This window comes from Burkholderia sp. MSMB1835, assembly GCF_001526365.1.
In the GTDB taxonomy this organism is placed as follows: domain Bacteria; phylum Pseudomonadota; class Gammaproteobacteria; order Burkholderiales; family Burkholderiaceae; genus Burkholderia.
On sequence record NZ_LOYP01000050.1, the window covers coordinates 112,694 to 168,374 of the forward strand.

At 68.0% G+C, this 55,681-nt stretch carries 51 protein-coding genes and 1 tRNA gene (1 of these 52 only partly in view); 31 read left to right on the forward strand and 21 right to left on the reverse strand.

Annotated features, from left to right (window positions below; genetic code table 11):
• Nucleotides 1-152: 152 nt before the first annotated feature.
• Nucleotides 153-1,301: a galactonate dehydratase gene (gene dgoD, locus WS96_RS23280; RefSeq protein WP_059835785.1), complete on the reverse strand. Its 1,149-nt coding sequence runs from the start codon at nt 1,299-1,301 to the stop codon at nt 153-155.
• 145 nt (nt 1,302-1,446) lie between these two features.
• On the opposite strand from dgoD, the gene WS96_RS23285 reads away from it, so the two are divergent.
• Nucleotides 1,447-2,130 carry a FadR/GntR family transcriptional regulator gene (locus WS96_RS23285; RefSeq protein ID WP_034208310.1) on the forward strand — a complete coding sequence of 228 codons (684 nt, stop codon included), beginning with the start codon at nt 1,447-1,449 and terminating at the stop codon, nt 2,128-2,130.
• Between the two features lie 28 nt (nt 2,131-2,158).
• Here the strand turns inward: WS96_RS23285 and WS96_RS23290 are convergent, their stop codons facing one another.
• Nucleotides 2,159-2,404 (reverse strand): DUF1272 domain-containing protein, encoded by a 246-nt coding sequence (locus tag WS96_RS23290; protein WP_059780572.1) that lies wholly within the window; start codon nt 2,402-2,404, stop codon nt 2,159-2,161.
• A gap of 148 nt (nt 2,405-2,552) precedes the next feature.
• Here WS96_RS23290 and WS96_RS23295 point away from each other — a divergent pair, with 148 nt between their 5' ends.
• On the forward strand, nt 2,553-2,900 hold the full coding sequence (locus WS96_RS23295; protein WP_059835719.1) for a GFA family protein: 348 nt from the start codon (nt 2,553-2,555) through the stop codon (nt 2,898-2,900).
• Nucleotides 2,901-2,939: 39 nt separating this feature from the next.
• On the opposite strand, the gene WS96_RS23300 is transcribed toward WS96_RS23295, so the two are convergent.
• Together WS96_RS23300 and WS96_RS23305 are read right to left on the reverse strand one after the other, a co-directional pair.
• Entirely contained in the window at nt 2,940-6,047 is a 3,108-nt protein-coding gene (locus WS96_RS23300; protein WP_059835721.1) for a transglycosylase domain-containing protein, read from the reverse strand.
• Nucleotides 6,048-6,291: 244 nt separating this feature from the next.
• Complete coding sequence (locus WS96_RS23305) at nt 6,292-7,179, reverse strand: LysR family transcriptional regulator (protein ID WP_059835723.1); 888 nt, start codon at nt 7,177-7,179, stop codon at nt 6,292-6,294.
• 257 nt (nt 7,180-7,436) lie between these two features.
• On the opposite strand from WS96_RS23305, the gene WS96_RS23310 reads away from it, so the two are divergent.
• Nucleotides 7,437-7,607, forward strand: a complete 171-nt coding sequence (locus WS96_RS23310) for a hypothetical protein (protein WP_156443684.1) — start codon at nt 7,437-7,439, stop codon at nt 7,605-7,607.
• Between the two features lie 86 nt (nt 7,608-7,693).
• Here WS96_RS23310 and WS96_RS23315 read toward each other — a convergent pair whose 3' ends face one another.
• Together WS96_RS23315 and WS96_RS23320 are read right to left on the reverse strand one after the other, a co-directional pair.
• The gene (locus WS96_RS23315; protein WP_059835788.1) at nt 7,694-8,005 is read right to left on the reverse strand and encodes a cupin; all 312 of its coding nucleotides are present in this window, start codon (nt 8,003-8,005) and stop codon (nt 7,694-7,696) included.
• A gap of 59 nt (nt 8,006-8,064) precedes the next feature.
• Nucleotides 8,065-8,748 (reverse strand): DJ-1/PfpI family protein, encoded by a 684-nt coding sequence (locus WS96_RS23320; RefSeq protein ID WP_059835727.1) that lies wholly within the window; start codon nt 8,746-8,748, stop codon nt 8,065-8,067.
• A 118-nt stretch (nt 8,749-8,866) separates the two neighbouring features.
• Here WS96_RS23320 and WS96_RS23325 point away from each other — a divergent pair, with 118 nt between their 5' ends.
• The 3 genes from WS96_RS23325 (at nt 8,867) to WS96_RS23335 (ending at nt 14,787) form a co-directional block, all read left to right on the forward strand.
• On the forward strand, nt 8,867-9,841 hold the full coding sequence (locus WS96_RS23325) for a GlxA family transcriptional regulator (RefSeq protein WP_059835729.1): 975 nt from the start codon (nt 8,867-8,869) through the stop codon (nt 9,839-9,841).
• Nucleotides 9,842-10,016: 175 nt separating this feature from the next.
• Nucleotides 10,017-10,991 carry a LysR family transcriptional regulator gene (locus WS96_RS23330; protein ID WP_059835731.1) on the forward strand — a complete coding sequence of 325 codons (975 nt, stop codon included), beginning with the start codon at nt 10,017-10,019 and terminating at the stop codon, nt 10,989-10,991.
• A 379-nt stretch (nt 10,992-11,370) separates the two neighbouring features.
• Nucleotides 11,371-14,787 carry a DEAD/DEAH box helicase gene (locus WS96_RS23335; RefSeq protein ID WP_059835733.1) on the forward strand — a complete coding sequence of 1,139 codons (3,417 nt, stop codon included), beginning with the start codon at nt 11,371-11,373 and terminating at the stop codon, nt 14,785-14,787.
• A gap of 122 nt (nt 14,788-14,909) precedes the next feature.
• On the opposite strand, the gene WS96_RS23340 is transcribed toward WS96_RS23335, so the two are convergent.
• The 4 genes from WS96_RS23340 to WS96_RS23355 form a co-directional block, all read right to left on the reverse strand.
• Nucleotides 14,910-14,986: transfer RNA gene (locus WS96_RS23340), tRNA-Met, on the reverse strand.
• A 159-nt stretch (nt 14,987-15,145) separates the two neighbouring features.
• Nucleotides 15,146-16,804, reverse strand: coding sequence for an MFS transporter (locus WS96_RS23345; RefSeq protein WP_059835735.1), 1,659 nt, complete (start codon nt 16,802-16,804; stop codon nt 15,146-15,148).
• Nucleotides 16,805-17,031: 227 nt separating this feature from the next.
• Nucleotides 17,032-18,579, reverse strand: coding sequence for a sensor histidine kinase (locus WS96_RS23350; RefSeq protein ID WP_059835737.1), 1,548 nt, complete (start codon nt 18,577-18,579; stop codon nt 17,032-17,034).
• 17 nt (nt 18,580-18,596) lie between these two features.
• Nucleotides 18,597-19,325, reverse strand: coding sequence for a response regulator transcription factor (locus WS96_RS23355; protein WP_059835790.1), 729 nt, complete (start codon nt 19,323-19,325; stop codon nt 18,597-18,599).
• A 188-nt stretch (nt 19,326-19,513) separates the two neighbouring features.
• On the opposite strand from WS96_RS23355, the gene recA reads away from it, so the two are divergent.
• The 9 genes from recA to WS96_RS23400 all read left to right on the forward strand — a co-directional run bounded on the left by recA (nt 19,514) and on the right by WS96_RS23400 (nt 28,693).
• Entirely contained in the window at nt 19,514-20,584 is a 1,071-nt protein-coding gene (gene recA, locus WS96_RS23360; RefSeq protein WP_059504553.1) for a recombinase RecA, read from the forward strand.
• A complete protein-coding gene (gene recX / locus WS96_RS23365; protein WP_059835739.1) occupies nt 20,584-21,447 on the forward strand; it encodes a recombination regulator RecX in 864 nt (287 codons plus the stop codon). The genes recA and recX overlap by 1 nt, the downstream gene beginning before the upstream one ends.
• A gap of 145 nt (nt 21,448-21,592) precedes the next feature.
• Nucleotides 21,593-22,201, forward strand: a complete 609-nt coding sequence (locus WS96_RS23370; RefSeq protein WP_034208297.1) for a DUF2889 domain-containing protein — start codon at nt 21,593-21,595, stop codon at nt 22,199-22,201.
• Between the two features lie 68 nt (nt 22,202-22,269).
• Nucleotides 22,270-23,436 carry an ADP-forming succinate--CoA ligase subunit beta gene (sucC, locus tag WS96_RS23375; RefSeq protein ID WP_006477915.1) on the forward strand — a complete coding sequence of 389 codons (1,167 nt, stop codon included), beginning with the start codon at nt 22,270-22,272 and terminating at the stop codon, nt 23,434-23,436.
• Between the two features lie 68 nt (nt 23,437-23,504).
• Complete coding sequence (gene sucD, locus WS96_RS23380) at nt 23,505-24,386, forward strand: succinate--CoA ligase subunit alpha (protein ID WP_006477916.1); 882 nt, start codon at nt 23,505-23,507, stop codon at nt 24,384-24,386.
• Nucleotides 24,387-24,543: 157 nt separating this feature from the next.
• Complete coding sequence (locus tag WS96_RS23385) at nt 24,544-25,248, forward strand: TerC family protein (RefSeq protein WP_059780549.1); 705 nt, start codon at nt 24,544-24,546, stop codon at nt 25,246-25,248.
• 102 nt (nt 25,249-25,350) lie between these two features.
• Nucleotides 25,351-25,947 carry a pilin gene (locus WS96_RS23390; RefSeq protein WP_059835741.1) on the forward strand — a complete coding sequence of 199 codons (597 nt, stop codon included), beginning with the start codon at nt 25,351-25,353 and terminating at the stop codon, nt 25,945-25,947.
• 156 nt (nt 25,948-26,103) lie between these two features.
• Nucleotides 26,104-27,882 carry a PglL family O-oligosaccharyltransferase gene (locus WS96_RS23395; RefSeq protein ID WP_059835743.1) on the forward strand — a complete coding sequence of 593 codons (1,779 nt, stop codon included), beginning with the start codon at nt 26,104-26,106 and terminating at the stop codon, nt 27,880-27,882.
• Nucleotides 27,883-28,342: 460 nt separating this feature from the next.
• Entirely contained in the window at nt 28,343-28,693 is a 351-nt protein-coding gene (locus WS96_RS23400) for a TonB family protein (RefSeq protein ID WP_059504564.1), read from the forward strand.
• Between the two features lie 354 nt (nt 28,694-29,047).
• Here WS96_RS23400 and moaC read toward each other — a convergent pair whose 3' ends face one another.
• Entirely contained in the window at nt 29,048-29,536 is a 489-nt protein-coding gene (gene moaC, locus WS96_RS23405; protein ID WP_027789220.1) for a cyclic pyranopterin monophosphate synthase MoaC, read from the reverse strand.
• A gap of 269 nt (nt 29,537-29,805) precedes the next feature.
• Between moaC and WS96_RS23410 the strand changes: the two genes are divergently transcribed.
• On the forward strand, nt 29,806-31,500 hold the full coding sequence (locus WS96_RS23410; RefSeq protein ID WP_059835745.1) for a M48 family metalloprotease: 1,695 nt from the start codon (nt 29,806-29,808) through the stop codon (nt 31,498-31,500).
• 58 nt (nt 31,501-31,558) lie between these two features.
• Here WS96_RS23410 and WS96_RS23415 read toward each other — a convergent pair whose 3' ends face one another.
• The 6 genes from WS96_RS23415 to WS96_RS23440 form a co-directional block, all read right to left on the reverse strand.
• A complete protein-coding gene (locus tag WS96_RS23415) occupies nt 31,559-32,146 on the reverse strand; it encodes a DUF2946 family protein (protein ID WP_059835747.1) in 588 nt (195 codons plus the stop codon).
• On the reverse strand, nt 32,139-33,176 hold the full coding sequence (locus tag WS96_RS23420) for a hydrolase (RefSeq protein WP_059780555.1): 1,038 nt from the start codon (nt 33,174-33,176) through the stop codon (nt 32,139-32,141). Before WS96_RS23420 ends, WS96_RS23415 begins: the two co-directional genes overlap by 8 nt.
• Before the next feature lie 33 nt (nt 33,177-33,209).
• A complete protein-coding gene (locus tag WS96_RS23425) occupies nt 33,210-33,656 on the reverse strand; it encodes a nuclear transport factor 2 family protein (protein WP_006477934.1) in 447 nt (148 codons plus the stop codon).
• Between the two features lie 115 nt (nt 33,657-33,771).
• A complete protein-coding gene (gene waaF / locus WS96_RS23430) occupies nt 33,772-34,809 on the reverse strand; it encodes a lipopolysaccharide heptosyltransferase II (protein ID WP_027785312.1) in 1,038 nt (345 codons plus the stop codon).
• Between the two features lie 139 nt (nt 34,810-34,948).
• On the reverse strand, nt 34,949-35,143 hold the full coding sequence (locus WS96_RS23435; RefSeq protein WP_006482499.1) for a zinc-finger domain-containing protein: 195 nt from the start codon (nt 35,141-35,143) through the stop codon (nt 34,949-34,951).
• Nucleotides 35,144-35,193: 50 nt separating this feature from the next.
• Complete coding sequence (locus WS96_RS23440) at nt 35,194-36,117, reverse strand: branched-chain amino acid transaminase (RefSeq protein ID WP_027785311.1); 924 nt, start codon at nt 36,115-36,117, stop codon at nt 35,194-35,196.
• Between the two features lie 208 nt (nt 36,118-36,325).
• Here WS96_RS23440 and WS96_RS23445 point away from each other — a divergent pair, with 208 nt between their 5' ends.
• The 3 genes from WS96_RS23445 to WS96_RS23455 all read left to right on the forward strand — a co-directional run bounded on the left by WS96_RS23445 (nt 36,326) and on the right by WS96_RS23455 (nt 38,878).
• Nucleotides 36,326-37,081, forward strand: a complete 756-nt coding sequence (locus tag WS96_RS23445) for an AzlC family ABC transporter permease (RefSeq protein ID WP_059835750.1) — start codon at nt 36,326-36,328, stop codon at nt 37,079-37,081.
• Nucleotides 37,078-37,401: an AzlD domain-containing protein gene (locus tag WS96_RS23450; protein ID WP_059835752.1), complete on the forward strand. Its 324-nt coding sequence runs from the start codon at nt 37,078-37,080 to the stop codon at nt 37,399-37,401. The genes WS96_RS23445 and WS96_RS23450 overlap by 4 nt, the downstream gene beginning before the upstream one ends.
• A gap of 280 nt (nt 37,402-37,681) precedes the next feature.
• Complete coding sequence (locus WS96_RS23455) at nt 37,682-38,878, forward strand: phosphoglycerate kinase (RefSeq protein ID WP_059835755.1); 1,197 nt, start codon at nt 37,682-37,684, stop codon at nt 38,876-38,878.
• A 157-nt stretch (nt 38,879-39,035) separates the two neighbouring features.
• Here WS96_RS23455 and WS96_RS34585 read toward each other — a convergent pair whose 3' ends face one another.
• The gene (locus WS96_RS34585) at nt 39,036-39,164 is read right to left on the reverse strand and encodes a hypothetical protein (protein ID WP_023476234.1); all 129 of its coding nucleotides are present in this window, start codon (nt 39,162-39,164) and stop codon (nt 39,036-39,038) included.
• Between WS96_RS34585 and pyk the strand changes: the two genes are divergently transcribed.
• From pyk to WS96_RS23485, 6 genes are all read left to right on the forward strand, one after another.
• Complete coding sequence (gene pyk / locus WS96_RS23460; RefSeq protein ID WP_034208283.1) at nt 39,163-40,599, forward strand: pyruvate kinase; 1,437 nt, start codon at nt 39,163-39,165, stop codon at nt 40,597-40,599. The two genes, WS96_RS34585 and pyk, sit on opposite strands and share 2 nt — an antisense overlap.
• Before the next feature lie 317 nt (nt 40,600-40,916).
• Nucleotides 40,917-41,981 (forward strand): class II fructose-bisphosphate aldolase, encoded by a 1,065-nt coding sequence (gene fba / locus WS96_RS23465; RefSeq protein WP_059835757.1) that lies wholly within the window; start codon nt 40,917-40,919, stop codon nt 41,979-41,981.
• A 233-nt stretch (nt 41,982-42,214) separates the two neighbouring features.
• Entirely contained in the window at nt 42,215-43,105 is an 891-nt protein-coding gene (locus WS96_RS23470; RefSeq protein ID WP_059835759.1) for a phosphoribosylaminoimidazolesuccinocarboxamide synthase, read from the forward strand.
• Nucleotides 43,106-43,170: 65 nt separating this feature from the next.
• The gene (gene purE, locus WS96_RS23475) at nt 43,171-43,692 is read left to right on the forward strand and encodes a 5-(carboxyamino)imidazole ribonucleotide mutase (protein ID WP_034208281.1); all 522 of its coding nucleotides are present in this window, start codon (nt 43,171-43,173) and stop codon (nt 43,690-43,692) included.
• A 90-nt stretch (nt 43,693-43,782) separates the two neighbouring features.
• On the forward strand, nt 43,783-44,979 hold the full coding sequence (locus WS96_RS23480) for a 5-(carboxyamino)imidazole ribonucleotide synthase (RefSeq protein ID WP_059780559.1): 1,197 nt from the start codon (nt 43,783-43,785) through the stop codon (nt 44,977-44,979).
• 11 nt (nt 44,980-44,990) lie between these two features.
• Nucleotides 44,991-46,019, forward strand: coding sequence for an L-threonylcarbamoyladenylate synthase (locus tag WS96_RS23485; RefSeq protein ID WP_059835761.1), 1,029 nt, complete (start codon nt 44,991-44,993; stop codon nt 46,017-46,019).
• 81 nt (nt 46,020-46,100) lie between these two features.
• On the opposite strand, the gene WS96_RS23490 is transcribed toward WS96_RS23485, so the two are convergent.
• The 3 genes from WS96_RS23490 to dacB all read right to left on the reverse strand — a co-directional run bounded on the left by WS96_RS23490 (nt 46,101) and on the right by dacB (nt 50,143).
• Nucleotides 46,101-47,246, reverse strand: coding sequence for an SGNH/GDSL hydrolase family protein (locus WS96_RS23490; RefSeq protein WP_059835763.1), 1,146 nt, complete (start codon nt 47,244-47,246; stop codon nt 46,101-46,103).
• Nucleotides 47,247-47,342: 96 nt separating this feature from the next.
• Nucleotides 47,343-48,257, reverse strand: coding sequence for a sterol desaturase family protein (locus WS96_RS23495; RefSeq protein ID WP_059835765.1), 915 nt, complete (start codon nt 48,255-48,257; stop codon nt 47,343-47,345).
• Nucleotides 48,258-48,610: 353 nt separating this feature from the next.
• Complete coding sequence (gene dacB, locus WS96_RS23500; protein ID WP_059835767.1) at nt 48,611-50,143, reverse strand: D-alanyl-D-alanine carboxypeptidase/D-alanyl-D-alanine endopeptidase; 1,533 nt, start codon at nt 50,141-50,143, stop codon at nt 48,611-48,613.
• Nucleotides 50,144-50,329: 186 nt separating this feature from the next.
• Between dacB and WS96_RS23505 the strand changes: the two genes are divergently transcribed.
• From WS96_RS23505 to WS96_RS23530, 6 genes are all read left to right on the forward strand, one after another.
• Nucleotides 50,330-50,992 carry a response regulator gene (locus tag WS96_RS23505; RefSeq protein WP_006481728.1) on the forward strand — a complete coding sequence of 221 codons (663 nt, stop codon included), beginning with the start codon at nt 50,330-50,332 and terminating at the stop codon, nt 50,990-50,992.
• Nucleotides 50,993-50,995: 3 nt separating this feature from the next.
• Nucleotides 50,996-52,342, forward strand: a complete 1,347-nt coding sequence (locus WS96_RS23510; RefSeq protein ID WP_059835769.1) for an ATP-binding protein — start codon at nt 50,996-50,998, stop codon at nt 52,340-52,342.
• 126 nt (nt 52,343-52,468) lie between these two features.
• Nucleotides 52,469-53,953, forward strand: coding sequence for a DegQ family serine endoprotease (locus tag WS96_RS23515; protein WP_034208274.1), 1,485 nt, complete (start codon nt 52,469-52,471; stop codon nt 53,951-53,953).
• A gap of 104 nt (nt 53,954-54,057) precedes the next feature.
• Nucleotides 54,058-54,495, forward strand: coding sequence for a carboxypeptidase-like regulatory domain-containing protein (locus WS96_RS23520; protein ID WP_059835771.1), 438 nt, complete (start codon nt 54,058-54,060; stop codon nt 54,493-54,495).
• A gap of 129 nt (nt 54,496-54,624) precedes the next feature.
• A complete protein-coding gene (locus WS96_RS23525; RefSeq protein WP_059780565.1) occupies nt 54,625-54,984 on the forward strand; it encodes a DUF427 domain-containing protein in 360 nt (119 codons plus the stop codon).
• 28 nt (nt 54,985-55,012) lie between these two features.
• Nucleotides 55,013-55,681: the 5' portion of a CoxG family protein gene (locus WS96_RS23530; RefSeq protein WP_059835773.1), read on the forward strand. It continues 39 nt past the right edge of the window; the window shows 669 of its 708 coding nt (coding positions 1-669); its start codon is at nt 55,013-55,015; its stop codon lies beyond the right edge, outside the window.

The following is a 55,681-nucleotide window of genomic DNA, read 5'->3' on the forward strand; positions in this document are numbered from 1 at the left end:
GCAAGAGCGCGATGCAGGGACGCGAAGGGCGTGCACCATGCATGGCATGCTCGCCGCGCATGTAAAAACGGCCGCCTGTCAGTTCATCGGGCGGCCGGACTCAAGTCGATGCGTACCGCGCTGGCCGCAGCCGCGCGCGATCCGCCTCGCACTCACCACTCGGCGACGCTGCCGTCCGCGTGGCGCCACACCGGGTTGCGCCAGCGATGGCCCGTCTTCGCCATCTCGCGCACCTTCTCCTCGTTCACGTCGATGCCGAGCCCCGGGCCTTGCGGGATCGCGACGAATCCGTCTTCGTAGCGGAACACTTCGGGGTTGCGCAGGTAGTCCAGCAGGTCGTTGCCCTGGTTGTAGTGGATGCCGAGGCTCTGCTCCTGGATGAACGCGTTGTAGCTGACCGCGTCGAGCTGCAGGCACGCGGCGAGCGCGATGGGCCCGAGCGGGCAGTGCAGCGCGAGCGCGACGTCGTAGCTTTCCGCGAGCGTCGCGATCTTGCGGCATTCGGTGATGCCGCCCGCGTGCGATGCGTCTGGCTGGATGATGTCGACGTAGCCGCCCGCGAGGATGTGCTTGAAGTCCCAGCGCGAGTACAGCCGTTCGCCGAGCGCGATCGGCGTGTTGGTCTGGTTGACGATGTCGCGCAGCGCCTCGGCGTTCTCCGACAGCACCGGCTCCTCGATGAACATCAGCTTGTACGGATCGAGTTCCTTCGCGAGCACTTTCGCCATCGGCTTGTGCACGCGGCCGTGGAAGTCGACGCCGATCCCGACGTGCGGGCCGACCGCGTCGCGCACCGCCGCGACGTTCGCGATCACCTGCTCGACCTTGTCGTAGGTGTCGACGATCTGCAGCTCCTCGGAGCCGTTCATCTTCACGGCCTTGAAGCCGCGCTCGACGACCGCGCGCGCATTGTTCGCGACGTCGCTCGGCCGGTCGCCGCCGATCCACGAATACACCTTGATGCGCTCGCGCACCTGGCCGCCCAGCAGCGCGTGCACCGGCACGCCGTGATGCTTGCCCTTGATGTCCCACAGCGCCTGGTCGACGCCCGCGATCGCGCTCATCATGATCGGGCCGCCGCGGTAGAAGCCCGCGCGGTACATCACCTGCCAGTGATCCTCGATCAGGAGCGGGTCGCGGCCGACGAGGTAGTCGGCCAGTTCGTGCACGGCGGCCTCGACCGTGTGCGCGCGGCCTTCGACGACCGGCTCGCCCCAGCCGACGATGCCCTCGTCGGTTTCGATCTTGAGGAACAGCCAGCGGGGCGGGACGACGAAAGTTTCGAGGCGGGTGATTTTCATGACGCGGGTCTCCATGATTGACCGGCGCGGCCGTGCGAACCGGCGCGCGATCCGTGCTTTCGCGGTTATCCTAGCGTAGTCGAATAAAAAATAGTATTAATAGCATTAATGTGCAGATAGTGGGCACCCCGCCCGACGGAGAACGATCATTCAACGCGACCTGCATGGACAGACGGCTTTCCGGCTCGCGACCGCGATCCTGCGCGGCGACTATCCGCCCGAATCGCTGCTGCCGAGGGAACCCGACCTGATGGAGATGTACGGCGTGAGCCGCACGGTGATGCGCGAGGCGTTGCGCACGCTGACGTCGAAGGGGTTGGTCGAATCGCGGCCGAAAGTCGGCACGCGCGTGCGGCCGCGCCGTGCGTGGAACCTGCTCGATGCCGATCTGCTCGACTGGTATGCGCGCGTCGCGCCGCCGCTCGCGTTCGCGCTGAAGCTGCAGGAGATGCGCGAGATGATCGAGCCGTACGCGGCCGCGCTGGCCGCGCGCACGCATACGCCCGACGCGTTCGACGCGATCGAGGGCGCGGCGCGCGCGATGGCCGCCGCGCGCAACGTCGACGAATGGGTGCGCGCCGACCTGCGCTTTCACCTGAGCGTGCTGGAGGCCGGCGGCAACGAGCTGCTGGTGCCGCTCGGCGCGCTGATCGATCGCACGCTCGAGGCGCAACTGCAATTGAACGCGCGTCGGGCGGACGTGTACAACGCGTCGCTTGCCGAGCATACGGCCGTCAGCGACGCGATCCGCGTGCGCGACGAGGACGGCGCGCGCCGCGCGATGGCGACGCTGCTCGCGGTGACGCGCGCGCGCATCGAAGCGTCGTGACGGGAGCGGGGCGGCCGGTGCCGCGCCGTCAGGCGTTCGCGCAGCCGCCCGGCTTGTGGATGCGTTCCGTCGACGCCGGGTACTTCGCGAGCAGGCTCGCCGGTCGCCGCGGGCGCGCGACCAGGTCGCCGCCGCAGTTCGGGCAGCGGCCCTTCAGCACGTCGTCCGCGCAGGTCGCGCAAAACGTGCACTCGAATGTACAGATGCGCGCTTCCGCCGAATCGGGCGGCAAGTCCTTGTCGCAGCATTCGCAGCCGGGGCGCAGTTCGAGCATGACGGTCTCCTGAGTCGATGACGGATGGGCGCCGCCCGGACATTGCGTGCGGCGCATGCGAGCGCTACTGTACGCGTTTGGATCGGCCCGGCCAACGGCGTCCCGCCCGGGCGCCGGCGACGCGCACGGGCCGCACCGGGAGACGACCATGCTTTATCGCGGAAGCTGTCACTGCGGCGACGTGACGTTCGACGCGCAAGGCGACCTGCAGGGCGTGATGGCGTGCAACTGCTCGATCTGCCAGCGCAAGGGTGCGCTGATGTGGTTCGTGCCGCGCGACCGCGTGAAGCTGCTGACGCCCGACGAGAATCTGGCGACCTACATGTTCAACCAGCACGTGATCCGGCATCGCTTCTGCAAGCGCTGCGGGATTCATGCGTTCGGCGAAGGCGTCCACCCGGACGGCACCGCGATGGCCGCGATCAACGTGCGCTGCCTCGAGGGCGTCGACCTCGACGCGCTGCCCGTCACGCACTACGACGGCCGCTCGCGCTGAGCGGCGCGCCGGCGCGGGCGCTGATGCGCCGCCATCGGCTCAGGACGGTTGCACGGCGGGCGCGTTCGGCGCAGGCGTTTCCGCCTGCGGTGCGGGCCCGGCGGTGCGCGTGCCGGCGTCGGCCGGGCGTTCGATCAGCGGCGCGAGCGCGGGCGCCATCGACTTCAGCAACTGCACGGCCATCGCACTCGTGAAGTCGTAGCGCGCCGCATACGGCTCGTGCGCGGTCGCCGTCAGCACGCCGAAGAACCGGTCGCCGATCGCGAACACGAAGGTGCCGCTGCGATTGACCTTGCGCGACTCGATCAGCCGCGCGCCGCGCGCGTAGACGTTGAAGCGCTGGTCGCCCGTCCCCGTCTTGCCGTACACGTCGAGCGTCTTGCCGTCCGGCAGCGTGAGCCCGCCCGCGAGGCGGCGCCCGGTGCCGTGGAGCACGACGTCGCGCAGCAGCGTGTGCGCGACGTTGACGATCTCCGGCGCCAGCATCGGCTGCGGCTGCGCGGCCGCGCGGACGAAGCGGGTTTCGTACGGCGTGCCTTTCGCGAAATCGAGCCGCGTGATCGTCTCGGTCGGCGCCTTCCGGCCGCCGTTCGCGATCAGGCCGATCAATTTCGCGAGCGCGTCGGGCTGGTCGCCCGATGCGCCGATCGCGGCCGCATAGGACGGCGTCACTTCCGCGAACGGGTAGCCGAGCGCGCGCCACGACTTCGTGATTTCCGCATACGCGCGCAGCTCGACCATGCGGCGGATGCGCCGGTCCTGCGTCGCGTGGTAGCGGGTCTTGTACAGCCACGAATACGTGTAGAAACGCGCATCGCGGCTGTCGCGCTGAACGTCGGCGAGCGCTGCGCCCGGGTGCGCGCGCAGGTAGTTGAGCGTCCACAGCGCGAGCGGATGGACGCTCGCGATATAGCCGCGGTCGTTGAGGTTGAAGCGGTCGATCGCGTACTTCGCATAGAGCGCCGCGAGATCGTCGTCGGACAGCGTCGCGGCCGGCGTGCCTTTCAGTTGCGCGCGCATCTGCGCATCGAACCACGCGAGCGATTCGTTCGGCGCGACGCTGCGCAGCACCGTCGCGATCTTCGGCGGCGACTTGCGTACGTCGCGCAGCATCAGCGCGAGCGCGTCGTCGGGCGCCTTGCCCGCATAGCGCGTGTAGTAGCGCTTCACGTAGACCTGGCTTTCGCCGTCGACGAATTGCTGGAGGTAATGCTGGCGCTGCGCGGGATCGCCGAGCCACGACGACGACGGGCCCGCCGCCTGCAGCGTCTCGTAGTGGACGATGTCGCGCATCAGCCGCACGAACACGAGGTTCACCGAGTGCTCGAACGCCGCGTGCAGCGTCATGATGCGGCCGTTGTCCGACTTCTCGAAGTTGGAGAACACCTGCGCGCCGCCGCCCGTGTAGAACACGTCCGGGCTCGCCGAATACTTGCGTTCGACGGCCGCATCGAGCATCGCCTGCAGCGAGCGGTCGCGCGTATGCGACAGGTAGTCGAGCGCCCAGCGCGACAGCCCGTCGATCGGATCGGGCTTCACGCGCGCCAGCTCCGCGTTCGACAGGTTCGCATAGCGCGCGTGCAGGTCGGAGACGATCTGCAGGTACGTGATCAGCGTGCGCAGCTTCGCGGTCGAGCCGAGGTTGATGCGGCCGCCGCGATTCACGTCGAACGGCTGGTTCACGCTGTCGGTCTGCACGCGCAGCAGATTCGCGCCGTTGCGGTGTTCGTACAGCGTGAAGCTGTACGTGAGATGCGACGGGTCGTCCTTCGGCGCGAGCATCTCGAAACCGTATAGGCCGGCGGCCTGCGCGCCGTCGCGCGTCGACGCCTGCGCGAGCCGCTGGGCGACCGCCTGCTGCACGCCGTTGTCGAGGGTGCTGGTGGCCTGCAGGTCGAGCTGGTCGAGCTGGTACAGGTCGCTGATGCCGAGCGCCGACAGCAACGACGCGCGCGCGGACGTCACGGCCTTGCGCGACACGAACGACTGCACGCGCGCGGCCGCCGGCGGCGCGCTGCGTTCGATCTGCGCGGCGAGCGCGGCGTCGCGCAGCGCGGGCGAGATCACGCCGCCGTTCGACAGCAGCCGCAGATAGCTGTCGGTCAGCTTCTGCAGCGCCGGATAGCCGCGGTTGAGGAAGTACGACGGCGCGCGCTGCGCGATCAGCAGCGACAACACCTCGCGGAACGTCTTGCCCTGCTGGTCGACGTTGTCGCCGGTCGTCGGCGCGGACAGCACGCGGTTCACGTCGTTGAAGTCGCGCCCGTACCACGCGGCCAGACCGTCGCCGATGCCGGTGATTTCGCCCACGTGCGGCCGCGCGGCGAGCGGCACCGAGTTCAGGTAGCGCACGACGATCGTGCGGCGCGCGAGCATCGTCTGCGGGCCGTTCAGGTAGGCGCGCACCGACGCGGAGGCGATCTGCCGCAGCTTCTCGGGCGGCGTCGCGGTGCGGCCCTCGGGCGAATGACGGAACTTTTCGATCTGCGTCGCGAGCGTGCTGCCGCCCGGGCGCGCCTGGTGACGGTTGACGACGTGCAGCGCCTGGTCGGCGAGCGCGCGGCCGAAGCGCCCCCAGTCGATCGCCGGGTTGCGGTTCGGTTCGTTCGCATCGAGCAGGTAGCGATCCTCGATGAACAGCAGCGAATCGACGATCACGCGCGGCACCGTGTCGAAATCGGCATAGACGCGCTGCGGAAACACGGTCGCGAACAGCGGCGAGCCGGTCGAATCGAACAGCATCAGGCCCGTCTGGTCTTTCTCTTCGTAAGGGAGAAACAGCCCGCGCTGGCCGAGCGACAGCATCCGCTGCGAATCGCGCGCCTGTTCGCTGACGACGAAGCCGCGCGCGAGCAGCCGCTGCTGGAACGCGGGAATCATCGCGTAGCCGAAGCGCTGGTCGTACGGGCCGTCGGCGGGGAAGCGGATGTGATCGCTCGGCCCCGCCTCGACCGTGTAGCCGACGTCGCGGGTGAGCTCGGACAGGTAGTGCGCCTGCAACCGGGACGTTTCGATCTCGGTCTGCACGAGCCGCGCGACGATCGCCACCGCGATCAGCAATGCGGCGAGCAAAGACCACTTGACCCATGTCCAGACCGATGCCGGACCGGTCACGCGCGGCAGGATGCGATTCAGCGGCCGATTCATGGCGGCGTCTCCCTGAGGGCGCGGTTATCCGGCCGCACCCCATTAAGGATTAGTGTAGTCCTCCGCGGCGGGCTGCCAAGGGCGTCGACTACCGAGATGCGCCGGCGCAACAGGCGTGCCCATGCCGGGCGAGCGACGGGCCGGTGGCCGTCGAGTGCCTGCCGGCGGGCCGTCCCGGCGATGCGAGGGTCGGGCGGGCGACGGCGAGTCGGCGTGAAAAATGGTGCGCGATTTCGTCGTTCATTCAACTGACGAAATGGTCGATCAGGTGATCGACGAAAAGCCGGGCCTTGCGCGGAAAGTGCCGGCGGCTCGGGTACGCGACGTTCATCTCGAGGGACTCGAGCCGATAGCCGGGCAGCAGCGCGAGCAGCCGGCCGTCGGCGAGATCCCGCTCGACCAGGAAGTCGGGCAGGACCGCGATGCCCATGCCCGACAGCGCCCAGTTCCGGATCAGCCCGACGTTGTTCGACGACGCCGACTTGTTCGGACGCACGGTGATGCGCGTCTGGTCGTGATCGAACGACAGGTATTCGCCCGCGAAATCGGCATGGAATGCGAGGCACGCGTGCGACGCGAGATCGTGCGGATGGCCCGGCGCGCCGTGCCGGTCGACGTAGAGCGGTGCGGCGCAGACGATCCGTTCGATGCGCGTGAGCGGGCGCTTCACGAGGGTGTTGTTGCTGATGTGCTGGGACAGCAGCAGCCCGAGGTCGAAGCCCTCGGACACGAGGTCGACGTGGCGGTCCACGATCGTGACTTCCGGCACGATGGCCGGATGCAACGTCTTGAATGCGTCGATCGCGGGCGCGAGCACATGCATGCCGAACATGACCGGCGCGGCGATCTTCAGCGATCCGATCGGTTCGTGATGCATCGATGCGATCGTTTCCTCGACCCGGTCGATTTCGTCGATCACGTGACGTATCTGCGCCAGATAGAGATGGCCTGCGTCGGTCAGCGACAGGCTGCGCGTGGTGCGATTCAGCAGGCGTGCGCCGAGCCGGTCCTCGATGCCCATGACGAGCCGGGTGGCCGACGAATTGGAGATGTTCAGTTCCGTGGCCGCGCGCACAAAACTGCGCAGTTCGGCGACCTTGACAAATAACCGCATCGGCAGGAGTTCGTCCATTTTTTTATCGATAAAGAGAAAGAGATGATTGAATTCTATCTATCGATTTGATGACTTTAACGACTCGTTTAGACGAATGATTATTATGAAATCGCCTGTTTATCGGGTGTGCGGGCGGTTGGAGAATAAAGGGTTCCGACGTGAATGGGTCATCGAATCAACGATTCGATTTTTATTAGATCCTTTGAATGTTTTTGTATTTAGTAATTGTACGAAAATGTAGGCTGATTTTTTAATTGAAGCATCAGGCATTCTCGATGCAACGTGATGTCGAGCCGGACGCGTCCCTGTCGCCACGGCAGATTCGCCCGATCGCGCCGACCGTGACGGGCACGGTCGTCGTGCACGAACACGAACTGTGTCGGCGCCGGTGCACGCCGCAGCCGAAGCTGAGCGCGTCGCAGCCTGTCTGGACCATTTCGGCGTGAAACCCGCCAAGCGGATGCAGCCGCGCGGATGCAGCCGCGCGGCCGCGGCCACCCTCCGCACGGCATCGATGCGCGCGCGCCTGCCGTCAGACGCTGCCTTCGGTCTCGATCACGAGGATGCGTGCGACGCCGAGCGGATGCGCGACGTGCTCGGTGCCGACCGTCGCGTGGAAGAGGTCGCCCGTTTCGAGCACCGTCGCGTGCTCGACGCCTGCGTCGCGATAGCGCATCTCGACGCGGCCATCGAGCACCGCGAACACCTCCTCGCCGTCGTTCACATGCCAGCGATAGGGCTGGTCGGTCCAGTGCAGCCGCACCGTGATGCCGTTCAGATTCGCGATGTCGAGCGCGCCCCACGCGCGGTCCGCCGTGAATGCGGCGCTCCGGATGATGTTCATCGATGTGTTCTCCGGCACGCGTGTGCGCCGTTTTTCCGTGATTTTTCCGCCATCCGCATTCAGCGCGACGCGGCGCGCAGCGCCTGCTCGACGATCTGCTTGCGCTTCGCGAAGCCGGCCGCCGAACGCTCGGTGACGCGCGCCACGACCGCGGCCGGCGCGGTGTCGGGCGAGCCGGCGTCGAACGGCGGCGCGGGCGCGTATTCGAGCTGCAGCTGGATCGCCTGCGCTTCTTCGTCGCCGACCAGCTCCGCGGCGATCGTCAGCGCGAAATCGATGCCGGCCGTGACGCCGCCGCCCGTGACCAGGTTGCCGTCGCGCACGACGCGCTCGCGCACGGGGATTGCACCCAGCGGTTCGAGCAACGCGTGGAACCGCCAGTGCGTCGTCGCGCGCCGCCCGAGCAGCAGGCCGGCCACGCCGAGCAGCAGCGAGCCCGTGCAGACCGACGTCACGTAGCGCGCGGTGGCCGCGCACCGTTGCACGAACGCGATCGTTTCGGCATCGAGCAGCAGTTCGTTGATGCCGATCCCGCCCGGGATGCAGATCACGTCGAGCGGCGGGCAGTCGTCGAACGTGCAGGTCGGCGCGAGCGCGAGGCCGCTGCTCGACGCGACCGCGTCGCGCGACTTCCACACCAGATGGACGGCCGCGTCGGGCAGCGACGCGAGCACGTCGTGCGGGCCGGTGAGGTCGAGTTGCTGGACGCCGGGAAAGACGAGAAGGCCGATATGCAGGGTCATGCGAAGGCTCCGTGAGGGGAAGGGAACGTGCGCCGTTCGGCACGGGATGGACAGATCGATTCTAGGCGCGTAGTGTTTGGCGAAATTGCCATATCACCCACGTTTTCAGCCAATCGCCATGCCTGCCGCCGCCCCGCGTTCGATCCTGATCCTCGCGTTTGCCCGTGCGCAACTGCTCGACGTGACGGGGCCGCTGCAGGTGTTCGCGTCGGTCAACGAGCTCGCGCTGGAGCGCGGGCAGCCGGCGCCGTATGCGCCGCGCGTCGTGGCCGTCGAAGCGGGGCCCGTCGAGACCTCGTCGGGCCTCGTCGTAATGGCCGAGTCGCTGCGCGCGGCCGCGCGCCATCCGGATACGCTGATCGTCGCCGGCGGCAAGGGCGTGCATGCGGCGTCGAAGGATGCGCAGGTGGTGCGGTGGGTGCGGCAGCAGGCCGGACGCGCACGGCGGGTGGCGTCGGTCTGCACCGGCGCGTTCCTGCTCGCCGAGGCCGGCTTGCTCGACGGGCGGCGCGCGGTCACGCATTGGGCGCGCTGCGACGAATTCGCGGCGCGCTACCCGAACGTGCGCGTCGAGCCGGACCCGATCTTCATCCGCGAAGGCGCGCTGTGGACGTCGGCCGGCGTGACGGCCGGCATCGATCTCGCGCTCGCGCTGGTCGAGGAGGATCTCGGGCGGGCGACCGCGCTCGACGTCGCGCGCGAACTCGTCGTGTTCCTGAAGCGTCCGGGCGGACAGGCGCAGTTCAGCACGATGCTGTCGATGCAGCGCACCGCCGACCGGTTCGGCGAGCTGCACGCATGGATGGCCGAGCACCTGACGGCCGACCTGTCGGTGCCCGCGCTCGCCGAACACGTGAGCATGAGCGAGCGCAGCTTCGTGCGCCACTATCGCGCGGAGACCGGCCGCACGCCCGCGCGCGCGGTCGAGCAGATCCGCGTCGAGGCCGCGCAACGCCTGCTCGGCGAAACGGCGTGGCCCGTCAAGCGGATTGCCGGGCGGTGCGGCTTCGGTTCCGAGGAGACGCTGCGGCGCAGCTTCGTGCGTGTGCTCGGCGTGTCGCCGCAGGCGTATCGCGAGCGGTTCGTGCGGTAACGTACGGCGGCTGAGCGGGGCCGGCGCGACGGCGCCCGGAACTGAACGGAAACCGGTCGGTTTCCAGTCCGAAGCGTCGAAACTATTCAGGATCGGAGAACAATGGGCGGGGGCTTGTGCCGCGCCCGCCGCGCGCTCTATTCTGTTCCGTTGGCGATTCGAAGGGGGAAGCAGCATGGACCGCATCCAGGCAATGGAAGTTTTTACCCGCGTGGTCGACGCGAACAGCTTCACGCGGGCGGCCGACACGCTTGCGATGCCGCGTGCGTCGGTGACGACCATCATCCAGAATCTCGAGGCGCTGCTCGGCGTGCGCCTGATGCACCGGACGACGCGCCGGCTGTCGCTGACGCCGGAGGGCGCCGCGTACTACGAGCATTGCATGAAGATCATCGCGGAGATCGCCGAGGCCGACGCGAGCTTCCAGGCCGGCAACCGCAAGCCGAGCGGCGTGCTGCGCGTCCACATGCCCAGTTCGCTCGGGCGCCGCATCGTGCTGCCGTCGCTGTCGATCTTCCGGCAGCGCTATCCGGACATCACGCTCGAACTGGGGCTGTCCGACCGCTACGTCGATCCGGTCGAGGAAGGCATCGACTGCATGATCCGGGTCGGGCCGCTCGAGGATTCGTCGATGGTCGCGCGGCGCATCGGGATGCTGAAGCGCGTGACGTGCGCGTCGCCCGATTACCTCGCCCGTCACGGCGAGCCGAACGAGATTGCCGATCTCGTCGATCATCATGCGGTGAATTTCCGTTCGAGCCACGGTGCGCGGGCGATTCCGTGGGTGTTCATGATCGACGGCAAGCCGTTCGAGGTGCGGATGAACGGCAGCGTCACGGTCAACGATTCGGATGCCTACGTGACGTGCGGGCTCGAAGGCTTCGGGATGATCCAGCCGACGCTGTTCATGGTGCTGCCGAACCTGCTCGACGGCTCGCTGGTCGAGGTGCTGCCGGACTGCAATCCGAAGCCGAAGCCGATCTCGATCGTGTATCCGCACAACCGGCATCTGTCGCAGAAGGTGCGCGTGTTCGCCGACTGGATCGCGGAGGTGTTCGAGTCGACGCCGGCGCTGGAGGGTGGGGAGAATTGGCGGGGGAGGGTACGAGGCGACGCGCCGGAGGTACGGCGCGGGTCAGTGGTGGCGTAGGGTCGGCCGGCCATGGCGTTGGCCGCTTCTGCCGCAGCGTATCGGGGGCTGTCCGACGTCGCATCATGGCGCTTGCGCGTCGCGAGCTCATTGCAATGATTCTGCCGGTTTGCGACACCGGTCGGCAACGATTCGTTTGACGACTTGCGACAGCATGTCCGTATTGAAAAGCGCGCGAGGCTTCGCCTGGTAATCGGCTGTCGATGTATTTTGTCTGGATTCCGCCGTTCGAATGGTCGGGAATATATCGACTCTCGACGTATTGCGGAAGCGTCGAACACCGTGCCGTGACCGGTATTCGATCCGTGGTTGCCGGCTGTGACTCGGGAATCGGTAATATGATTAGACAAAATCAGCCGAACGAGGAACCTGAGACAGCATGGCCGATGCGGAACGGATTCACCATATTCTCGATTACTGGCACAAGATCGAATTCTTCATTCCGTTCGATTTGAAGCAGGTATTCGATCATGCCGACGACGATTCACTTAAATGGATCGAACCGGCCGGCCTCGCGCCGGGTGCGGCGCCGCTGTGGAAAGTCGGGAACATTCCGCAAGAGCGCGAGTTGACGGGGTTTCGGCTGTATCTCGGCGTATTCGACATGCAAGCCATTGTCGAATACGCCAATTCACTTTCGCCGGAAGGCGCGTGCATTTCGCCGGAAGAAGAGGAGCGGACCGCACTCGACGGTCGTTCTTGCATGGCACGGATCACGTTGAACGCTGCCGGCGAACCTGCTTACGATCCATTGTCCGTATCGACTGCGCCGTGGGCGATCGGCACGGCCCGGCGCGACGGCCTCCAGATGCTGAATTCGGCTACCTTCGACGCTGCTCGACGGAGCTTGTCGGACCAATTGTTCAATTTCGAGACTGAACGGCGCCGCCGGAGACGATCCGACCTGAAACCGGACGAGGCGTCGATTCCGCTCACGGGAGACGAAATCCTGCAATTGCGCGATCTCCTGGCGGCGTGGAGCAACTGGGAATCCCGGCCGGGCGCCACGGTGGCGCTTCTGGAAATCGTGACGCGCGAGAAGAAGCCGCCGCGCGCGAAGCCGTCGATCGGTGGAGCGGACGTCGCAACGGACGATGCCGATGCGCCGGATCGGGCGGCCCCGGCGGAGGCTGACGATGACGAGCCCGACGATGACGCGCAGGAGAATGCGCCGACGGTCGACATTCTGAACAGTTTCTACATCGAGGATATCGAGCGCGGCATGGCGTTGGTCGATACCGGCGACGTGCCGGCCACGCTCCGCGCCTATATGACGCCGGGCGACCCGGGACGGCGAATCGATCTTTATACCGATGCCGGTCGCGCGGCGATCGTCGATACCTTGCGTCCGGAAAAAACGAACGCCGGGCGCTGGCCTGCCAATGCGTCGCAAAAAATGAGTCTGATGCAGCAGTTCGCGATCAATACGGCTTTCGACTACTTGAAGGAAGAAGGGTTGTTTTCCGTCAACGGGCCACCGGGAACCGGGAAAACGACACTGCTTCGCGACATGATTTGCGAGAACGTCGTGCGACGCGCGAGTCGACTGGCGAAGTTGGCGCGTGCCGCGGACGCATTGGCGGACGCGAGCACGGGAATCCGCTTCGTGGATGGCGATGCGCCGCGCATTCGCGTGTTGCGCCCGGAGCTCACGGGGTTCGAGATGGTGGTGGCCTCGTCGAACAATGCGGCGGTCGAGAACATCTCGAACGATCTGCCCAAGCAGAAGCAACTCGGTACGGAGTGGGACGGCGTGCGCTACTTGCAGCCGGTCGCGCACAAGATTGCGGCGCAGGTGGGCGACCGCAAGATGTCGCGGCTCGACGCCGACGATGTGCCGTGGGGGCTCGTGTCATGTGCGTTGGGCAACGCCGACAATCGGTGGCGTTTCAAGGAGCGCTTCTTCATCGATTCCCGGCCGCCGGCCGAACGCGGCGGGCCGGGCGAGCCGCAAGCCTTCTGGGTGTGGCGCGACCGCTACTCGGGCCCGACCTTCCAGTCGGCGAAGGCGTCCTTTCTCGAAGCGGAATCCGCCTATCGGGCCGCGCTCGCCGAACGGGTGGCCTTTAGGGCGTTGCATGCGGCGTGGGGCAACGTCACCGAGGCGCAGTTTGCGCAGCCGGCAACGGATGCGTTGCACCAGGCCGAGCAACGTGGTCGCGAGGCAAGCGCCGAACTCGCGGCATGCGACGGCAGGGTGGCGGCGGCCGATGCGGTGCTTGCGGAATTGCAGGAGGAAGCGCGATTGCTCGATCGAGCCCGCCCGGGATTCTTTTCCCGGCTTTTCCGGGCAGAGGCTGCGCGACGGCACAGGGAGCAGGTGGCGACGAATGCGCGCGAGCAGATCGAGGCACACCGCGCCGCCAAGCAGTGTCGTTTGGACGCCGAATCCGCGCGCAACGCGTTGGACGATGCGCAGTCGCAAGTGAAGCGGGCGGGGGCGGAATTGAGCGCTGCCCGTCGCGTGTGGGCGGAAAAGCACGCGTTGCTTGCCGACGGGCGCCGCCGATTCGGTGAGGCCAGCTTGCCGGTCGGTTTCGAGCAACTCGAATCGGACAACGTGCAGCGGGACGGCATCGGGCACGACGACGAGTTTGCGCACCTGCGGTCCGCTCTTTTTGTCGCGGCGCTTGCGTTGCACGAGGCGTGGCTCGCGGAGGTGTCGAGGAAATGGGGAGGCTTCGGCGGCAATCTGGTGGCGATTCAGAAACTGCTTGGCGGCGTGCGGCTCGAAAATCCTGCGGAAGCGGAATTCATATGGCAGAGCCTGTTCATGGTGGTGCCCGTCGTATCGTCGACGTTCGCGTCGTTTGCCCGACAGTTTCGCGGCGTGGGGCCACGGTCGATCGGCTGGCTGTTCATCGACGAGGCAGGGCAGGCCGTGCCGCAGGCTGCTGTCGGGGCGCTGTGGCGGGCACGACGCGCGGTCGTCGTCGGAGATCCGCTGCAGATCGAGCCGGTATTCACGGTGCCGACTCGATTGATCAATGCGTTGGCGGACCTGTCGCCGCACACGTCCGACGGACGGTGCTCGCCCGCCAGAGTATCGGTGCAACGGCTGGCCGACGAGGCGAATCCTTTCGGTACGTACGTGCCGGTAGACGAAGACGATCCGCTGTGGATCGGCAGCCCGCTTCGCGTGCATCGTCGTTGCTGCGACAAGATGTTCACGATCGCGAACCGGATCGCCTATCGCGACAAGATGGTCTACGGGCCCGAGTCCCGCGATCCGTCCGGCGATCCGCTGGAAAGACTGGGGAAAAGCAGGTGGATAGATGTGCGCGGTCGCACTTCGGCACGGCAGGTCGTGCCCGCGCAAATCGAAGTGGTCGCGGCACTGGTGACTCGTTTGTATGCGGACTCGGGCGCGTTGCCGCCGCTGTACGTGATTACCCCTTTCAAGGCGGTCAGGAAGGCGCTGTCCGACCGCTTGCTGGCGATCGACTGGTTGGCCGACACCGGTCGGCGGGGGCCGGCGAAGAAGGTGTGGAAACAATGGTGCTCGCAACGTATCGGCACCGTACACACGTTTCAGGGAAAGGAGGAAAGCGTCGTGGTATTCGTTCTCGGGGCGGACCATGAAAGTGCAGCATCCGCGAACTGGGCGGCATCCAAGCCGAACCTGTTGAACGTGGCGGTGACCCGCGCAAGGCACCGGCTGTTCGTCGTCGGCGATGCGTCGCTCTGGGGTGGCTTGAAGTACTTCAGCGAAGCGCGATTCCAGCTTGGGGAAGCGAGTTCGGCGGACGCGTGGCTGGCGAGGCTGGACGCGGTGCGTCACGGCCATCCGGCGTGACGGCGACGATGGGCACGGGCTGGGCGGTGCCCGTCCGGGACCGCGTGCGGCAAGGGCATGAAGGGCAGACGATGAAAATGAAAAAAGCCGCTGTTCCTTTCGAAACAGCGGCTTTTCGCATTTGGTGGCGAATCAGGGATTCGAACCCCGGACCTGCGGATTATGATTCCGTCGCTCTAACCGACTGAGCTAATTCGCCGAAGACTTGAATTATGTCGATCGGCCGGCCGGCTGTCAATACCTTTTTCCGTCTTTTCCGAAAAAAGTTGCCGGCGACCCGTGCCGGCCTTCATCGCGAGTGGGAGGCGGCCACCGGCAGGAGCCCCTCCGCCGGCCGTCTCCCGCTTCGCGCTCGACATCAATCCTGCGCGTAGATGTCCGAGTCCTTCGTCTCCTTGACGAACAGCAGGCCGATCACGAAGGTAGCCAGCGCGATCACGATCGGATACCAGAGTCCCGAATAGATGTTGCCCTTCGCCGCGACGATCGCGAACGCGGTCGCGGGCAGGAAGCCGCCGAACCAGCCGTTGCCGATGTGATAGGGCAGCGACATCGACGTGTAGCGGATCCGCGTCGGGAACATCTCGACCAGCATCGCGGCGATCGGGCCGTAGACCATCGTCACGTAGATCACGAGGATCGTCAGGATCACGATCGTCATCGGCCAGTTCAGTTGTGCCGGGTCGGCCTTCGCCGGGTAGCCGGCCCCCTTCAGCGTCGCCGCGAGCGTCTTGTCGAACGCCGCGCCCTGCGCCTTCGCGTCGGCCGCCTTGCCGTCGTAGGTCTGGATCACCGTGTCGCCGACCTTGATTTCGGCCGGCGTTCCGGCCGGCGCCGCGACGTTCTCGTAGTTCAGGCCGGCCTTCGCGAGCGCGCTCTTCGCGATGTCGCACGAGCTGGTGAACTTCGACGTGCCGACCGGGTTGAACTGGAACGAGCAGGTGGCCGGATCGGCGACGACCGTGATCGGCGCCTTCTGCGTCGCGAGTTCGAGCTGCGGATTCGCGTAGTGCGTGAGCGCCTTGAACAGCGGGAAGTAGGTCAGCGCCGCGATCAGGCAGCCCGCGAGGATGATCGGCTTGCGGCCGATCTTGTCCGACAGCGAACCGAAGAACAGGAAGAACGGCGTGCCGATCAGGAGCGCGATCGCGATCAGGATGTTCGCGCTGGCGCCGTCGACCTTCAGCGTCTGCGTGAGGAAGAACAGCGCGTAGAACTGACCCGTGTACCACACGACGGCCTGGCCGGCGGTCAGGCCGACGAGCGCGAGGATCACGATCTTCAGGTTCTTCCACTGGCCGAACGCTTCGGTCAGCGGCGCCTTCGACGTCTTGCCTTCCGCCTTGATGCGCAGGAACACCGGCGATTCGTTCAGTTGCAGCCGAATCCACACCGACACCGCGAGCAGCAGGATCGACGCGACGAACGGCACGCGCCAGCCCCAGCTGCCGAACGCTTCCTCGCCGATGAACGTGCGCACGCCGAGAATCACCAGCAGCGACAGGAACAGGCCGAGCGTGGCCGTCGTCTGGATCCATGCGGTGTAGAAGCCGCGCCGGTTGGCCGGCGCGTGCTCGGCGACGTAGGTCGCCGCGCCGCCGTACTCGCCGCCGAGCGCGAGGCCCTGCAGCAACCGCATCGCGATGAAGATCACGGGGGCGGCGATGCCGATCGACGCGTAGCCGGGCAGGAAGCCGACCACGAACGTCGACACGCCCATGATCACGATCGTCACGAGGAACGTGTGCTTGCGGCCGACGAGGTCGCCGAGCCGGCCGAACACGATCGCGCCGAACGGCCGCACCGCGAAGCCGGCGGCGAAGCCGAGCAGCGTGAAGATGAATGCGGCGGTCGGATTGACGCCGGAGAAGAAGCTCTTGCTGATGTAGGCCGCGAGCGAGCCGGCCAGGTAAAAGTCGTACCACTCGAACACGGTGCCGAGCGACGACGCGAAGATCACCTTCTTCTCTTCGCCCGTCATCGGCGAGTGCGAAATTTGCCCGCCTAACGTTGCCATGAATCGTCTCCAAGTCCCTTGATATAGATGTGCGGCCGCCTTGGGAGGGGCGGGCCTGTCGACGATTATTGGCACGGAAACTTACGGCGCACTGACTCGCGCGTACAAACCGACTGCGCGTTAACCCGTGTCGAATCGGCCATTTCGCGGCCCGATCGTGGTGCGAACGTCCGGTAAATCGCCGGTTTCGACGGATTTGCGCCGAGCCGCGGCGGCGCACATCAGGGTTAATCCGGGGCAGGGTCGGCCAGCGGCAGGCTGATGCGCACGAGCGTGCCGGCGAGACGCGGCGCGTGCTGGTAGACGTGATCGTCGAGCGTCAGCGTGCCGCCGTGCTGCGTGGCGATCTCGCGCACGATCGCGAGCCCGAGGCCGCTGCCGTCGCCTTCGCGGCCGAGGATCCGGTAGAAGCGCTCGACGACGCGCTCGCGCTCGCCGGCCGGGATGCCGGGGCCGGTATCCTCGACTTCGAGATGCACGCGCCGCGCCGCGGGCTCGGCGCGCACGCGCACGGTGATGCGGCCGCCTTCCGGCGTATAGCGGATCGCGTTGTCGACCAGGTTGCCGAGCATCTCGCGCAGCATCACCGGGTTGCCGTCGACATCGAGCGGCGCGTCGTCGTCCGGGCCTTCGTACCCGAGGTCCATGCGTTTCGCGAGCGCGGCCTGTACCCAGTCGCGCACCGTGCGCCGCGCGAGCGCGGCGATCTCGACCGGCTCGAACGTGAGCCCGCTCGCGCGGTTCTCGGCGCGCGCGAGCGCCAGCAGTTGCGTGACGAGCCGCGCGGCCTGCTCGGAGCTCGTCGCGATCTGCTCGAGCGAGCGCTGCACGTCGGGCGGCACCGCGTGGCGCAGCGCGAACTCGGCCTGCGTGCGCAGGCCCGCGAGCGGCGTCTTCATCTGGTGCGCGGCGTCGGCGATGAAGCGCTTTTGCAGCGCCATGTTCTGTTCGAGGCGCGCGAGCAGGTCGTTGAACGACGTGACGAGCGGTTCGATCTCGGGCGGCGCGCGCTGCGCCTCGACGGGCGACAGGTCGTCCGGCCGCCGCGCGCGAATGTGCGCCTGCAGCGCGTTGAGCGGCGCGAGCCCGCGCGACAGCCCGAACCAGACGAGCAGGATCGCGAGCGGCAGGATCACGAATTGCGGCAGGATCACGCCCTTGATGATGTCGTTCGCGAGCGCGTTGCGCTTGTCGAGCGTCTCGCCGACCTGCACGAGCACGGGCTGCGCGCCGCTCGCCTGCGGCAGCGCGACGGTCGTATACGCGACGCGCACGTCGTTGCCGCGCAGCAGGTCGTCGCGGAACACGACGACGCCCGGCGGCGGGCGGTCCTCGTCGCGCGGCAGCGGCATGTCGGCCTCGCCCGCGACCAGCTCGCCGCGCGTGCCGAGCACCTGGAAGTAGACGCTGTCGATGTTGTCCGCGCGCAGGAAGTCGCGCGTTTGCTCCGGCAGCGTCAGCTCGGCGACGCCGTTGACCGGATGGATCTGCCGCGCAAGCACGTACGCGTTGGTCTCGAGCGCGCGGTCGAACGGGCCGTTCGCGATCGTCTTCGCGACGAGATAGGTGACGGCGATGCTCATCGGCCACAGCAGCAGCAGCGGCGCGAGCATCCAGTCGAGGATTTCGCCGAACAGCGAGCGCGGGCGCGGCGTTTCGGGCGACTCGGTTTCGTCGGGCGGCGCGAACGGGTTCTCGTAGCGCGCGTCGCGCGCCTCGTCGGCAGCCGACGACGGCGCGCCGGTCGGGTGGCGGGAATGGGCCGGCGTGGCCATCGCGGCGCCGCCCGGCGTCAGCGCAGCGGCGTGCCGGCCGCCGCGGGCTGGGGCGCCGCCGTGTCGGCCGGCGTCGCGGGCGCGGCCTTCTCGAGGCAATAGCCGAGGCCGCGCACGGTCGAGATCCGCACGCCGCTCGGTTCGATCTTCTTGCGCAGCCGGTGCACGTAGACTTCGATCGCGTTGTTGCTGACTTCCTCGCCCCATTCGCACAGATGATCGACGAGCTGTTCCTTCGACACGAGGCGGCCGATCCGCTGCAGCAGCACCTCGAGCAGGCCGAGTTCGCGCGCGGAAAGATCGAGCACGTGATCGTTCGCGTACGCGATGCGCCCGACCTGGTCGAACGCGAGCGAGCCATGACGCACGACGGTCGGGCCGCCGCCGGCGCCGCGCCGGGTCAGCGCACGCACGCGCGCCTCGAGCTCGTTGAGCGCGAACGGCTTGGCCATGTAGTCGTCGGCGCCGAGATCGAGCCCCTTCACGCGTTCGTCGACGCTGTCGGCGGCGGTCAGGATCAGCACGGGCAGATTGGAATTGCGCGCGCGCAGGCGCTTGAGCACGTCGAGGCCGGACATTTTCGGTAGCCCGAGATCGAGGATCAGCAGGTCGAAGGTCTGCATCGACAGCGCGGTGTCGGCGTCGACGCCGCTCTTCACGTGATCGACGGCATAGCCCGATTGGCGGAGTGACCGGGTGAGGCCGTCCGCGAGTATGCTGTCGTCTTCGGCGATGAGGATTCGCATGTTGCTGACCGATGGCCGGCGGGCGTGCATGCCGGCGCGGCTGTCTCCGAAATTATCCGTGTACAACGCAGCCTGCATTGCGGGCTTGCATAAAACACTGTTTTTTTATACAGTGTCTGCATTCGTGGGCAGCGCTTGAAGCGGGCGCGCCTCTGACAGACGCTGCTCATCATAGCAAAGGACGATTCATGGAAGATAGCAAGAAGGGCTCCGGGATGACCGCCGAGAAGAGCAAGGCGCTGGCGGCCGCACTCGCACAGATCGAGAAGCAGTTCGGCAAAGGGTCGATCATGCGGATGGGCGACGGCGAAGCGGCCGAGGACATCCAGGTCGTCTCCACGGGCTCGCTGGGTCTCGATATCGCGCTCGGCGTCGGCGGCCTGCCGCGCGGCCGGGTGGTCGAGATTTACGGTCCGGAATCGTCCGGTAAAACCACGCTCACGCTGCAGGTCATCGCCGAACTGCAGAAGCTGGGCGGCACGGCCGCGTTCATCGACGCCGAGCACGCGCTCGATGTCCAGTACGCGTCCAAGCTCGGCGTCAATGTGCCGGAACTGCTGATCTCGCAGCCGGATACCGGCGAGCAGGCGCTGGAAATCACCGACGCGCTGGTGCGCTCGGGTTCGATCGACATGATCGTCATCGACTCGGTCGCGGCGCTCGTGCCGAAGGCCGAAATCGAAGGCGAGATGGGCGATTCGCTGCCGGGTCTGCAGGCGCGCCTGATGTCGCAGGCGCTGCGCAAGCTCACCGGCACGATCAAGCGCACGAACTGCCTCGTGATCTTCATCAACCAGATCCGGATGAAGATCGGCGTGATGTTCGGCAACCCCGAAACCACGACGGGCGGCAACGCGCTCAAGTTTTATGCGTCGGTGCGTCTCGACATCCGCCGGATCGGCTCGATCAAGAAGAACGACGAGGTGATCGGCAACGAAACCCGCGTGAAGGTCGTCAAGAACAAGGTGTCGCCGCCGTTCCGCGAGGCGATCTTCGACATCCTGTATGGCGAGGGCATTTCGCGTCAGGGCGAGATCATCGATCTCGGCGTGCAGGCGAAGATCGTCGACAAGGCCGGCGCCTGGTACAGCTACAACGGCGAGAAGATCGGCCAGGGCAAGGACAACGCGCGTGAATTCCTGCGCGAAAATCCGGAAATCGCGCGCGAGATCGAGAACCGCATCCGCGAATCGCTCGGCGTCGTCAGCATGCCCGATGGCGTAGGCAACGAAGCCGAGGCGTTGGACGAAGAAGAGTAATGGTTGTGCGCCGAGGTCAGACTGGCGAGCCGGCGGAGCGCGACATGCCCGAAAGGGCGGGGCGCACCGGCCGGCGAGCCGGATCCTCGGGCGCCGATCGGCGTGACGCAGGCGGCAACGCCGCGAACCGCACCGCGACGAGGGCATCCGACGATGCCCTCGTTTCGTTTGAGATTGCCGCACCGGACGATCCGTTCGACGACGACGAGTCGTTCGACGCACACGATCGCTCGCGCCGTCGCGTGTCCGGTGTCCGCTTCCCGGGCGATCGCACAGCCGATTCGCCCGCGGCAGAAGATGTCTATACGCGCAGCAGCCAGCATCCGCGCCGTACACGCCGTGCAGCCGGTGCGTCGTCGGATGCTGCTTCGAGCGACGCGCCGGGCGCCGGCGAGCGCAAGTCGTCGAAGCCGCCGCGCTCATTGAAGGGGCGCGCGCTCGGCTATCTGTCGAGGCGCGAACACAGCCGCGCGGAGCTCGCGCGCAAGCTCGCACCCTACGTCGGCGAGGACGAATCCGTCGAGCCGGTGCTCGATGCGCTGGAAAAGGAAGGCTGGCTGTCCGACGCGCGCTTCGCCGAGAGTCTCGTCCATCGTCGCGCGTCGCGCGTCGGCGTCGCGCGCATCGTCAGCGAGCTGAAGCGCCATGCGGTCGGCGACGGTCTCGTCGAAGAGGTGCATGCCCAATTGCGCGAGACCGAATTGACGCGCGCGCAGGCCGTCTGGCGCAAGAAATTCGGTGCACTGCCGCAAACGCCCGCCGAGCACGCGAAGCAGGCGCGTTTCCTTGCCGCGCGCGGCTTCTCGAGTGCGACCATCGTGAAGTTGCTGAAAATCGGCGACGATTTCCCGATCGACGACTGACGCGCCCGGTCGCGCGCGTGGCGCGCGATTTTGCTGCATTGCAACCGCTTCCGGCAGGCGGGAATACCCGCCGTCGCGGCAAACTGTCTCAAATACCCAATATGCTAAAATCCACGGGTTTTCCTCTTCGGCCTCAACCTCCAGCATGCCGCTATCCGAGCCCGTGCCCCGTCAGTTGCGACATCGACGCGCAATCCGAGCGGAAGCCTACGAGCGCGGCGACGGCTTGTGGGACATCGAAGCCTGCCTGACCGACCACAAGCCGCGCGATGTCGCGCTTGCGTCGGGCATCCGGCCCCAGGGCCTGCCGATCCACGAACTCTGGCTGCGCGTGACCATCGATCGTGACCTCAATGTCGTCGACGCCGAAGCGTCTTCGGAATGGGTGCCCTATCCCGGTCACTGTCAATCCGCCACTCCCGCCTATCGAGCCCTCGTCGGGCTCAATCTCTTCCGCAATTTCCGCCGCAACGCGAACCGGCTGCTCGCCGGCGTCGCAGGCTGTTCCCATCTCACCGAACTGTGCGCCGTGCTGCCGACGGCCGCGATCCAGGCGTTCGCCGGTGACGTGTGGAACGTGCGCGAGGAGGGCGGCGAAGGGCCGGCCCATGACGGCGTGCACGCCGAACCGCCGTTCCAGCTCGGCCGCTGCCGTGCGCTGCGATTCGACGGCGAGGTCGTGCGGCAGTACTACCCGCGCTGGTATGGCCCGATTCGGCCGGATCTACCCGGTGAAGGCAGCACGAAGGAATGAACGGAAATCATTCGAAGAAGCGTCTTAAGCGACATTTCATCCAACTCTCAGACTGAAGGGAATCACGCATGAAGATTCACGAGTACCAGGGTAAGGAAATCCTGCGGAAATTCGGCGTCGCGGTACCGCGCGGCAAGCCGGCGTTCTCGGTGGACGAGGCCGTCAAGGTGGCGGAAGAGCTCGGCGGCCCGGTTTGGGTCGTGAAGGCTCAGATTCACGCGGGTGGCCGTGGCAAGGGCGGCGGCGTGAAGGTGGCGAAGTCGATCGAGCAGGTGCGCGAATACGCGAACCAGATCCTCGGCATGCAGCTCGTCACGCACCAGACGGGCCCGGAAGGCCAGAAGGTCAACCGTCTGATGATCGAAGAAGGCGCCGACATCAAGCAGGAACTGTATGTCAGCCTCGTCGTCGACCGCATCTCGCAGAAGATCGTGCTGATGGGTTCGAGCGAAGGCGGCATGGACATCGAAGAAGTCGCCGAAAAGCACCCGGAACTGATCCACAAGGTCATCGTCGAGCCGTCGACGGGCCTGCTGGACGCCCAGGCCGACGACCTCGCCGCGAAGATCGGCGTGCCGGCCGCTTCGATTCCGCAAGCGCGCGCGATCCTGCAAGGCCTGTACAAGGCATTCTGGGAAACCGACGCATCGCTGGCTGAAATCAACCCGCTGAACGTCTCCGGCGACGGCAAGGTCACCGCACTCGACGCGAAGTTCAACTTCGACTCGAACGCGCTGTTCCGCCACCCGGAAATCGTCGCGTACCGCGATCTGGACGAAGAAGATCCGGCTGAAATCGAAGCGTCGAAGTTCGACCTCGCGTACATCTCGCTCGACGGCAACATCGGCTGCCTCGTGAACGGCGCAGGCCTCGCGATGGCGACGATGGACACCATCAAGCTGTTCGGCGGCGAGCCGGCGAACTTCCTGGACGTCGGCGGTGGCGCGACGACCGAGAAGGTCACGGAAGCGTTCAAGCTGATGCTGAAGAACCCGGACCTGAAGGCGATCCTCGTGAACATCTTCGGCGGCATCATGCGCTGCGACGTGATCGCGGAAGGCGTGATCGCCGGTTCGAAGGCCGTGAACCTGAACGTGCCGCTCGTCGTGCGCATGAAGGGCACGAACGAAGACCTCGGCAAGAAGATGCTGGCCGATTCGGGCCTGCCGATCATCTCGGCCGACAGCATGGAAGAGGCTGCGCAGAAGGTCGTCGCGGCTGCCGCAGGCAAGTAAGCGCGCTCAATGAACACGCATGGCGGCGCGGTTAGCTCGCGACGCCAATCGAACAGAGGTCAAAATACATGTCGATTCTGATCAACAAGGACACGAAGGTCATCACGCAGGGCATTACCGGCAAAACCGGTCAGTTCCATACGCGCGCCTGCCGTGAATACGCAAACGGCCGCGAAGCATTCGTCGCGGGCGTGAACCCGAAGAAGGCCGGCGAAGATTTCGAAGGCATTCCGATCTACGCGAGCGTCAAGGAAGCGAAGGCGGAAACCGGCGCGACCGTGTCGGTCATCTACGTTCCGCCGGCAGGCGCAGCGGCTGCGATCTGGGAAGCGGTCGAAGCCGACCTCGATCTCGCGATCTGCATCACGGAAGGCATCCCCGTGCGTGACATGATCGAAGTGAAGGACCGCATGCGTCGCGAAGGCCGCAAGACGCTGCTGCTCGGGCCGAACTGCCCGGGCACGATCACGCCGGACGAACTGAAGATCGGCATCATGCCGGGTCACATCCACCGCAAGGGCCGCATCGGCGTCGTGTCGCGTTCGGGCACGCTGACGTATGAAGCGGTCGCCCAACTGACGGCGCTCGGCCTCGGCCAGTCGTCGGCAGTCGGTATCGGCGGCGACCCGATCAACGGTCTGAAGCACATCGACGTGATGAAGATGTTCAACGACGATCCGGATACGGATGCGGTCGTGATGATCGGCGAAATCGGCGGTCCGGACGAAGCCAATGCCGCCGAGTGGATCAAGGACAACATGAAGAAGCCGGTCGTCGGCTTCATCGCCGGCGTCACGGCGCCTCCGGGCAAGCGCATGGGCCACGCCGGCGCGCTGATCTCGGGCGGTGCGGATACGGCCGAAGCGAAGCTGGAAATCATGGAAGCGTGCGGCATCACCGTCACGCGCAACCCGTCGGAAATGGGCCGTCTGCTGAAGAAGGCGCTGTAATAATTTCCGTCGGGCTCGTCCTGCAGAAAACGCCGGCTTTGCCGGCGTTTTTTGTTATGCTCGCGCAATGAATTCGTAAGCACCGGGCATGCGTCGTGCATGTGCCGGCGATGAACCGGGTCGCCCGCGAGGCGGCCGCCGTCCTGTCCTCACCGCCATGCTCGAATTCCTGACCTCGCTGCACTGGGGCGCCATTCTCCAGATCGTCATCATCGATATCCTGCTCGGCGGCGACAACGCGGTCGTGATCGCGCTCGCGTGTCGCAACCTGCCGGCGAACCAGCGGCTGCGCGGGGTCGTCTGGGGCACCGCGGGGGCGATCCTGCTGCGCGTCGCGCTGATCACGTTCGCGGTCGCGCTGCTCGACGTGCCGTTCCTGAAGCTCGGCGGCGGGCTGCTGCTGCTGTGGATCGGCATCAAGCTGATGGCGCCGGCCGCCGACGCGCACGACGACATCAAGCCGGCCGACCGGCTGTGGGACGCCGTCAAGACGATCGTGATCGCCGATGCGGTCATGAGCCTCGACAACGTGATCGCGATCGCCGGCGCGGCCGAGCAGGCCGATCCGTCGCACCGGATCGCGCTCGTGATCTTCGGGCTGGTCGTCAGCGTGCCGATCATCGTATGGGGCAGCACGCTGGTGATGAAGCTGCTCGATCGTTTCCCGGTCGTCGTGGCGTTCGGCGCCGGGCTGCTCGGCTGGATCGCGGGCGGGCTGATCGTGAACGACCCGGTCGGCGATCGCTGGCCGGTGCTCGATACGCCGTCGGTGGTATACGGCGCGAGCATCGCCGGCGCGCTGTTCGTCGTCGCGATCGGTTACGCGCTCAGGAAACGCCGCAGCGTGCCCCACGCGCACTGACGGCTGACTGGCCATCCGGCCGACTGTCGGCCTCGCGGCCTGCTGGCTACGATCGAGACGCCTGCCTGTATCGGCAGGCGTTTTTCGTTTCCGGAGCCTGTCATGTTCGAAGCCTTTTCCGTTTCCCTGTTCCGTCGCGTTGCCGCCGATCTCCGGCGCGCGAGTCGGCCGTCGCCGCGCTGGCGGCCGGCCGGCTTCACGCTGATCGAACTGATGATCGTGCTCGCGATCGTCGGCGTCGTCGCAGCCTATGCGATTCCCGCGTACCAGGATTACCTCGCGCGGTCGCGCGTCGGCGAGGGGCTTGCGCTCGCGTCGTCCGCGCGGCTCGCGGTCGCCGACAATGCCGCGAGCGGTGCGAGCCTCGACGGCGGCTACAGTCCGCCTGCCGCGACCCGCAACGTCGAATCCGTCACGATCGACGGCGCGACCGGCCAGATCACGGTCGCGTTCACCACGCGCGTCGCCGCGGCCGGCGCGAATACGCTGGTGCTCGTGCCGTCTGCGCCCGACAAGGCCGATGCGCCCACCGCGCGCGTGCCGCTCAAAAGGGGGGCGATACAGGCGGGCGCGATTGCATGGGAGTGCTTCGCCGCCGGCAAGGACGCGTCGTCGCTGCCGGCGCCGGGCGCGGGGCCGTTGCCGGGCGCCGCCGCGACGCTGCCCGCGAAATATGCACCGGCGGAGTGCCGCGCATAAGGCTGGCGCAGAAGGAAGGCGGCCGCGCATGCGGCCCGCCGGCCGCCGATTCGGCCGGCGGGGGCCGCGGCCCCGCGCCGGCTCGCGGAGCGACAGCCCCGCACAGAGCAGGGAAAGTTTTGTATAGTGCGCCGGTTGCTGACATCCGGTTCGCTCATGCCTTCTACTTTTTCCCGTTCGTTGTCGCTCGTTGCGCTGGCTGTCGCCCTGATCGTGCCGTACGCGATCACGAATCACACGTATCCGATCCCGACCTTCTATTCCGAGTTTTCCGCACTGGTGCTGTATCTGCTGGTGGGCGTATCCGTCGTGCTGCTTGCGCGCACCGGCCGCCCGGCCCAGCCGTTTGCCGCGCCGGCTGCGTTCGCCGCGCCGCTCGGCTTCGCGGCGGTGTTGATCGCGCAGGTCGCGCTGATCCCGCTCAAGGTGCCGTCGATGAACTGGCTGGCGGTCGGTTATCTCGCGGCCGCGCTGGTTGCCATGCAGGCCGGCTACGCGCTGGCGCGCGACGGCATGGCGGAAACCGTGTCGCGGATGATGGCCGGTGCGCTGCTCGTCGGCGGCGTGTTCGCCGTCGGTACCCAGATCGTGCAGTTGTTCCACCTCGAGTCGGCCGTGTCGCCGTTCGTCGTGGTGTACAACATCGCGGTCGACCGCCGTCCATACGGCAACATGGCGCAGGCGAATCACCTGGCCAGCTACATCGCCTTTGCGCTCGCGGGCGCGCTGTATCTGGTGCAGACTCGCCGGCTCGCGGTGTGGGCGTGGCTCGCGCTGTCGCTCGTGCTGTCGGTCGGTCTCGCGCTGACGGTGTCGCGCGGGCCGTGGCTGCAGGTCGCGGTGATGGTCGTCGCGGGCTTCTGGATGGCGTGGGTCGAATCGCGCCGCACGCCGGGCAATGCGCGTGCGTGGCTGATACCGGTCGTGCTCGCCGTCGCGTTCGTCGCGGTGAACGTCGCGGTGCGCTGGGCCAACGTGCACTACCACCTGAATCTCGCGGAGTCGGCCGCCGACCGGATGCGCGATGCCGGGCAGATCGCGCCGCGCCTCGCGTTGTGGAAGTACGGGCTCGCGATGTTCCGCGAGCATCCGCTGCTCGGGGTCGGTTGGGGCGAATTCCCGTCGCACCAGTTTGCGCTCGTGCGCACGCTCGGCGGCGTCGAGATCGCGAACAATTCGCACGACATCTTCATCGACCTGCTCGCGAAGTCCGGTCTCGTCGGGCTCGGCGTGCTCGCCGTCGCGCTCGTCACGTGGTTCGTGCGCGCGGTGCGGGGGCCGCAGTCGAGCATGCGCGTGTTCGGCTTCGCGCTGATCGGCATCCTGCTGATGCATGCGCTCGTCGAATATCCGCAGCAATACATGTTCTTCCTGCTGCCGGCGATGTTCGTGATCGGGCTGCTCGAGGTGAAGCCGCTGCGCATCCTGCCGGGGCGTGCGGCATTCGGGCTGTTCGCGGTGCTGTCGTTCGGCGGCGTGCTGGCGGCGGTGCCGGTGCTGCGCGACTACCAGCGCGCGGAAGTGCTCTATTACGGCAGCAGCCCGGCCGCGCAGTACCGCGATGCGCCGTCGCTGCTGTTCGGCGCGTGGGGCGATTACGGTGCGGCGACGCTGCTCCCGATTTCGCCGGACGATTTGCCGGCCAAGCTCGCCGCGCACGAGCGCGCGATCGCGCTGCTGCCGGGCGAGACGGTGCTGCGCCGCTACGCGGTACTGCAGGCGCTGGCCGGCCGCGAAGCCGACGCCCTCGATACCGTCGCGCGCCTGCATGTGTTCGCGAAGGAATTGAAGGACTGGCCGCAGCAACTGGCCTCGTTGTACAAGCTGTGCGACCAGGAGCCGGCGCTGAAGGCGTTCAGGGCGGCCGTCGTCGCGAAGTACGGGGAAGCACCGGCCGACGAGGGCGACGATTCGGACGACGACGATTCGGATTGACGCACGTCGTGCACGTCGCGCACGCCGGAACGGGGAATGCCGGCGTCTGTTGCGTCGCGCCGAAGGCGGCTGACGTCGGCGCCACACGACGCGGCGCGTAGCGTGCCGCTCCGGTCGGCCATCGATTACGTCGCGGATCGCGCGGATTCCGGTCGAATGGGCGGCGATTCGCGTCAACCATTGTCAAATCGCCGCCGCTGGCCGGGCGGCGCGTGCACAATGCGCGAAAGCGCTGGCGTGCGCGCCGGCGCGGGGCGTAGCCGGTGCGAACACGGAAAACTTCCCGGCTATCCGGGCATTTCGCCGGGCAGGATCGCGGTCGAGCGTCGCTCGGCCGTGCGGCCGTAACGGGGCGCCGGTCCGATGGCCGCGGCGCAGCGAGACATACGCGATGCGGGCGGGGAAGGCTTCCGTCGCGCGGCGCGTGTGCCCAGACAGTGCTGAAGAACGATATTCGACCATGGCCATTCGCTCGACCTACCTGATCCTGCCCGCCGTCGCGATGCTGTTTTCCGGCTGCGCGATGCTGTCGTCGTCGCAGGAAAGCAAGCTGACCTGCCACATTCCGCGTGCCGTCTATCCGGATACCGCGAAGCCGCTCACGCGTCCGGCGACCGTGCTGGTGCGTGCGTTGATGACGACATCCGGCGAAGCGCAGAACGTCACCGTGACGACGAGCAGCCGCAATGCGGCGGCCGATCGCGCGGCCGTCGAAGCGATGACGCACGCCACGTGCGTGCAGACTGGCGCGACCGCGAACCCTTTCTTGCTGACCCAGCCGTTCGTGTTCGAACCGCAGCGCGGGCAGTGACGCCGGGGGCGGGCGCCGCGCCGTGGCGCGCGGTCCAGATTCAGTTCCGGGGTATCGGGTTCGTGCCGCGACAGTCCGGCGTGGCGCCGAATGACGCGAAGCCGTCGCGCGTCCGTCGATCAACGCATCGTGACGGTGTTTTCCGCGCTTGCCCGTCAGGGCCGGTTCACATGGGAACGGATAGCTGCCGGCACGGTGGCGCACCGGGGCACGCATACGGCAGCGGCGCAACGCATTTCACCGAATCGCTCCCCATCGGCGACGTGGTTTCCTGATGGTCTGTCGTTCGACCGGGAAATCACGACAACCATCGATTCCCCCACGAGCTGCGCGCGAGTGCGTCGCGGCGTGCGCTCAGCCGGCGACGTCTTCCGCCTTCCAGTCCCCCGACTTCCCGCCGCGCTTTTCCCGCACGCTCACGTCCGTGATCACCATCCCGCGATCGACGGCCTTGCACATGTCGTAGACGGTCAGCAGTCCGACCTGGACGGCCGTCAGCGCTTCCATCTCGACGCCGGTCCGGCCGAACGTCTCGACCTGCGCGACGCAATGCACGCCCGGCAGCGCGTCGTCGAGTTCGAAGTCGACGGCCACGCGCGTCAGCGCGAGCGGGTGGCACAGCGGAATGAGATCGGCCGTGCGCTTCGCGCCCTGGATCGCCGCGATGCGCGCGACGCCGAGCACGTCGCCTTTCTTGGCCTTGCCGTCGCGGATCAGCGCGAACGTGGCCGGCAGCATCCGGATCGTGCCGCGCGCGATCGCGATGCGTTGCGTTTCCTGCTTGCCGCCGACGTCGACCATGTGGGCGTGGCCGGCGGCATCGAAATGGGTGAGTCCTGACATGGCTTCCTCTAGTGGAACGGCGTGCGCGCGCGCGTGCCTCGATCCTGCTTCGCGATCGGCTGGCCACCGGATTCCACACCGGCGCGACGAACCGATCCAACCTCTCAACGGGCGCCTATCATAGCAGCGGCGTTCGCGTTGCCGCAGGCGCAGATGCCGCATGCGCGGCACGGGACAGTCGTCGCGGCGCCGGTACAATGACCCGAATATTCAGACCAAACGCCGCGCTGCGCGCCGGGTGCGCGGGACGGCGTCGTTTTCATCCTGCCATGCGTGTCAAACAGTTGCTTGCCGTGTCGCTGTCGGCGGCGCTCGCGCTGCCGCCGGGCGGCCATGCACAGAGCGCATCCGCGCCGCCGCTCGAGCCGGCGGGCGGCGGCTCGGCGTCGATTTCCACCGTGCCGTCCGGCATCGCGACCGGCGTGTTCGGCACGTACGGCGGCGCGGAGAGCCGGTTTTCGGACGCGGGCGGTGCGTCGGCGCCGGTCGCGAGCCTGCGCGCGCCGCTGCGTGCGCTGGAGCTGCCCGATCTCGGCGACGGCTCCGGCGGTTCGCTGACGCCGCGAGCCGAGCGCCGGCTCGGCGAGCGCGTGATGCGCGAAGTGCGGCGCGATCCCGACTATCTCGACGACTGGCTCGTGCGCGACTACCTGAATGCGATGGCGGCGCGGCTCGCGGCCGCGGCGACGGCGCGCTACATCGGCGGCTACACGCCGGACTTCGACCTGTTCCCGGTGCGCGATCCGCAGATCAATGCGTTCTCGATGCCGGGCGGCTTCATCGGGATCAACAGCGGGCTGGTGGTGACGACGCAGACGGAGTCGGAGCTCGCATCGGTGGTCGGCCACGAGATGGGCCACGTGCTGCAGCGGCACATCGCGCGGATGATCGGCGCGAGCGAGAAGACCGGTTATACGGCGCTCGCGACGATGCTGCTCGGCGTGCTGGCCGGCGTGCTCGCGCGCAGCGGCGATCTCGGCAGCGCGATCGCGATGGGCGGGCAGGCGTATGCGGTCGACAACCAGTTGCGCTTCTCGCGGTCGGCCGAGCGCGAGGCCGACCGCGTCGGCTTCCAGTTGCTTGCGGGGGCCGGCTACGACCCGTACGGGATGCCGGGCTTCTTCGAGCGGCTCGATCGCGCGTCGATGGGCGATGCGGGCGTGCCGGCCTATGCGCGCACGCACCCGCTGACCGGCGAGCGGATTGCCGACATGGAGGACCGTGCGCGGCGCGCGCCGTACCGGCAGCCGCGCCAGTCGGCCGAATACGGGTTCGTGCGCGCGCGGCTGCGCGTCCTGCAGAACCGGGCGCCGACCGACATCTCGGCCGAGGCGCGCCGAATGCAGCTCGAGATCGACGATCGCACGGCGCCGAACGTCGCGGCGAACTGGTACGGCATCGCGCTCGCGAACACGCTGCTCGGCCAGTACGACGCGGCGGACAAGGCGCTCGCGTCGGCGCGCAGCGCGTTCGATGCGCGCGCGCGGCGCGACGACGATCCGGCGAGCAGTTCGCCGAGCCTCGACGTGCTGGCCGCCGACATCGCCCGCCGTGCGGGCCGAACCGACGACGCGGTACGGCTCTCGGCGCTTGCGCAGCGGCGCTGGCCGGCGTCGCACGCGGCGATCGTCGCGCACCTGCAGGTGCTGATCGCCGCCCGCCGCTTCGCCGAAGCGCAGACGCTCGCACGGGCGCAGGCCAAGGCCGACCCCGAACAGCCGGACTGGTGGGATTACCTCGCGAAGGCGAGCGACGGCAAGGGCGACGTGCTCGCGCGGCGCCGGGCGCTGGCGGAGAAACTGGCGCTAGACGGCGCGTGGCCGTCGGCTATCCGGCAACTGAAGGAAGCGCGCGACGCGAAGGACGTATCGTTCTACGAGCAGTCGATCATCGGCGCGCGGCTGCTGGAATTCGAGGCGCGCTACAAGGAAGAGCGCGACGACGAGAAGAACGGGCGCGGATAGCGGCCCGTCGGGCGGGCAGGCGTGACACGAGTGACACGCCGGCTATGGCGATCGCGCGTCAGCGGCCGTCGTTCGACGCATCGCGCGCCCGCTGCGCGGGGCTCGCGACGAACCCGAACGTCGCCGGCACGTCGGCGCGAGCGAGCTGGCCGAGCGTCAGCGTGCGCCCGTTGCGCCAGCGCAGCACGGGCGGGGTCGCGTCGAAGTCCGCATGATCGGCAAACAAGCCGAGGTCGTGATCGTGCAGCGCCGCGATGCGTGCGGAGGGGCCTGCATCGCGAAACAGCACGCCGCCGCCGTCGTCGAGCCAGACCGCGTCCGGTTCGAACGGGGCGCCCGTCTGGTCGGTGAGCGCAAGCTGCCCGTCGCGTTCGGCGAGCCGCACGACCCACGGCGTATACGCGAGTTCGACGTACACGCGCTGCGGCCCGTTCTGGAAGAACCACTGGCCGTGCTCGTCGCACGCGTAGTTGCGGCCGATGAACGCGTTCAGCGCCGCATGCCGGATCGGCGAGCCGAGCTCGCCGGCCGCCTGCGCGGCGTCGTCGCGCAGCCGCCAGGCGCCGCGCCGGTCGAGCAGCAGCCAGCCGGTGCAATCCGGCACGTTCGGCCATTTGGCGAGCGCCTGCCTGACGATGTCATCCATGGTCGACGAATTTCGAGCAATAGCCGAACACCCGCGCCGACAGCCAGTCGAGGCGGCCGGGGAACGGCCCGGTCATGAAGCCCGCGTGACCGCCGTGCGCGGGCTGGTCGAGCTCGACGGCCGGCGACACGTCGGCAGGCCCCGGCAGCGCCGATTCGGGCAGGAACGGGTCGTTGCGGGCGTTGAGGATCAGCGTCGGCACGTCGATCGCGGGCAGCAGCGGCCGGGTGGTCGCCTTCGTCCAGTAGTCGTCCGCGTTCGCGAAACCGTGCAGCGGCGCGGTCACGACTTCGTCGAAGTCGCGCATCGTCACGGCCTGCAGCATCGCTTCGCGGTCGAACAGCCCCGGATACTGGTCGAGCTTGGCGAGCGCCTTGCGCTTGAGCGTCTTCAGGAAGCTGCGCGTATAGACCATCGCGAACCCCTGCGACAGCGCGCGGCCACCGGCGTGCACGTCGATCGGCGTCGAGATCGCGGCGGCGGCATGCACGATCGACGTGTCGCTGCGGTGCTCGCCGAGCCAGCGCAGCAGCACGTTGCCGCCGAGCGACACGCCGGCCGCGACCAGCGGCCCGCGATGCTGCGCGGCGAGCCGGCGCAGGATCCAGTCGACCTCGGCGCTGTCGGCGAGATGGTAGAAGCGCGGCTGGCGGTTGATCTCGCCGCTGCAACTGCGGAAGTGCGGGACGACCGCGTGCCACCCCTTCGCGCGCGCGGCCGCCATCATCGCGAGCGCGTAGTGCGAGCCGGAGCTGCCTTCGAGGCCGTGGAACAGCACGAACAGCGGCGCGTCGGGCGCCGGCGCCGCGCTGTCGAGATGCGCGACCCAGTCGAGATCGATGAAGTCGTGGTCGGGGGTTTCCCATCGCTCTCGCCGGTAAGCGACAACCGGACGCCGCGCGAACAGCGCGGGCACGATGGTTTGCACATGGCTGTTGGGCAGCCAGCGCGGTGCGCGATAGCGCAATGAATCGTCGTCGGGGGCCGGGGCCCCGGTCAGCGGCGAGGTGGGCGGAGAAGCCGTACTCATGATCGCCCCGCTAATGCGTTGCTTCGTTCTTCGTCAGTGCAGCGGACCCTGCCCGTGACGGATCTTCGCGGCGAATTGTCCGGCCGCTTGTTCAGGAATCGGGCTCGCGTGGATGTGCGCGATACGCCACTCGCCGCGTTCGTGAATCATCACGTACGTCGCGAAAACCATGTCGGGTTCGGCCGTCAGGTCGGCCTGCTGATGCGCTTCGGCGATCGTGTAGACGACCGTGCCGAGGCTGTCGTACACGCGGATGTCGAGCGGCTCGATCGTGACCGGGCGCGTCGCGAGCCGGTTGGCGAGCCCGCCGCGGATCTGGTCGAGGCCGTGCAGATGCTCGCCGTCCGCCCATACGCAGCTGGCGAAATCCTCGTCGATCCACAACGCCAGCAGCGCGTCGAGATTGGCATCCGCGACGGCCTGGTAGTAGGCGTTCAGCGTATCGGCAGCGGCTTCGAAAAGGCGGGCAAAACGTGGCATCGGGGTTGTCTCTCGCGCGCATCGCGCGCCGTATTCAGCATGGCGGCCCGGATCGAGCCGCCGCGCACCGGTGAATCGGATTGCCCGGCGCGCCGTGCGACGCCGCCGGTCAGGGTCAGCGCTGCCCGACGAGCATGCCGCGCAAATCGCCGAATACCTGCTCGGGACCGAGTTCGCGCAGGCACTTCAGGTGGCCGAGCGGGCACTCGCGTTCGAAGCAGGGACTGCATTCGAGATGCAGCCATTGTACCTTCGCCAGGTCCGACAGCGGAGGGGTGTGGCGCGGATCGGTCGATCCGTACAACGCGACGAGCGGCCGGCGCAGCGCGGCGGCGACGTGCATCAGCCCCGAATCGTTGGTGACGACGGCGTTCGCGCGCGCGATCAGCGCGCACGCCTCGGACAACGACGTCTGCCCGCACAGGTTGCGCACGTTCGGCGCGTGGTCGGCAATCGCCTGCGCGGCCGCCGCATCCTTCTGCGAGCCGAGCGCGACGATCTGCGTATACGGGAACGACTGGTGGACGATGGTCGCGAGCGACGCGAAATGCTCGGGCGGCCAGCGCTTGGCCGGACCATATTCGGCGCCGGGGCAGAACACGACGAGCGGCTTGCGCGTATCGAGATTGAAGCGGGCGGACACGCGCGCCGTCTCGTTCAGGTCGGCGTCCAGGCGCGGCGCGGGCAGCGTCTTCATCGACTCGGGCAGCTTCGCCCCCGGCGCGTAGGCGAGCGCCGCGTAGTGGGTCGTCATCGGCGGGCGCTCGCCCGACTTGGTCGGATTCGCGTGCCGCACGTTCAGCAGCCCGTAGCGGTGCTCGCCCGTATAGCCGATCCGCAGCGGGATGTTCGCGAGCCACGGGATCACCGCGGACTTCAGCGAATTCGGCAGCACGTACGCCGCGTCGTAGCCGACGTCGCGCAGGTCGCTCGCGAGCTGCCAGCGGCGCAGCAACTGCAGCTTGCCGTGCGCGAGATCGGTCGCGTAGACATCGTGGATCTCGGGCATCCGCTCGAGCACGGGCGCGACCCACGAGGGTGCGACGGCATCGATCGCGATGCGGGGATGGAGCTTTTTCAGCAGCGCAAAAAGCGGCTGCGCCATCAATGCGTCACCGATCCAGTTCGGTGCGATAACCAGCGCTCGACGCATCAGGTCGACTTCCGATGTCGTAATGAAGCACGGCGCACGGGCGCCGCGTTCGGGTTGCCAGAATGGGGAAGGGCGGCGCGCCGGACCTCCGGCTGCGCCGCCTTGCGGATCGAAGGCCCTCGGGCCCGGCCGGCGGGGCTCAGTGGCCCTTGACGACCTCGCCGTCGCGCAGCTTGTAGCGCGTGCCGCAGTACGGGCAGCGCGCCTCGCCGTGCGACACGTCGATGAACACGCGCGGGTGCGCATTCCAGCGCGTCATGGCCGGGTTCGGGCAGTAGGCGGGAAGATCCTTGGCCGTCAGCTCGACCAGCGGCATTTCCTTGATTTCACTCATGAGACTTTCTCTTATCACTCTTGTGTGGGGCAGTCGGTCGCGCGGCGCGCTCAGACCTTCGTCAGCCAGTGCGCGTACTTCGCGTTCTTGCCCGACACGATATCGAAAAACGCCGACTGGAGCTTTTCCGTGACGGGGCCGCGCGCGCCGCTGCCGATCGTGCGGTTGTCGAGCTCGCGGATCGGCGTGACTTCGGCGGCCGTGCCGGTGAAGAACGCTTCGTCGGCCGTGTAGACCTCGTCGCGCGTGATGCGCTTCTCGATCACGTCGATGCCGGCGTCCTTCGCGAGCGTGATGACCGTGTCGCGCGTGATGCCGTCGAGGCACGACGACAGGTCGGGCGTGTACAGCTTGCCGTTGTTCACGAGGAAGAAGTTCTCGCCGGAGCCTTCGGACACGTAGCCGTCGACGTCGAGCAGCAGCGCTTCGTCGTAGCCGTCGGCCGTCGCTTCCTGGTTCGCGAGAATCGAGTTCACGTACCAGCCCGACGCCTTCGCGCGCACCATCGACACGTTCACGTGATGGCGCGTGAACGACGACGTCTTCACGCGGATGCCCTTCGCGAGGCCTTCTTCGCCGAGATACGCGCCCCACGGCCACGCGGCGATCGCGACGTGGATCGTGTTGCCCTTCGCGGCCACGCCGAGCTTTTCGGAGCCGACCCAGATGATCGGGCGCAGGTAGCACGACTCGAGCCGGTTCTCGCGCACGACCGCGAGTTGCGCGGCTTCGAGCGTTTCGCGGTCGAACGGCACGTCCATCTGGAAGATCTTCGCCGAATTCAGCAGACGCTTGGTGTGCTCGCGCAGGCGGAAGATCGCGGTGCTGCCGTCGGCCGCCTTGTACGCGCGTACGCCCTCGAAGACGCCCATGCCGTAGTGCAGCGTGTGGGTCAGGACGTGGATCTTGGCGTCGCGCCAGTCGATCAGCTTGCCGTCCATCCAGATCTTGCCGTCGCGGTCGGCCATTGACATAGGATTCTCCTGGAAGCGGTGGGGTGCTGCGGGTTGTATGCAGCGTTGAGCCGGAAAGACGCTTATTTTAGCGTCATTTGGCGGCGATCCGGTCGGTCGGCACAGGGTCGGGGCTATAATCGGCCGGTACCGATTCCAATAACGACGGGCCTTGCCGGCGGGAGACGCCGGCGCCCGGACGAACCGCCCGCTGCAGCCCGCCTTTCCCATGCTCGCTCGATTGTCCGCCACCGACCGCTTCGCGCTGATCCAGGGCGCGCGCGACTATTCCCCGACACTGATGGCGATCCTGTCCTGGGGGCTCGTCACCGGCATCGCGATGAGCAAGTCCGTGATGACGCTCGGGCAGGCGAGCGCGATGTCGCTGTTCGTCTACGCGGGCTCGTCGCAGCTCGCGGTGCTGCCGCTCCTCGCGGCGAAGCTGCCGATCTGGACCGTGCTGCTCACGGCCGCGATGGTCAACCTGCGCTTCGTGATCTTCAGCGCCGGGCTGGCGCCCCATTTTTCCTACCTGCCGCTGTGGCGGCGCCTCGCGATCGGCTATTTCAACGGCGACGTGATCTACCTGCTGTTCCAGAAACAGGGCTTCGCGTACGGCCGCGTGCCGGGCAAGGAGGCGTATTTCTGGGGGATGGCGCTCGCGAGCTGGGCGTCTTGGCAGGTGTCGTCGCTCGCCGGCATCCTGCTCGCGAGCATCTTTCCCGCGAGCTGGGGACTGGAGCTGGCCGGCACGCTCGCGCTGATCCCGATCATGGTGTCGGCGGTCGCGAACCGTTCGACGCTCGCGGCCGTCGCGGTCGCCGGGATCGTGGCGCTGATCGCGTTCGACCTGCCGTACCGGCTCGCGCTGCCGCTGGCGGTGTTCGCCGCGCTCGCGGCCGGCTGCGCGGCCGATTTCTTCGTCGAGCGCGCCGACTGGCGGCGCATCCGGACCGAAACCGTGCACGAAAAGGACATCGAATGAACGCGACCGAGATCTGGATCGTCATCGTCGGGATGACGATCGTCACGGCCGTCACGCGCGCGCTGTTCCTGATCGGCGGCGAGCGTACCGTGCTGCCCGAACGCGCGCAGCGCGCGCTGCGCTACGCGCCGGCCGCCGCGCTGGTCGCCGTCGTGCTGCCCGACGTGCTCGAAACGCCGGCGGGGCTGTCGTTCGGGCTGTCCAATCATCCGCTCTACGCGGCGCTCGCCGGCCTCGGCTGGTTTTTGTGGCGGCGCAGCATGCTCGGCACGATCGTCGTCGGCATGCTCGTGTTCACCGCGCTGCGCCTGATGTTCTGATGATTCGCTGCCCCGGCCGGCCGCGTGCCGACCGGAGCGGCCCGGGCGTTGTTGCGATGCAGCATCACGCCGCCGGCCGCACGCAATCCCAAATAGGCGGAATTCGCCGCCGCACGGGTCAGTCTGCCGGGTGGATCGGCTAGAATGCCCGTTCGAGATTTTTTACCCGTGCGCGTCATGCGAACCGCCAGCCACGGCCGCATCCGGCGCCCTTTCGCGGCAGCCCGCGCACGTCCAGCGTGAACCCCCTTTCCCCATCCACTACTTCAATCTGTTCAACATGAGCCAAGTCAAGCGTCTCACCGACCTGATCGCCGCCGGCCAGCTCGCCGGCAAGCGGGTGTTCATCCGTGCCGACCTGAACGTCCCGCAGGACGATCACGGCAACATCACCGAGGACACGCGCGTGCGCGCGTCCGTGCCGGCCATCCGGGCCGCGCTCGACGCCGGCGCGGCCGTGATGGTCACGTCGCACCTCGGCCGTCCGACCGAAGGCGAATTCAAGCCGGAAGACTCGCTCGCGCCGGTCGCGAAGCGTCTGGGCGAACTGCTCGGCCGCGACGTGCCGCTCGTATCGAACTGGGTCGAGAACGGCGTGAACGTCGCGCCGGGCCAGGTCGTGCTGCTCGAGAACTGCCGCGTGAACAAGGGCGAGAAGAAGAATTCGGACGAGCTCGCGCAAAAGATGGCGAAGCTCTGCGACGTGTACGTGAACGACGCGTTCGGCACCGCGCACCGCGCGGAAGCGACCACGCACGGCATCGCGAAGTACGCGCCCGTCGCGTGCGCGGGCCCGCTGCTGGCGGCCGAACTCGACGCGCTCGGCAAGGCGCTCGGCAACCCGGCGCGCCCGCTGGTCGCGATCGTCGCCGGTTCCAAGGTGTCGACCAAGCTGACCATCCTGAAGTCGCTGGCCGGCAAGGTCGACCAGTTGATCGTCGGCGGCGGCATCGCGAACACGTTCATGCTCGCGGCCGGCCTGTCGATCGGCAAGTCGCTCGCGGAAGCCGATCTCGTCGCCGAGGCGAAGGCGATCATCGACGAAGCGCGCGAGCGCGGCGCGTCGGTGCCGATCCCCACCGACGTCGTCACCGCGAAGGAATTCTCGCCGACGGCCGCGGCCACGGTGAAGCAGGTCGCCGACATCGAGGCGGACGACATGATCCTCGACATCGGCCCCGATACGGCCCGCGCGCTCGCGAGCCAGCTCGAGAAGGCCGGCACGATCGTCTGGAACGGCCCGGTCGGCGTGTTCGAGTTCGACCAGTTCGGCAACGGCACGAAGACGCTCGCCGAAGCGATCGCCAAATCGTCCGCGTTCTCGATCGCGGGCGGCGGCGACACGCTCGCGGCCATCGCGAAGTACGGCATCCACGACCAGGTCAGCTACATCTCGACGGGCGGCGGCGCCTTCCTCGAGTTCCTCGAGGGGAAGAAGCTGCCGGCGGTGGAAGTGCTCGAAACGCGGGCGGCCTGAGCGTGGCGACGCGCGCAGGGGCGACGAAGGCCGTGCGCTCCGCGAAAGCGGAGCAGCCGGCCGGCGCGGGCAAGCGCAAACGCGCGCCCGCGCGGGCGAACTCGGCCCCGCGCGCACCGGCGGCCGCCGGCGACGCGGCCGTGCAGCACCACGAGATTCAGAACAAAGCGATGCCGGGCGCAAGCACCGGCACGCTCCCCGGAGCGGCCGCCGCTGGGCCTGCCGCTTCCGGCTCTCGCAGCGTTTCACCCAGCGCATCCACCTTGATCCAGATGAGGAGTTTCATGCAGCGCGCCACCAAGATAGTCGCCACGATCGGCCCGGCCTCCAGTTCGCCGGAGACTCTGCTGCAGATGATGCAGGCGGGCCTCGACGTCGTGCGGCTCAATTTTTCGCACGGCACGGCCGACGATCACCGCCAGCGCGCCGAAATGGTGCGCGAGGCCGCCCGCAAGGTCGGCCGCGAGATCGCGATCATGGCCGACCTCCAGGGCCCGAAGATCCGCGTCGGCAAGTTCGAGAACGGCAAGACCACGCTCGTGCCGGGGCAGCCGTTCATCCTCGATGCGGGCTGCGAACTCGGCAACGACGAGCGCGTCGGCCTCGACTACAAGGAACTGCCGCGCGACCTGAAGCCGGGCGACCTGCTGCTGCTGAACGACGGGCTGATCGTGCTGACCGTCGAGCGCGTGCTCGGCGACGAGATCCACACGACCGTCAAGGTGGGCGGCGAGCTGTCGAACAACAAGGGGATCAACCGCCAGGGCGGCGGCCTGTCGGCGCCGGCGCTGACCGCGAAGGACATGGAGGACATCCGCACCGCGATGTCGCTCGGCGCGGACCTCGTCGCGGTGTCGTTCCCGAAGAACGCGACCGACATGGAAATGGCGCGCCAGCTCGCGAACATCGCGGGCGCGCCGTACGGCATCAAGCCGAAGATGATCGCGAAGATCGAGCGCGCGGAAGCGATTCCGGCGCTGCAGAGCATCCTCGACGCATCCGACGGCATCATGGTCGCGCGCGGCGACCTCGCGGTGGAAGTGGGCAACGCGGCCGTGCCGGCGTTGCAGAAGCGGATGATCCGGATGGCGCGCGAGTCGAACAAGCTCGTGATCACCGCGACGCAGATGATGGAATCGATGATCTACGCACCGGTGCCGACCCGCGCGGAAGTGTCGGACGTCGCGAACGCGGTGCTCGACGGCACCGACGCGGTGATGCTGTCGGCCGAGACGGCCGCCGGCAAGTACCCGGTCGTCACGATCGAGACAATGGCGGCCGTGTGCGTCGAGGCGGAAAAGTCGGAGCATGTCGAGCTGGACAAGGATTTCCTCGACCGCACGTTCACGCGGATCGATCAGTCGATCGCGATGGGCGCGCTGTTCACCGCGTATCACCTCGGCGCGAAGGCGATCGTCGCGCTGACCGAATCGGGTGCGACCGCGCTGTGGATGTCGCGTCACTACACGCACGTGCCGATCTTCGCGCTGACGCCGCGCGTCGGCAGCGAGCGCACGATGGCGCTGTACCGCAACGTGACGCCGCTGCACGTCGACTTCAACAGCGACCGCGATTCGGCGCTGCAGGCGGCGCTCGAGATCGTCGTCAAGCAGGGTTACGTGCAGCACGGCGACATGGTCGTGCTGACCGTCGGCGAGCCGATGGGGCAGGCGGGCGGCACCAACACGCTGAAGATCGTACGAGTCGGCGAGCATTATTGAGCGCCGCCCGAGCCGCATCGAGCCGGCTCGCGGCCTGCGGCCCGGATCGGCCGGAATCGATCCGGCACCGTTTTTTGCGCGAAAGCCGCGCGGGGTCCGAAGCCCCGCGCGGCTTTTTTTCTCCTTTTTGGCCGGATTGTGCCGTGCGAACGTAACAAATTGCGAGCGGGCGCTACCCGGCGGTCGGAATCGGAGGCGCTTCGCGATAAAATGCGGCTATTCGACGCTCAGCCGCGCCGTGCCGCCCCGGTCTGGACCGGGAGCGAGCGCCGCGCCGGCGTCAGGGCGCACCGGTTTTCATTCCAAGGAGTTCCACAATGCCTCTCGTATCAATGCGTCAATTGCTGGACCACGCGGCAGAGCACGGTTACGGCCTGCCGGCCTTCAACGTGAACAACCTGGAGCAGGTCCAGGCGATCATGGCGGCGGCGGATCAGGTCGGCGCGCCCGTGATCATGCAGGCATCGGCCGGCGCGCGTAAGTATGCGGGCGAGCCGTTCCTGCGCCACCTGATCGAAGCGGCGGTCGAATCGTATCCGCACATTCCGGTCGTGATGCACCAGGACCACGGCCAGTCGCCGGCGGTCTGCACGGCCGCGATCCGCAGCGGCTTCACGAGCGTGATGATGGACGGTTCGCTCGAAGCCGACGGCAAGACGGTCGCGTCGTACGAGTACAACGTCGACGTGTCGCGCAAGGTCGTCGAGATGGCGCACTCGATCGGTGTGACGGTCGAAGCCGAGCTCGGCGTGCTGGGCTCGCTCGAGACGATGAAGGGCGACAAGGAAGACGGCCACGGCGCGGAAGGCACGATGACCCGCGAGCAGCTGCTGACCGATCCGGAGCAAGCCGCCGACTTCGTGAAGCTCACGCAGTGCGATGCGCTCGCGATCGCGATCGGCACGTCGCACGGCGCGTACAAGTTCTCGAAGAAGCCGACGGGCGACATCCTGTCGATCCAGCGCATCAAGGAAATCCACGCGCGCATCCCGAACACGCACCTCGTGATGCACGGTTCGTCGTCGGTGCCGCAGGAACTGCTGGCCGAGATCCGCGAATTCGGCGGCGACATGAAGGAAACCTACGGCGTGCCGGTCGAGGAAATCCAGGAAGGCATCAAGCACGGCGTGCGCAAGATCAACATCGACACCGACCTGCGTCTCGCGATCACCGGCGCGATCCGCCGCTACCTGTTCGAGAATCCGGGCAAGTTCGATCCGCGCGACTACCTGAAGCCCGCGCGCGAAGCCGCGAAGAAGGTCTGCGTCGACCGTTACCTCGCGTTCGGCTGCGAAGGCCAGGCCGCCAAGATCAAGCCGGTGTCGCTCGACAAGATCGCCGAGCAGTACAAGTCGGGTGCGCTCGCACAGGTCGTGCGCTGAGACTGTAGTACGATTGCCCCGCCCGGTTCTGCCGCCGGGCATGGGCGGGCCGCCAGGCCGGCCGGATCCGGTCCGGCCCCGGCAGCCGTTCCGTCCGGCCGAACGAGGGCCGGCCGGCAGCCGTCCGGGCGCTGCGCCCGCCGGTTCGCCGACGTATTGCAAGACCGCCGTTCCCGCCTGCCGCGGGGAACGGCGTTTCCCTTTTTGTTTGGCTCCTTATCTGCGAAAAGACGATGTCTACCCTTTACGAATCCACGCTCCGCTCGCTGCCGCTCCTCGGTCGCGGCAAGGTTCGCGATAACTACGCGGTCGGCAACGACAAGCTCCTGATCGTCACGACCGATCGCCTGTCGGCCTTCGACGTGGTGATGGGCGAGCCGATTCCGAACAAGGGCCGCGTGCTGAACCAGATGGCGAACTTCTGGTTCGACAAGCTCGCGCACATCGTGCCGAATCACCTGACGGGCGACGCGCCGGAAGCGGTCGTCGCGGCCGACGAGGTCGAGCAGGTGAAGGGCCGCGGCGTGGTCGTCAAGCGTCTCGAGCCGATCATGATCGAAGCGGTCGTGCGCGGCTATCTGGCCGGCAGCGGCTGGAAGGAATACCAGGCGTCGGGCGCCGTGTGCGGCGTGCAACTGCCGGAAGGCCTGCAGAACGCGCAGAAGCTGCCCGAGCCGATCTTCACGCCGGCCGCGAAGGCCGAGATGGGCGAGCACGACGAGAACATCACGTTCGAGGAAACCGAGCGCCGCATCGGCACCGAGCTGGCCGCGACGATCCGCGACATCTCGATTCGCCTGTACAGGGAAGCGGCCGATTACGCGGCGACGCGCGGCATCATCATCGCCGACACGAAGTTCGAATTCGGCCTCGACAACCACGGCAAGCTGTACCTGATGGACGAAGTGCTGACCGCCGATTCGTCGCGCTTCTGGCCGGCCGACCAGTATGAAGTCGGCACGAACCCGCCGTCGTTCGACAAGCAGTTCGTGCGCGACTGGCTCGAGGCGCAGCCGTGGGGCAAGACGGCGCCGGCGCCGGCGCTGCCGGCCGACGTCGTCGAGAAGACGGCCGCGAAGTATCAGGAAGCGCTCGAGCGCATCACGGGCCAGGCGCTCGCCTGACGGAGCTTTGCATGGGACCGGAGTCAGTGCTGAAGCACTCGCTCCGGTCGACGGGAACACACGAAATGAATGAAAAGCAAACTGCCCACACGCACAGCGCGCCGCTCGTCGGCGTGCTGATGGGTTCGAGTTCCGACTGGGACGTGATGAAGAACGCGGTCGCGATCCTGCAGGAATTCGGCGTGCCGTACGAAGCGAAGGTCGTGTCCGCGCACCGGATGCCCGACGAGATGTTCGACTATGCGGAGAAGGCGCGCGAGCGCGGGCTGCGCGCGATCATCGCGGGCGCCGGCGGCGCCGCGCACCTGCCCGGCATGCTGGCCGCGAAGACCACGGTGCCGGTGCTCGGCGTGCCGGTCGCGAGCAAGTACCTGAAGGGCGTCGATTCGCTGCACTCGATCGTGCAGATGCCGAAGGGCGTGCCCGTCGCGACGTTCGCGATCGGCGAGGCCGGCGCCGCGAACGCCGCGCTGTTCGCGGTGTCGATCCTGTCCGGCAACTCGGTCGACTACGCGAACCGGCTCGCGGCGTTCCGCGTGCGCCAGAACGAAGCCGCGCACGCGATGGTGCTGCCGCCGCTGGCATGACGGCATGGCGCGCGGCCTCACGATGCGGCCGGCGCCGGATTTTCCTACTGCGGCGGGCATTTCCGCGTTCCGCCGCGACCGACCACTGACATGACCGCAACTCCTGATTCCGTTTCCCCGATCCTGCCCGGCGCGTGGCTGGGCATGGTCGGCGGTGGCCAGCTCGGCCGCATGTTCTGCTTTGCCGCCCAGTCGATGGGCTATCGCGTCGCCGTGCTCGATCCCGATCCGGCGAGCCCCGCCGGCGCGGTCGCCGATCGCCATCTGCGCGCGGCGTACGACGACGAAGCCGCACTCGCCGAACTGGCGGACCTGTGCGAGGCCGTCTCGACGGAATTCGAGAACGTGCCGGCCGCGAGCCTCGATTTCCTCGCGCGCACGACGTTCGTCGCACCGGCCGGCCGCTGCGTCGCGGTCGCGCAGGACCGGATCGCGGAGAAGCGTTTCATCGAGGCGTCGGGCGTGCCGGTCGCGCCGCACGTCGTGATCGAATCGGCGGCGGCGCTCGCCGCGCTCGACGATGCCGCGCTCGACGCGGTGCTGCCGGGCATCCTGAAGACGGCCCGCCTCGGCTACGACGGCAAGGGCCAGGTGCGCGTCGCCACCGCGCAGGAAGCACGCGACGCGCATGCCGCGCTCGGCGGCGTGCCGTGCGTGCTGGAGAAGCGCCTGCCGCTGAAATACGAGGTGTCGGCGCTGATCGCGCGCGGCGCGGATGGCCGCTCGGCCGCGTTCCCGCTCGCGCAGAACGTGCATCACGACGGCATCCTCGCGCTGACGGTCGTGCCGGCGCCGGCGGCCGATGCCGCGCGCGTCGAAGAGGCGCAGCAGGCGGCCGTGCGGATCGCCGATACGCTCGGCTACGTCGGCGTGCTGTGCGTCGAGTTCTTCGTGCTGGAGGACGGCTCGTTCGTCGCGAACGAAATGGCGCCGCGTCCGCACAACTCCGGCCACTACACGGTCGATGCGTGCGCAACGAGCCAGTTCGAGCAGCAGGTGCGCGCGATGACGCGCATGCCGCTCGGCAACCCGCGCCAGCATTCGCCGGCCGCGATGCTGAACATCCTCGGCGACGTGTGGTTCCCCGACGGCGCGGCAGCCGATGCCGTCACGCCGCCGTGGGACGCGGTCGCCGCGATGCCGGCCGCGCATCTGCACCTGTACGGCAAGGAAGAAGCGCGCGTCGGCCGCAAGATGGGCCACGTGAACTTCACGGCCGAGACGCGCGACGAAGCCGTCGCCGCCGCCAACGCGTGCGCGCAACTGCTGCGCGTGCCGCTCGACTGAGGCGCGGGCCGATGTCCATCGATCTCCCGAAGCACGTGACGCCCGCGCAGATCGACGCGGCCGCCGCGTTGCTCGACGCGGGCCAGCTCGTCGCGTTTCCGACCGAAACCGTCTACGGGCTCGGCGGCGACGCGGCGAATCCCGAGGCCGTCGCGCGCATCTATGCGGCGAAAGGGCGGCCCGCGAACCATCCGGTGATCGTGCATCTGCCGCCCGGCGGCGATCCGGGCTACTGGGCCGACGATCTGCCGGCCGACGCGCACGCGCTGATCGATGCGTTCTGGCCGGGGCCGCTCACGCTGATTCTGAAGCGTCATGCGCGTATTCCGGATGCCGTGAGCGGCGGGCAGGATTCGGTCGGGCTGCGCTGTCCGTCGCATCCGGTCGCGCAGGCGCTGCTGGCCGCGTTCAGCGCGCGGCGCGGCGGCCACGGCGGCGTGGCCGCGCCGTCCGCGAACCGGTTCGGCCACGTGAGCCCGACGACCGCGCAACACGTGCGCGACGAATTCGGCGATACCGTGCACGTGCTCGACGGCGGCGCATCGGAAGTCGGCATCGAGTCGACGATCCTCGATCTGTCGCGCGGCTTCCCGGCGCTGCTGCGCCCGGGCCACGTGACGCCGCAGCAGATCGCCGACGTGCTCGGCCGCGCGCCGAAGCTGCCGGACGGCAGCGACGCGACCGCGCCGCGCGCGTCGGGCACGCTGAAAGCGCATTACGCGCCGCGTACGCCGCTCGCGCTGCTGCCGTTCGACGCACTCGAGCCGCTGCTCGCGGCCGCGCAAACCGACGGCGAGCGCGTCGCGCTCGTCGCCCGCGCGTCGCGGGCAGGACACTGGGCGCAGGCCGACGGCGTGCATTTCGTCGCGGCGCCGGAAGATCCGCAGGCCTATGCACGCGACCTGTACGGGATGCTGCGAGCGCTCGATCGCGCGCAGGTCGCGCGCATCCTCGTCGAGAAGCTGCCCGAGACCGTCGAATGGATCGCGGTCAACGATCGCCTCGGCCGCGCGGCGGCGGCATTCGAAGCGCGCGACTGACGCGCGCAGGCGCCTGCCGAATGAAAAACGCCCGACCGGCGAACCGGTCGGGCGTTTTCGTTTGGGCGCGTGGCCGGCGGCTTACTTGCCGACGCCGGATTTCGCGATCTGCTGTTCGACGTATTGCGCGAACAGCGCGTGCAGGTGCGTCGTCGGGTGGACCGTGTCGGCGAACATGTAGGTCTGGTCCGCGTTCGCGACCGTGTAGGTCTGCGGCGAGCAGAACAGCGACGAGCCGAACGCGGTCGCATTCGCGACGCCGTACTGCGTGGCGGCCTGGACCATCGCCTTCAGGTTGCACGCGGTGTCCGTATTCGACACGCTGAAGCCGTTCGCCTGGTAGTTGGCCGCGATGCCGTCCTGCCACGTGAACGAATCGACCACCACGTACTTCGTCGGGTCGACCTTCAGCGCGGCGAGCGTGCCGACGAGCGTCTTGTTGAACAGCCCCGACAGTTGCGTGAACGCGGCCTGCGTGCTCGCGCCGCCTTGCAGCGCGAGCGGCGTGCCGCCGATGTCCGGCACGTTCGCGACGAACACGTGCGTCGCGCCCGCCGCGACGATCTGCTGGACGATCCCGCCCAGCTGCTGCGCGGCCAGGCCGATCGCCTGCGCCGCCGCGAGTTGCGCGGCCGGCGTGTTGCCTTGCGCCTGCGCGACCTGGGCCTGGTAGAAGATGTCGTTCGCGCCGCCGTTGATCAGCACGATCTGGCCGGCGTTGAAGCTGCCGTGCTGCGTCAGGTACTGCTTGACCTGGTCGGCGATCGGCGTCGTCGTCGCCTGGGCGTAGTCGGGGTTCGGCACGCTGGCGTCCGCGTGGCCGATGCCCGGCTGCAGCGTCACGCGCGAGCCGCCTTGCGCGTAGCCGAGGCCGCCCGTCGCCTGCAGCGGGATGCCGAAGCCGCCCTGGTTCGCGGGCTGCAGCGTGTCGCCGTAGTACTGGGCGACGTCCTGCGTCCAGACCTGGCCCGGGTTGGTCGTGAAGCGGCCGCCGCCGAAGCCGAGCTTGATCTGCGAGTAGGTGCCGACGTCGGACAGGCTGTCGCCGAACGACACGATCTGCATCTTCACGCCCGACGGCGGCGTGTTCGACGCGCTGCTGCCGTTGTTGTCGTCGCCGCCGCCGCATGCGGCGAGCAGCGCGAGCGCGGCGCCGGCGATCGCGACTTGCGCGGTGCGCAGCATGCGCCGGCGCGTGCGGGAAGGGGCGTGTTGTTGTGTCTGCATCGTTCGATCTCCTCGTAGATATGGCCCTGATGTGTTTCTCATCTGCCGCGTGCCTGCTCGGTTCCGGGCTGCGCGGCGGCCGTTGGCTGAAACGGTTTATCGGTCGCGCGCAGCCGCCTGCGGCACGGTGCGCGGATCCGGGTTCGCGGCCTCGGCGATCTGCGCATGATAAGCGCTCGCCCATTCGGGCGGGCCGAAAATCGCGCGCAGCTTGTTGCGCCATCCGCCGACGCGCCACGCGTCGGACGCCATCGCCGCCCACTCGTGGAACGTCGCGACGAGCGGGTTGTTCGAGCCGAGCCGCTCGACGATTCCGTAACGCGGCGGATCGTCGGGCGTTTCCTCGACATAGCTGCCGAACAGGCGATCCCAGATCACGAGGACGCCTGCGTAATTGCGGTCGATGTAGCGCGCGTTGCGTGCATGGTGCGCGCGGTGGATCGACGGCGTGTTCAGCACGAATTCGAGCCAGCCGAGCTTGCCGATCGCCTGCGTGTGCACGAAGAACTGGAACGCGAGGTTGATCAGCACGATGCCGACGATCTGTTGCGGCGGAAAGCCGACGAACGCGAGCGGCAGCCAGAACAGCCACATGCCCGCGATCGGGTACATCAGGCTCTGGCGGAACGCGGTCGAGAAATTCATGCGCTCGGACGAGTGGTGCACGACGTGCGCGGCCCACAGCCAGCGCACGCGATGGCTCGCGCGATGAAACACGTAGTAGAGGAAGTCCTGCGCGACGAACAGCACCGCGAACGACAGCCAGCCGTCGTGCCACGTGTAGACGCGATAGTGGCGGTAGCAGTACGCATAGACGGGGATCACGAACAGCCAGGCGATCTTGTCGGCGCCCTGGTGCATCAGCGCGAGCGCTGCGTTGCACAGCGTGTCGCGCCACGCATAGATGCGGTCCTGCGCACGGGTGCGGGCGAAGTGCCAGGCCTCCCACGCGATGCAGAGCAGGAAGACGGGCGCCAGCGCGAGCAGAAGCAATTCGACGTCGAATCGCATGGGCGTGTCTCCTTCGTTCCCCTGCAAGCCATGAGGCCGGGCGTGTGGCCCGTTGTAGATATCGGTCAGGCCAACAGCCTACGCAATCGCCACGCGCTAGGCGAGGGGGCAGCGTAGAGGGTTCCCTCAGAGGATAGGGTTTCTACGGAACCCGTACTGCACGGGGCCGGGCGGTGCGGCCCCGTTTTGTGGGCGCGGCGCGCGCACGGGGCGTCGCGCGACGGTGGCGCGGGCGTTTCAAACCGCGCGGCGCGAGATTTTCGCGGGCGACGCGGTGCGTGGGGCGCGTAGGCCGCCCTGTCGCGACGGCCCGCTGCGCGCTGCACGCCGCACGTTGCACGCCGCACGGATCGTCAGTGCGCGCCCGCGTAGATCCACTCGAGCAGCGTGTCGTGCGCGGCGCGCGCGCCTTCCGCGTGATCGTTGTTGATGAAGCTGACGACGACGTAGCTCTGCCCGTCCGCCCCGGCGACGTAGCCGGCGATCGCGCGCACGTCGCGCAGCGTGCCGGTCTTGATGTGCGCGTTGCCGAGCACGCCCGCGTTGGTGAGGCGGTTCTTCATCGTGCCGTCGATGCCCGCGATCGGCAGCGAATCGACGAACGCCTGCGCGACGAGGCTCGCGTTCGCGGCCTGCAGCAGCGCGGCGAGCGACAGCGCGCTCACGTGCTCTTCGCGCGACAGCCCCGAGCCGTTCTCGAGCACGAGGTCGGGCATCGCGATGCCGTTTTTCTGCAGGAACGCCTGGATCGCACGGCTCGACTGCTCGGGCGTCGCGGGCGGCTTGCCGCTGACCGCGCCGATCGTGAGGAACAGGTTGCGCGCCATCACGTTGTTGCTGAACTTGTTGATGTCGTAGACGATGCTGCCGAGCACCGGGCTGTGATGCACGGCGAGCGGCCGCGCGGTGGCCGGCACCTTGCCCTCGCTCACGGGCCCCGCGATCGTGCCGCCGTCCTGTTGCCACAGCGCGAGGAAGCCGCGGGCGAAGAACGTCGTGTGATCGAGGATCGCGAGGTTGGTCGTGTGCGCGCCGCAGCGCAGCGGGTAGTCGCCGGCGAACGACGCGGTCATGATCCCGCCGCCGGCCGTCAGCGTCGGGCGCGCAGCCGCGGCGGCCGCGCTGCACGAACCCGAGCCTTCGACGAGCTGGTTGTCGATCGACAGGTTCGCGAGCGGCGGCAGCACGTCGACGGCGACCTTGCCGTCATCGCCCGGCGTGACCGTGAACGACACGGCCTTGAATGCATACAGCAACGGATCGGGGCCGACGTTGTACGGCGCGCTGACATCGTCGTCGAACGACGGCAGGTCGCGCGTCGACGCAGCGAAATAGCTCTTGTCGAGCACGAGGCCGCCGGCCACGCGCTTGACGCCGGCCTTGCGCAGCTTGTCGACGAGGTCGATCAGTTCTTCGGGCACGAGCTTCGGATCGCCGGTGCCCTTGATGTACAGGTTGCCTTGCAGCGTGCCGTCGGGGTCGACCGTGCCGTCCGTGTACGCGGTCGTGCGCCAGCGGTAGTCGGGGCCGAGGATCGACAGGCCCGAGAAGGTCGTCACGAGCTTCATCGTCGAGGCCGGCAGCATCGGCCGGTTCGCATTCCATGCGATCAGCGGTTGCGGATCGCCGACGCGCTCGACGACGACGCTCATCGCCGACGCCGGCACCTTCGCGCGCTGCAGCGCGACGAGCACGGATGCCGGCAGGCCGGCCGCGCGCGCGGCCGGCGACACGACGGCGGTCTTGCGCGCTTCCTTGTGGGATTTCTTGCGGGCCTGCGCGGACGGCGCGAACGCGAGGGCCGTGCACGTGGCGACGACGGCGGCTGCCCGCAGGCAGACGCGGGCGCGGGGGACGAACCGGGCGGAAAGATCGGAAATCGGCATGGGCGAATACGGGAAAAGCAGGGGGCTCGGGCAGGACGCGCGGGGGCGCCGAAGCGCACATTGTAGAGACAAGTCGGGGCAGGCCCCTTGCAATCCGCCTTACTGTTGCATTGCACGGTGCCGCGCACGCGATGCGCGGCGCTACAATGGTCGCCGTGTTTGACTCGCCCATGGATGCCTGTCCCGATGCGGATTCTGCTTGTCGAAGATGATCGAATGATTGCCGAAGGCGTGCGCAAGGCGCTGCGCTCGGACGGCTTTGCGGTCGACTGGGTGCAGGACGGCGACGCCGCGCTCACGGCGCTCGGCGGCGAGACGTACGATCTGCTGCTGCTCGATCTCGGCCTGCCGAAACGCGACGGCATCGACGTGCTGCGCACGCTGCGCGGGCGCGGGCTGGCGCTGCCGGTGCTGATCGTCACCGCGCGCGACGCGGTCGCCGATCGCGTGAAGGGGCTCGACGCCGGCGCCGACGATTACCTCGTCAAGCCGTTCGATCTCGACGAGCTGGGCGCGCGGATGCGCGCGCTGATCCGCCGCCAGGCCGGACGCAGCGAGTCGCTGATCCGCCACGGCGCGCTCACGCTCGATCCCGCGTCGCACCAGGTGACGCTCGACGGTGCGCCCGTCGCGCTGTCCGCGCGCGAGTTCGCGCTGCTCGAGGCGCTGCTCGCGCGGCCGGGCGCGGTGCTGTCGAAGAGCCAGCTCGAGGAGAAGATGTACGGCTGGGGCGAGGAGATCGGCAGCAACACGGTCGAGGTCTATATCCACGCGCTGCGCAAGAAGCTCGGCTCGGACCTGATTCGCAACGTGCGCGGGCTCGGCTACATGGTCGTCAAGGAAAGCTGACGCGTGCGGTCGATTCGTCATCAATTGCTGATCTGGCTGCTCGCGATCGTCGTCGCGGGCGTGGGCATGGCGGGCTGGCTCATCTACCGGCAGGCGCTCGCCGAAGCGAACGAGCTGTTCGACTACCAGTTGCAGGAAATCGCGGCGGCACTCCCGTCGGAGCCGTTCTCGCAGGTGTTCGGCTCGCGCACCAACGGCGACGAAGGCATCGTGATCCAGATCTGGAATCGCAACGGCGTGCTGATGTACTTCTCGCATCCGCGCGCGCCGATCGCGCCGCGCGCGGAGCTCGGCTTCTCGACCGAGCGCACCGATCGCGGCGAATGGCGCGTGTACGGCGCGATCGTCGGCGACAACGTCGTGCAGCTCGCGCAGCCGCTGTCGGTGCGCAACCGGCTGGCGGCGAACGTCGCGCTGCGCACGCTGTGGCCGCTGATCGTGCTGCTGCCGTTCCTCGGCGCGGCCGTGTGGGGGATCGTCGGGCGCGGGCTCGCGCCGCTCGCGCGCGTGACGCGCGCGGTCGAGGCGCGCCGGCCGGAAGCGCTCGATGCGCTGCCCGACGCGCGCCTGCCGCTCGAGGTGCAGCCGCTCGTGCGGGCGCTGAACGGGCTGCTCGCGCGCCTGTCGGCGGCGCTCGACACGCAGAAGGCGTTCGTCGCCGACGCCGCGCACGAATTGCGCACGCCGCTCGCGGCCGTGCAGATCCAGGCGCAGCTCGTCGCCCGTGCGAAGGACGATGCGTCGCGCCGCGAGGCGATCGCGGATCTCCAGGACGGCGTGTCGCGCGCGACGCGTCTCACCGAGCAACTGCTCGCGCTCGCGCGCGCCGAGCCGGACGGCGCGACGATGCGCGAACCGGTCGACCTGCAGGCGCTGCTCGCCGAATGCGTGGCCGCGCATGCGCCGCTCGCGCAGCGGCACGACATCGATCTCGGCTTCGAGGAAACGCGCGCGGCGAGCGTCGTCGCGGACGTCGGCGCGCTGCGCGTGATGTTCGGCAACCTGCTCGACAACGCGGTGAAGTACACGCCGGACGGCGGCCGCATCGACGTGTCGCTCACGCGCGACGCGGCCGGCCGCGCCTGCGTGCAGATCGCCGACAGCGGGCCGGGCATTCCGGCGGCCGAGCGCGAGCGCGTGTTCGACCGCTTCTATCGCGACAGCACGGCGCGCGCGCGCACCGACGTGTCGGGCAGCGGGCTCGGGCTCGCGATCGTCAAGCGCGTGGCGGCGCAGCAGGGCGCGACGGTGTCGCTCGGCGATGCGGCCGCGGGCGGCCTGCTCGTCAGCGTCGTGTTCCGCGATGCGGAGATGCCGGCCCCGGCGCCGCAGCCTTCCGAATCCGTCTGAAGGGGGCGTCCGGCGAGGGCGGCGCGGGCCGGGTGCCGGCAGCCGCTTAAGCGCCGCTTAAGGCTGATTAAGCCTCCTTTAAGTCAGGGTCGTTACGCTGCGTCCTAACAAAGAGGAGGTCCTACGATGAACACCCGATTCCTTGCGCGCGGCACCGTCGCGGTCGCCGTGGCGGCTGCCCTGTCGGCCGGCTATTTCGCCGGCACGCGCCGCGCCGATCCGCAGATCATCACGCCCGCGCAGGCGGCCGCATTGATGCCGGCCGAAGCCGCGGCCAAGACCGGCATTCCCGATTTCTCCGGGCTCGTCGAGACCTACGGCCCGGCGGTCGTGAACATCAGCGCGAAGCATGTCGTGAAGCAGGTGTCGCGGCGCGCGCCGCAACCGCAACTGCCGATCGATCCGAGCGACCCGTTCTACCAGTTCTTCAAGCACTTCTACGGCCAGGTGCCGGGCATGGGCGGCGACGCGCAGCCGGACGACCAGCCGAGCGCGAGTCTCGGGTCGGGCTTCATCGTCAGTTCCGACGGATACATCCTCACCAATGCACACGTGATCGACGGCGCGAACGTCGTCACGGTCAAGCTGACCGACAAGCGCGAATACAAGGCGAAGGTCGTCGGCTCCGACAAGCAGTCCGACGTCGCCGTGCTGAAGATCGACGCGAGCGGCCTGCCGACCGTGAAGATCGGCGACCCGGCGCAGAGCAAGGTCGGCCAGTGGGTCGTCGCGATCGGCTCGCCGTACGGCTTCGACAACACGGTCACGTCGGGCATCATCAGCGCGAAGTCGCGCGCGCTGCCGGACGAGAACTACACGCCGTTCATTCAGACCGACGTGCCGGTGAACCCCGGCAACTCCGGCGGCCCGCTGTTCAACCTGCAGGGCGAGGTGATCGGCATCAACTCGATGATCTACTCGCAGACGGGCGGCTTCCAGGGCCTGTCGTTCGCGATCCCGATCAACGAGGCGATCAAGGTGAAGGACGAGCTCGTGAAGACGGGCCACGTGAGCCGCGGCCGCCTCGGCGTCGCCGTGCAGGGGCTGAACCAGACGCTCGCGAGCTCGTTCGGACTGCAGAAGCCGGACGGCGCGCTCGTCAGCTCGGTCGACGCCAACGGTCCGGCCGCGAAGGCCGGTCTGCAACCGGGCGACGTGATCCTGTCGGTCAACGGTTCGCCGGTCGCCGATTCGACGTCGCTGCCCGCGCAGATCGCGAACCTGAAGCCCGGTTCGAAGGCCGACCTGCAGATCTGGCGCGACAAGTCGAAGAAGTCGATCAGCGTGACGCTCGGCGCGATGTCCGATGCGAAGCTCGCGTCGAACGACGGCGGGCCGGTCGAACAGGGCCGCCTGGGTGTTGCGGTGCGTCCGCTGTCGCCGCAGGAGCGCAGCGCCAGCAACCTGTCGCACGGGCTGATCGTGCAGCAGGCCGGCGGGCCGGCCGCCAACGCGGGCATCCAGCCGGGCGACGTGATCCTCGCGGTCAACGGCCGCCCGGTCACGAGCCCCGAGCAGTTGCGCGACGCGGTGAAGGGCGCGGGCAACAGTCTTGCTCTGCTGATCCAGCGCGATAATGCACAGATCTTCGTGCCGGTCGACCTGAGCTGACCGGCCACGGCCGACGGCCGGCCCGGCCGGCCGCGGCGGGCGCCGTCGCCGTGCGACCGCGTGACGCTGCGCCCCGTATGTGTTCCGACCCCAAGGAGAGAGCCATGCAATATCTACGCAACGTGTCCCGATTTGCCGTCGCCGCGGCGCTGACCGCCGGCCTCGCGGCCGGCGCGACCGGCGCGTACGCGCAGTCGGACGGTCTGCCCGCCGCGAGCCAGCAAGGCGATGTCAGCTACGTGTCGGGCGGTATCGGCAAGGACCAGTCGACGGCATTCCAGCGTAACGAGGCGTCGTGGCCGCTGGCGCTGCGCTTCACCGGCAAGGGCGGCGAGTTCCTGGCCGACGTTCATGTGCGGATCGTCGACGGCAAGGGCACCGAGGTGCTGGCGACCGACGCGCGCGGGCCGTACATGCTGGTGAAGCTGCCGCCGGGGCGCTATACGGTGCATGCGTCGTACCAGGGCAGCGACGAATCGCGCGCCGTCACGGTCGGCGCGAAGGGCGGCGCGAAAGCCGCGTTCCAGTGGAGTGCGCAGTAGCCCGCCGCGCGCGGCCCGGGGCCCGGGCGCGCACTCGGACGAAGTTTCGCCCATAATGAAAGCCACGGCATGCGTGCCGTGGCTTTTTCGTTTCCTGCCCCGGCCTGGCGGCCGCCCGAAGGAGAAACGATGTCCGATGCAGCCGACCCTCGACTCGAAATCGTGCCGAACCGCCATCGCGTGCGCGTGATTCATCGCGGCATCACCTATGCCGATTCGCACGGCGCGCTGACCGTGCGTGAAGCGGGGCTCCCGGACATCCATTACCTGCCGCGCAGCGACGTCAACATGCGCCGGCTCGTGAAATCGGGCGTCACGTCGGCCTGCCCGTTCAGGGGGCAGGCCGTGCATTTCGACTTGCAGACGGAAGACGGCGTGATCGAGAACGCCGCATGGAGTTACGAAGAACCGAACGAGGCGGCGGCCGTGCTGGCGCACTACGTCGCCTTCGATGTCGCACGGGTCGACAGTCTCGTCGAGACGTCCTGATGCGGCGTGCGTTCATCGGGGAGGCGTCATGGAACTGAACGACACGTTACGCGTACCGCTCGCGCCGCCTGTCGTGCGGGATGCGCTGGAGGATCTCGCGCTGTTGCGGGCGAGCTTCGATCATTGCGAATCGTTCGTGAAACTCGCGCACGGCGAGTTCGCGCTGACGATCACGGTGCCGCTCGGTCCGCTGCGCGCCCGCTACGACGTGCGCGCGCATGCGGCCGCCGAGCAGGGCGACGCGGAAGGGCGGCCGCGCCGCGTGCTCAACTTCAAGGCGCGGGCCGACGGCCTTGGCGCACTGCGCGGCCAGGTCGAACTCGCACTGATGCCGGATGACGATGCGAGCGCCACGCGAATCGAGTACGTGGTCTGGGCGACGGCGAGCGGGCCGCTCGCCGAACTGCCGGGGCGGCAGATCGACAATGCGCTGCGCGAATGGACCGACACGTTCTTCCGCGAGTTCGGGGCGGTCGTGCAGGCGAAGCACGGTCTCGCGCCGAATCGCGCGAGCGCATCCGCGCAGCGGCGCCAGCATGTGTTTCTGCGGCCGGCATCGCTGGTGGCCGCGACGAAGCGTGCGTTGCCGCCGCATCTCGGCGGCACGCTGAGCGGGCGGGCGGCGAGCGCGCTCCGGCATCGCGATTCCGGCACGATACCCGTGTGGGCCTGGGCGGCGATGATCGTGTTCGTCGCG

Excerpts from the sequence above, each read along its gene's own strand:
- WS96_RS23310 (WP_156443684.1), top strand. The coding sequence starts at position 7,437 with ATGCAACGTGATGTCGAGCCGGACGCGTCCCTGTCGCCACGGCAGATT.
- sucD (WP_006477916.1), top strand. The coding sequence starts at position 23,505 with ATGTCGATTCTGATCAACAAGGACACGAAGGTCATCACGCAGGGCATT.
- WS96_RS23485 (WP_059835761.1), top strand. The coding sequence starts at position 44,991 with ATGTCCATCGATCTCCCGAAGCACGTGACGCCCGCGCAGATCGACGCG.
- WS96_RS23455 (WP_059835755.1), top strand. The coding sequence starts at position 37,682 with ATGAGCCAAGTCAAGCGTCTCACCGACCTGATCGCCGCCGGCCAGCTC.
- WS96_RS23385 (WP_059780549.1), top strand. The coding sequence starts at position 24,544 with ATGCTCGAATTCCTGACCTCGCTGCACTGGGGCGCCATTCTCCAGATC.
- WS96_RS23395 (WP_059835743.1), top strand. The coding sequence starts at position 26,104 with ATGCCTTCTACTTTTTCCCGTTCGTTGTCGCTCGTTGCGCTGGCTGTC.
- WS96_RS23440 (WP_027785311.1), bottom strand. The coding sequence starts at position 36,117 with ATGTCAATGGCCGACCGCGACGGCAAGATCTGGATGGACGGCAAGCTG.
- WS96_RS23390 (WP_059835741.1), top strand. The coding sequence starts at position 25,351 with ATGTTCGAAGCCTTTTCCGTTTCCCTGTTCCGTCGCGTTGCCGCCGAT.
- WS96_RS23300 (WP_059835721.1), bottom strand. The coding sequence starts at position 6,047 with ATGAATCGGCCGCTGAATCGCATCCTGCCGCGCGTGACCGGTCCGGCA.
- WS96_RS23435 (WP_006482499.1), bottom strand. The coding sequence starts at position 35,143 with ATGAGTGAAATCAAGGAAATGCCGCTGGTCGAGCTGACGGCCAAGGAT.
- fba (WP_059835757.1), top strand. The coding sequence starts at position 40,917 with ATGCCTCTCGTATCAATGCGTCAATTGCTGGACCACGCGGCAGAGCAC.
- WS96_RS23355 (WP_059835790.1), bottom strand. The coding sequence starts at position 19,325 with ATGCGAATCCTCATCGCCGAAGACGACAGCATACTCGCGGACGGCCTC.
- WS96_RS23315 (WP_059835788.1), bottom strand. The coding sequence starts at position 8,005 with ATGAACATCATCCGGAGCGCCGCATTCACGGCGGACCGCGCGTGGGGC.
- WS96_RS23370 (WP_034208297.1), top strand. The coding sequence starts at position 21,593 with ATGCCGCTATCCGAGCCCGTGCCCCGTCAGTTGCGACATCGACGCGCA.
- WS96_RS23305 (WP_059835723.1), bottom strand. The coding sequence starts at position 7,179 with ATGGACGAACTCCTGCCGATGCGGTTATTTGTCAAGGTCGCCGAACTG.
- WS96_RS23470 (WP_059835759.1), top strand. The coding sequence starts at position 42,215 with ATGTCTACCCTTTACGAATCCACGCTCCGCTCGCTGCCGCTCCTCGGT.
- moaC (WP_027789220.1), bottom strand. The coding sequence starts at position 29,536 with ATGTCAGGACTCACCCATTTCGATGCCGCCGGCCACGCCCACATGGTC.
- waaF (WP_027785312.1), bottom strand. The coding sequence starts at position 34,809 with ATGCGTCGAGCGCTGGTTATCGCACCGAACTGGATCGGTGACGCATTG.
- WS96_RS23295 (WP_059835719.1), top strand. The coding sequence starts at position 2,553 with ATGCTTTATCGCGGAAGCTGTCACTGCGGCGACGTGACGTTCGACGCG.
- dgoD (WP_059835785.1), bottom strand. The coding sequence starts at position 1,301 with ATGAAAATCACCCGCCTCGAAACTTTCGTCGTCCCGCCCCGCTGGCTG.
- WS96_RS23290 (WP_059780572.1), bottom strand. The coding sequence starts at position 2,404 with ATGCTCGAACTGCGCCCCGGCTGCGAATGCTGCGACAAGGACTTGCCG.
- WS96_RS34585 (WP_023476234.1), bottom strand. The coding sequence starts at position 39,164 with ATGAAACTCCTCATCTGGATCAAGGTGGATGCGCTGGGTGAAACGCTG.
- WS96_RS23420 (WP_059780555.1), bottom strand. The coding sequence starts at position 33,176 with ATGAGTACGGCTTCTCCGCCCACCTCGCCGCTGACCGGGGCCCCGGCC.
- WS96_RS23335 (WP_059835733.1), top strand. The coding sequence starts at position 11,371 with ATGGCCGATGCGGAACGGATTCACCATATTCTCGATTACTGGCACAAG.
- WS96_RS23480 (WP_059780559.1), top strand. The coding sequence starts at position 43,783 with ATGACCGCAACTCCTGATTCCGTTTCCCCGATCCTGCCCGGCGCGTGG.
- purE (WP_034208281.1), top strand. The coding sequence starts at position 43,171 with ATGAATGAAAAGCAAACTGCCCACACGCACAGCGCGCCGCTCGTCGGC.
- WS96_RS23350 (WP_059835737.1), bottom strand. The coding sequence starts at position 18,579 with ATGGCCACGCCGGCCCATTCCCGCCACCCGACCGGCGCGCCGTCGTCG.
- WS96_RS23505 (WP_006481728.1), top strand. The coding sequence starts at position 50,330 with ATGCGGATTCTGCTTGTCGAAGATGATCGAATGATTGCCGAAGGCGTG.
- WS96_RS23415 (WP_059835747.1), bottom strand. The coding sequence starts at position 32,146 with ATGGATGACATCGTCAGGCAGGCGCTCGCCAAATGGCCGAACGTGCCG.
- WS96_RS23495 (WP_059835765.1), bottom strand. The coding sequence starts at position 48,257 with ATGCGATTCGACGTCGAATTGCTTCTGCTCGCGCTGGCGCCCGTCTTC.
- dacB (WP_059835767.1), bottom strand. The coding sequence starts at position 50,143 with ATGCCGATTTCCGATCTTTCCGCCCGGTTCGTCCCCCGCGCCCGCGTC.
- WS96_RS23520 (WP_059835771.1), top strand. The coding sequence starts at position 54,058 with ATGCAATATCTACGCAACGTGTCCCGATTTGCCGTCGCCGCGGCGCTG.
- WS96_RS23325 (WP_059835729.1), top strand. The coding sequence starts at position 8,867 with ATGCCTGCCGCCGCCCCGCGTTCGATCCTGATCCTCGCGTTTGCCCGT.
- WS96_RS23400 (WP_059504564.1), top strand. The coding sequence starts at position 28,343 with ATGGCCATTCGCTCGACCTACCTGATCCTGCCCGCCGTCGCGATGCTG.
- WS96_RS23425 (WP_006477934.1), bottom strand. The coding sequence starts at position 33,656 with ATGCCACGTTTTGCCCGCCTTTTCGAAGCCGCTGCCGATACGCTGAAC.
- sucC (WP_006477915.1), top strand. The coding sequence starts at position 22,270 with ATGAAGATTCACGAGTACCAGGGTAAGGAAATCCTGCGGAAATTCGGC.
- WS96_RS23345 (WP_059835735.1), bottom strand. The coding sequence starts at position 16,804 with ATGGCAACGTTAGGCGGGCAAATTTCGCACTCGCCGATGACGGGCGAA.
- WS96_RS23320 (WP_059835727.1), bottom strand. The coding sequence starts at position 8,748 with ATGACCCTGCATATCGGCCTTCTCGTCTTTCCCGGCGTCCAGCAACTC.
- WS96_RS23445 (WP_059835750.1), top strand. The coding sequence starts at position 36,326 with ATGCTCGCTCGATTGTCCGCCACCGACCGCTTCGCGCTGATCCAGGGC.
- WS96_RS23490 (WP_059835763.1), bottom strand. The coding sequence starts at position 47,246 with ATGCAGACACAACAACACGCCCCTTCCCGCACGCGCCGGCGCATGCTG.
- WS96_RS23525 (WP_059780565.1), top strand. The coding sequence starts at position 54,625 with ATGTCCGATGCAGCCGACCCTCGACTCGAAATCGTGCCGAACCGCCAT.
- WS96_RS23330 (WP_059835731.1), top strand. The coding sequence starts at position 10,017 with ATGGACCGCATCCAGGCAATGGAAGTTTTTACCCGCGTGGTCGACGCG.
- pyk (WP_034208283.1), top strand. The coding sequence starts at position 39,163 with ATGCAGCGCGCCACCAAGATAGTCGCCACGATCGGCCCGGCCTCCAGT.
- recX (WP_059835739.1), top strand. The coding sequence starts at position 20,584 with ATGGTTGTGCGCCGAGGTCAGACTGGCGAGCCGGCGGAGCGCGACATG.
- recA (WP_059504553.1), top strand. The coding sequence starts at position 19,514 with ATGGAAGATAGCAAGAAGGGCTCCGGGATGACCGCCGAGAAGAGCAAG.
- WS96_RS23515 (WP_034208274.1), top strand. The coding sequence starts at position 52,469 with ATGAACACCCGATTCCTTGCGCGCGGCACCGTCGCGGTCGCCGTGGCG.
- WS96_RS23450 (WP_059835752.1), top strand. The coding sequence starts at position 37,078 with ATGAACGCGACCGAGATCTGGATCGTCATCGTCGGGATGACGATCGTC.
- WS96_RS23410 (WP_059835745.1), top strand. The coding sequence starts at position 29,806 with ATGCGTGTCAAACAGTTGCTTGCCGTGTCGCTGTCGGCGGCGCTCGCG.